Source organism: Microbacterium sp. NPDC055910, assembly GCF_042271185.1.
Classification (GTDB): Bacteria; Actinomycetota; Actinomycetes; order Actinomycetales; family Microbacteriaceae; genus Microbacterium.
The window spans coordinates 1-56,287 of the sequence record NZ_JBHJZS010000020.1; the positions used below are offsets into that span (position 1 = coordinate 1).

Below are 56,287 nucleotides of genomic sequence, written 5' to 3' on the forward strand. Positions count from 1 at the left end.
GACTGCGGGTGAACCCCGCAGTCTCGGCCGCCCGTTGCAGTCTCGCCGTCAGGGGCAGGCGGTGACGAGCGACGCGGAGCGCTCGCGGGTGCGGATCGCGCGGTTGACGCTCGAGACGACGGCCTTGAGCGACGCCGTCGAGATGTCACCGTCGATGCCGACACCCCAGAGCCGGTCGCCGTCGACCTGCAGCTCGACGTAGGCGGCCGCCTGCGCGTCGCCGCCGGCGCTCAGCGTGTGCTCGACGTAGTCGTAGAGCGAGATGTCGAACCCGTGCGCCCGGACCACTTCGAGGAATGCGGCGATCGGGCCGTTGCCGTGAGCCGTGGCATCCTGCACTTCGTCGCCGTCGCGCAGACGCACCGCGAGCTCGACGTCGCCGGTCATGTCGCTCGTACTGCGCGTCGCGAGGATCTCGAACCGACCCCAGCGGTCGGCCTCGGCCGCCGCGGGCAGGTACTCGTCGGTGAAGACCGACCAGATCTGGTCGCTCGTCACCTCGCCGCCGTGCTCGTCGGTCTTGGCCTGCACGACGCCCGAGAACTCGATCTGCAGACGACGCGGCAGGTCGAGCGCGTGGTCGGTCTTGAGCAGGTACGAGACGCCGCCCTTGCCCGACTGCGAATTGACCCGGATGACGGCCTCGTACGAGCGGCCCAGGTCCTTCGGGTCGATCGGCAGGTACGGCACGGCCCAGTCGATCTCGTCGACCGTGACACCGGCGGCGTCGGCGCGGGCCTGCATCGCCTCGAAGCCCTTCTTGATGGCGTCCTGGTGCGAGCCGCTGAACGCCGTGAAGACGAGGTCTCCCGCCCAGGGGCTGCGCTCGGGCACGGGCAGCTGATTGCAGTACTCGGCCGTGCGCTTGACATGGTCGATGTCGCTGAAATCGATCTGCGGATCGATGCCCTGTGTGAGCATGTTGATCCCCAGCGCGACGAGGTCGACGTTGCCCGTGCGCTCACCGTTGCCGAACAGGCATCCTTCGATGCGGTCGGCGCCGGCCAGGTACCCCAGCTCGGCGGCGGCGACCCCCGTGCCGCGGTCGTTGTGCGGGTGGAGCGACAGAATGACGTTCTCACGGTGATTCAGGTGACGCGACATCCACTCGATCGAGTCGGCGTACACGTTGGGCGTGGCCATCTCGACGGTCGCCGGCAGATTGATGATGACCTTGCGCTCGGGGGTCGGCTCGAAGACCTCGAGCACGTCGTTGCAGATCTCCAGAGCGAACTCGAGCTCGGTTCCGGTGTAGGACTCGGGCGAGTACTCGTAGTAGACGGTCGTCTCGGGGATGCGCTTCTCGTACTCGCGGCACAGACGCGCACCCGACAGGGCGATGTCCTTGATGCCCTGCTTGTCGGTGCGGAACACCACGTCGCGCTGCACGATGCTCGTCGAGTTGTACAGGTGCACGATCGCCTGCTTGGCCCCCGCGATCGCCTCGTACGTGCGGGCGATCAGGTGCTCGCGCGACTGCGTCAGAACCTGGATCGTGACGTCGTCGGGAATGAGGTCGTCTTCGATCAGCTGGCGCACGAAGTCGAAGTCGGTCTGGCTCGCCGAGGGGAACCCGACCTCGATCTCTTTGTAGCCCATCTTCACGAGCAGCTCGAACATGATGCGCTTGCGCTCGGGGCTCATCGGATCGATGAGCGCCTGGTTGCCGTCGCGCAGGTCGACGGCGCACCAGCGCGGGGCCGTCGTGATCCGGTTGGACGGCCACGTGCGGTCGGGCAGATCGACCCGGATCTGCTCGTGGTACGGCCGATACTTGTGGATCGGCATTCCGGAGGGCTGCTGGGTGTTCTTCATGATTCGTCGCTTCTTTCATCGCCCGATCGGGCTGGCTGAGTGCCGGATGGATAGCGGACCAACGACGATCGCCGCGACGAGGAAGGTCCTAGATCGAGGACTCGTCGCGGCGGCTAAGAAGAAGGAGCCCGCCGAAGCGCATGGATAGATGGTAACAGGACCGGATCGGGATGAGACGAATCGGCCGCGCGCGACACTAGAACGACATGACACGTCACCGCCGATACCTCCTCGCCCTCGTCGTGGGCGCGGCATCCGCTCTCGTACTCGCGGGGTGCGCGACGCCCTCCGCGTCCGATGCTCCCCCGGGCGCCTCGCTGGGCTCGGTCTGGCCGGCGCCGCCCGAGGGCGACGTCATGGCGCAGGGCACCGTGCTCGACACGGGAGGCGACCCCCAGCTGTGTCTCGGCGCGATCGCCGAGTCCTATCCCCCGCAGTGCTCCGGCATCCCGATCGAAGGGTGGGATTGGGAGGGGCTCGACGGACACGAGACGGCGAGCGGCGTCACATGGGGCGCGTATGCCGTGCAGGGCACGTACGACGGCGACACCTTCGTGCTCACGGAGGACCCCGTCATGCTGGCGCTGTACGACCCGATGGTCGCGCCCGATCCGACCGGCGGCGAACCCGGGGCGGGCACGGAGCCGCAGCTCACCGAGCTGCAGGACGAGCTGCCCCAGCGCCTCGGCGATGCCTACCTGATGTCGATGCCCGAGAACGGGTGGCTGCTGGTCGACGTCGTCTGGGACGACGGCACGTGGCAGAAGGCCGCGGATGACGACTTCGGCGAGGACATCGTGCTGATCCGATCGGCGCTGACCCCCGTCGCGGGGTGAGGCACCGGGTTTCCGCGACGCCGTGCATGCACGTACCCCGCCTGGCTTCCACGGGGTAAGGGCATCACTGTGACGCGGTCGGATCGTCGCAGATCGCGTCGCGCGAACTGCCCGCGCAGTACCGGTGAAAACCAGACGGGAATGTCGGAGGCCCTTGGCAGAATCGTGGGTATGGACGCACTGCTGGATCACCTGAAAGAGGTCATCGAGCAGTCTCGCGGGGTCGTGTCAGACACCCTCGGCTCGGGTCGGATCATCGATGCGTCCGACACCCACGTCGTGACGGCCATGACGCTCGCGGCCGAGCTGCAGCGACTCACCGACGCGGTTCTCGTCGAGACGGTGGGCGAAGTGTCCCGACGGTCAGTTCAGCGCGACCGCGATCTGCGGCTGACGACGCGCAGGGGCTGCCATGACGTGAGTGAACTCGTCCAGCGTCACACGCGTCTCGCCCCAGCCACGGCAGCTCGTCTGATCCGCGGAGCGAAGCCGACCATGGTGGGGATCTCGTTCGCCGGGTCGCCGATCGAACCCCGGCTGCCCGCTCTGCGCGACGCGCTGCTCGACGGCGAGGTCGGCGTCGACGGGCTTCTCGCCGTCTCCGGTCCGCTCGAGGGAATGGGGCGCCGGGTCGGGCGTGACGACCTGCTCGCGGCGGATGCCGTGCTTGCGGCCGAAGCGCGCGGCGAAGGTCCGGAAGGTGCGCCCCCAGCGTGTGCCGAGCTGCTGCGCGTGCAGGCGCTCGCGTGGTCGGCCTACCTCGACCAGGACGGCGCCGAACCGCGCGAAGAGCGCGCGATCCGACTGCGCGGAATCACGCTCGGCAGCGTGCGCGACGGCCTCGTGCCGATCCGAGGGATGCTGCTCCCCGAAGTCGCGGCTCAGTTTCGGCGCATCAGCGATGCGGTGACCTCGCCCCGGGTCGACGGCAGCGCCGGAGTGCGATTCCGCCCCTCAGCCGAAGCGACCGGCGATGCCGACGACGAGTTCGCCCCCGTCGACCCGCGCACGTGGACGCAGAAGCAGCATGACGCTCTGGCGACGGCCCTGTTCGTCGCAGCATCCAGCGAGCAACTGCCCACGATCGGCGGCGCTGCTCCGACGCTCGTGGTGTCGGTCCGAGACCGCGATCTCGTCTCGCAGACGGGCTGGGCGCACGTCGACGGGAGTGACGAACCCGTATCGCTGGCCAGCGCACGGCACGCGGGCTGCGCTGGCGTCATCCAGCGCGTCCTCCTTGGCGGCAACGGTCGAATCAAGCAGATCGGCACGGAGGAGCGTGTCTTCAATCGCCACCAGCGCCGGGCGATCGCCCTTCGCGACGGCGGCTGCATCATTCCCGGCTGCGGTGTGCCCGCAGGCTGGTGCGAAGTGCATCACGTCATGGAACACGCCGAGGGCGGCCCGACGCATTGCGACAACGGAGTGCTCCTCTGTTGGGCGCACCATCGGTTCCTCGGCCACATCGGGTGGCGGATCCGCATGAACAGGGGCGTTCCCGAGGTGCTCGCACCCGACTGGATCGAGACCCGACCTCGATGGCGCGCCGTCACGAAATCTCCGACCCGGATTCTCGATCTCATCGGCGGCCGGCGCACATGACACGCGGTCGTGGCTCGGCTGGAGTGCCGCGACTCGACGGGGCTGACGCGACGCGTCACCGGGTGGGGTAGCTTCGGCAGCATGAGCTTCGACAACATCGTGCAGGTACTGGATGAGACCGCGGTCGTCGCCGTGGTCACGACGAAGGCGAACGGGCAGCCGGTCGCCACCCCGATCTGGTCCATGGTGATCGACGGCGTGCCGTACATCCGATCGGTCAACGGCCCCGAGGCCGCGTGGTACCGCCATGTGCGTGCCGGCCGGCCGGTCGCTTTCGCGCTCGGTGACGGATCGATCGCCGAGCGGGATCGCGTCGCCGCGTTGGCTCTCGAGCGCGAGGAGGTCACCACCTCGTACGTTCCCGTCGACGACGAGGTGCAGGCCGAGATCGACGACGAGCTCTGGCGCAAGTATGCCTCGAGCCCCGACTCGGTGCGGATGATGCTGAGCGCCGACGCGCGCGCATGCACCCTGCGCGTCGAGGAAGCGCGCTGAGCGCCTAGGCGTGTCTCCCATCCGCGGGATACCCGCCTAAATGTTGTCGGCCGTCCTGCTGTTCACGCGTCGGAGAACGTCGTAGTCGATGTCGAGAAGTTGTCGGAGCGCGGCACCACCCGTGGGCGTGACCACGATCGCGCGGCTGGACTGCGACTTCCGTACCCAATGTCGCTCGAGAAAGACGCTGGCGATGTGTGCGCCGACAGCGCCGCCGAGGTGAACGCGCCGCTCCGTCCAGTCCAGGCAGGCGCGAGTAGCCGTCCGCCGGGCCGGCTCGTAGGGGGCGTGCAACGTGTCGTGGAACCACGCCGCCCCGTGGGGGGTGAGGTCGAGCGATTCCTCGGTCAGAATCCCCCGTTCGACCATCCCGTCCGTGATCCCGATGCCCAGCGCCCCCGCCAGGTGGTCGTAGCAGGTGCGTGCGTGGGCGAGCGCAGCGTTGATGGATGCTTGTCGCAGGCTGCGTATCGGTTCGGGGGGCCGGTGGCCGAGTGCGGCGACGGCCTCCAACGCGCCAGCCACGTTCGCGCCCGCGAGCTGAACATAGCGATGCCGGCCTTGGCGGCGTTCGGCGAGAAGACCCGACCCGACCAGACGGTTCAGATGCTCGGTCGCCGTCGAGGCGGCCACGGACGCCTGCTGCGCCAATTCGCGCGCGGTCCATGCTCTGCCGTCCATGAGCGCAACGAGCATGCGAGCGCGCGTCGTGTCGGCCATCGCGGCAGCGACGGACGCGAGATTCTCCGCGGTCACGTGGTCGAGTATGCACCGGTCATCGTTCGGCGTCCACCGAACTGATCTGCCTTCACAATGGCACGCATGGGAATTCTCGATGATCCGCAGTTCACAGTCCCGCGTGTTCCGTACGCATCCGCAGGGATCGCCTGGCTCCGCGCGCATGTCGCGCGCTTCTCTGAGGGCGCGGACCACGAACGAAGGCGCCAGCTGGCTGTCCGCCTCCTCGATGAGATCGATCCAGGTTCGCTCCGTCGGCCAGGTCATCCGGTGTCCACGCTCGCTGAGGCGCTGGGCCTCCCGCGAGAGGTCGCTGCTGATGTCGAGGTTGTAGCGGCCAGCTATCAGCCGCACGATGGCGAAACCCCAGGTGCCGATGCCGCGGTTGCCCGCCTCGTCGTGGCTGCCGGGGGTCAATGGGATGAGGAAACGGCGACGCGAATCGGTCTGCTGGTTCAAGCCTGCGGCGCGACGCGATCGCTGATCGCGGGCCACGAACCTCCCGTGCCTTCCACGCGCCGGATCTCGCCCTCCGGCGAGGAAGTCGTCGAGAGCCTCGACGGTCGGCCGTTCGGTGCCGGGCGACACTCATGCCCCGGCGAGGCTCATGCCGTCGCGATCGCGGAGGGGGCTTCGTCGTTTCGGGGGCTGCATCACGCGAAGGAGCCTCTCGTGCTCCCCAACGCGTGGGATTTCGCTTCGGCTGCGGCCCTTGTCGAACAGGGGTTCTCGGCAGTGGGGACGACGAGTCTGGGCGTCGCCGCGTCTCGCGGGCTTCCAGACGCCGCCGGTGCGACACTCGACGAAACGCTCGCGCTGGCGAGGTCGCTCGTTTGCCTGCGGGTGCCGATCACCGTCGACATCGAGGCGGGCTTCGGCGCGGATCCCACTGCGCTGGCCGCAGAGCTCACGACAATCGGCGTGGCCGGCGTCAACATCGAGGACGGTCGCGGCACAGGCCTGGAATCCGTCGAACGCCAGCGCGCACTCATCGCCGGGTTCAAGAGCGCAGCGCCGGAACTGTTCGTCAACGCCCGTACCGACACTTACTGGCTTGGAGCGCAGACAGAGGAGACGATCCGGAGGGCCCGCGAGTATGTCGACGCGGGCGCAGACGGGATCTTCGTGCCCGGGCTCAGGGATCCGCACGAAATCGAGAAGCTGGTCTCCGTGCTCGGCGATTCACCGCTCAATGTCTTGGCCGAGCTCCCCCTCCCGCAGCTTCACGAGCTCGGTGTTCGACGTATCAGCACCGGCTCCAGGCTGTTCCGCACCGCGATCACGCAGGCTGTCCGCTCTGCCGTGGCCTATCGCGATGGCCTCCCCGCGCCGGATGCGATGTCGTACGACGACGTCGAAGCAGCCCGCGTTCGAGCGGTGCGACGATGACCCGCGCGAACCCGGATGCTGCCTAGAACCCCAGTCGGCCGAGCTGCTTCGGGTCGCGCTGCCACTCCTTCGCGACCCTCACGTGCAGCTTGAGGAAGACGTTCGTGCCGACGAGCGGTTCGATCTGCGCGCGGGCACGCGCGCCCACGTCGCGCAGGCGCGACCCTCGGTGGCCGATGATGATCGCCTTCTGACTGTCGCGTTCGACGATGACGTTCGCGTGGATGTCGGTCATCGACCCGGTCTCACGCTGCGACATCTCCTCGATCGTCACGGCGATGGAGTGCGGCAGTTCGTCGCGGACGCCCTCGAGAGCGGCCTCGCGGATGATCTCCGCGACGCGATCCTCGAGCGACTCGTCGGTCACGACATCGTCCGGATACAACGGCGGGCCTTCGGGCATGAGCGAGAGAAGCTCGCCGGTCAGCACATCGAGCTGTTCGTGCGTGAGCGCTGACAGCGGAATGACCGCCGCCCAGTCCTCGCGCAGCTGATCGACCTCGATGAGACGCGCTGTGATCTGCTCACGGGTCGCGGCATCCGTCTTGGTGACGATCGCGACCTTCTTCGCCCGCGCATAGCCTGACAGCGATTCGGCGATGCGCCGGTCACCGGGGCCGACCTTCTCGGTCGCCGGGACGCAGAATCCGATGACGTCGACGTCGCCGAGCACCGTCTCGACGAGGTCGTTGAGACGCTGCCCCAGAAGCGTGCGGGGCTTGTGGATGCCGGGGGTGTCGACGATCACGAGCTGGCCGTCGGGACGATTGAGGATGCCGCGGATCGCGCGGCGCGTCGTCTGGGGCTTGTCGCTCGTGATCGCGACCTTCTCGCCGACGAGGGCGTTGGTGAGCGTCGACTTGCCGACGTTCGGGCGGCCGACGAACGTCACGAACCCGGAACGGTGAACCGTGGTCTCGGGATCGGTCATGGTGTCTCCTCGTTCTGGGGTCTGCGGGGCTCACCCGTGCGCGCTGCCCGGACTTCGCCGGTCCGCGGCAGGCGAAGCTCTCCGGTCCGGGGGCTGCGGCCCGCGTCGACGGGCGTCTCACCGCGTTCGACGAAGACGGTCGAGATCCCCCGACCGCGGCCGCGCGAAGCGCCGCCGGTGAGCACGAGGCCGGCGTACTCCGCCGCCGCGCCGGGATGGGGGATGCGCCCGAGCGCTTTGCCGAGCAGTCCGCCGATCGAATCCACGTCCTCGTCTTCGAGTTCCATGCCGAACAGGTCGCCCACTTCGTCGAGACCGAGACGCGCGCTCACGCGGTAGCGCCCGGGTTCGATCTCGCTGACCTCGTCGGCGCGCGGGTCGTACTCGTCGGCGATGTCGCCTACGAGCTCTTCGATGAGGTCTTCGAGCGTCACGAGCCCGGACACGCCGCCGTATTCGTCGATCACGAGACAGGCATGCACGGCTTCGCGCTTCATCTGCTGCAGGAGCGACTCGGCCTTCATCGACTCGGGTACGAACACGGCCGGGCGTGCGACGCGCGTGACCGGCGCGTCCGCCCACGCTGCCTCGTCGCGGAACGCGAACTGCACGAGGTCCTTCAGATAGAGCATGCCGACGAGGTCGTCGGCTTCGTCATCGACGATCGGGATGCGCGAGATGCCCTTCTCGAGGAAGGTCCTCATGGCGTCGCGGGCCGTGGCCGCGGCATCCACCGTCACCATGTCGGTGCGCGGCACCATGACCGTTCGCACGATCGTGTCGGTGAAGTCGAAGACCGAGTGGATGAGCTCGCGGTCGTCTTCTTCGATGAGCTCGTTCTCGGTCGCTTCGTCGATGATGCTGAGCAGCTGCTCCTCGGACGCGAACGACGCACTGCGCCGGACTCCCGGGGTGACACGCGTGCCGAGCGCCACGAGACCGTGCGCGAGCGGACCGAGGATGAGCCGCACGCCGCGGATCACGGGAGCCGCCGAACGCAGCAGGCGCGTCGCGTGCTGCCGACCCCACGCGCGGGGACTCGCGCCCACCACGACGAACGAGATGCCGGTCATGAGCACGACGGCGGCGAGCATCGCCCACCAGATGTCCTCGAACAGGATCGTGAGGGCCACCGTGACGAGGACGGCAGCGCCCGTCTCGGCGAGGATGCGGATGAAGACCACGGCGGTCGCGTGGGCTTCGGGGTCGGTGGCGATCCGCTGCAGCGACGACGCATTGCGTCCGCCGTCCTCACCCATCTCGGCGAGGTCCGCTCGCGATGTGACGGCGAGGGCCGCATCGATCGCAGCCATGAGGCTGCCGAATGCGATGAGCAGAACGGCAGCGAGAAGTAGCAGGCCGGCGATCATGCGCGTCGTCGGCGCTCGGCCGACTGGAAGCTGGTGATGAGCTCCTTCTGAAGGGTGAACATCTCACGCTCCTCGGCGGGCTCGGCGTGGTCGAAGCCGAGCAGATGCAGAAGTCCGTGGGTGGTCAGCATGACCAGTTCGTCCATCGTCGAGTGGCGCGCCGCCGCCGCCTGGGTCTCGGCCACCTGCGGGCACAGCACGATGTCGCCGAGCAGCCCCGGGGGCGTCGGGGCGTCATCCGTGCCGGGGCGCAGTTCGTCCATGGGAAAGCTCAGTACGTCGGTCGGCCCGGGCTCATCCATCCACTGCACGTGCAGCGACTCCATCGCGCCCTCATCGACGAGCAGGATGGCCACGTCGGCGTCGGGACTCACGTGCAGGTGAGCGAGGTTGTGCTCCATGAGCCGCAGCAGCACCGTCTCGTCGGCGGGCATGCCGGATTCGTTGCCGATCTCGATCGTCATGAGCGTCCTCGCTTGGGGAATCGGTCGCGGGGCCCCGTGGGGCGCTGTGCGGCGCGTCGCTCGGCGCGATTGGCCAGTTCGGACGCCTCGTCGCGTTCGCGACGGCCCGCCAGCCGCCGCTCGTCGTACTCGGTGTACGCGTCGACGATGCGCCCCACCAGCGTGTGGCGCACGACGTCGGCGCTGGTCAGCTGCGCGAAGTGGATGTCGTCGATGTCCCCCAGGACGCGCGTGACGAGGCGAAGCCCCGACGCGCCCTCGGGCAGGTCGATCTGGGTGATGTCGCCCGTGACGACCATGCGGGTTCCGAACCCCAGGCGCGTGAGGAACATCTTCATCTGCTCGGGAGTCGTGTTCTGCGCTTCGTCGAGGACGACGAACGAGTCGTTCAGGGTTCTGCCTCGCATGTAGGCGAGCGGCGCGACCTCGATCGTGCCGCTGGCCATGAGCTTGGGCACGAGCTCGGGATCCATCATTTCGTTGAGCGCGTCGTACAGCGGTCGCAGGTAGGGGTCGATCTTGTCGGTGAGCGTTCCGGGCAGGAAGCCGAGACGCTCCCCCGCTTCGATCGCCGGACGGCTCAGGATGATGCGGCTGACCTCTTTGCGCTGGAGCGCCTGGACGGCCTTGGCCATCGCGAGGTAGGTCTTTCCCGTACCGGCAGGGCCGATGCCGAACACGATCGTGTTCTCGTCCATCGCGTCGACATACGCCTTCTGCCCGAGCGTCTTGGGCCTGATGACCTTGCCGCGCGACGAGAGGATCGCTTCGCCGAGCACTTCGGACGGACGGGGTCCGCCCTCGGTGCGCAGGATGCGGCTCGACGACGAGACGTCAGCGGGTTCGAGACCTTGCCCTGCCCTGGTCATCTCGATCAGCTCGTCGACGAGCGCGCGCGCGGCCGTGACGACGTCGGGTGCTCCCGTGAGCGTGATCTCGTTCCCGCGCACGAGCACGTCGACGTCGGGGTGTTCGGCCTCGACGACGCGCAGGAGGCGGTCCTGCGGGCCGAGCAGCTGCACCATCGCGACGCCGTCGACGTACACGCGTTCGACGGTCGCGCCGTCGGGGATGTCGTCAACCACCGAGGCTCTTCTCTGACAGGCCGCCGCCGAGGACGTGCGCGTGCACGTGGAAGACCGTCTGTCCCGCATTCGGACCCGTGTTGAAGATGAGCCGGAAGTCGCCGTCGGCGTGCTCGGCGGCGAGGGAGTTGGCGAGACCGACGAGCTCGGCGAGCAGCTCGGGATCGCCCGCGGCGAGCTCGACGACGTTGCGGTACTCCTCGGTCTTTGGGATCACGAGAAGGTGCACCGGGGCCTGCGGCGCGATGTCACGGATCGCGAAGGCATTCTCGGTCTCGGCGATGATCTCGGAGGGGATCTCGCCGCGGAGGATCCGCGCGAAGATCGACGATTCGCTCATTCGGACAGTCTAAGCGGCACGCGTCACCAGCGGCCGAGGGCCGCACTCACGGCGGCGAGAGCCGCGGGGCCTGCCGTCGAGGTTCGCAGCACGGTGTTGCCGAGCCGCACGGCGCGCGCACCGGCCTCGCGCAGCGCGTCGAGCTCGTCGGGGGCGATACCGCCCTCCGGGCCCACGACGAGCAGCACGTCCGCACCGCCGTGCCACGGCTCGCCCGATGCATCCGCTCCCGTCGGCGGGCCGAGGATCTCGGTGAGGCGGTCCGTTGCGGACGGCTCGAGCACGAGCATGACGGATGCCGCGGCGCGGCCGGCAAGCTGCTTCGTGGTCGTGAGCGGCTCGATCTCGGGAACCCACGCACGATGCGCCTGCTTCGCCGCTTCGCGCACGATCGTGGCCCAGCGTGCGCGCCCCTTCTCGGCCTTTGCCTCCGCCCACCGGGACACGCTGCGCGCAGCCTGCCACGGCACGATGGCGTCGACGCCCAGCTCGGTCGCGGCCTGCACGGCGAGCTCGTCGCGGCCCCCCTTCGCGAGGGCCTGCACGAGCACGACGCGCGGCACGGGCGGCGGCATGTCGCGGCGCGCGTCCACGCGCATGACCACTTCGCGCGGCGTCACCGAGACGCACTCGCCGGTGAGCCACGCCCCGCGACCGTCGCCGACCGTGACCTCTTCGCCGACGCGCACGCGTCGCACGGTCGCGGCATGGTGGGCTTCCGCGCCGGTCAGGGCGACCTCGTCACCCGCCTGCGCGTCGGTGGCCTCGTCGAGCAGAAAGTGCAGCGGCATCCGTCATCCGTTCCGGAAACGGTCCCGCAGCTTCGAGAAGAGGCCCTGGTGGAACTCGGTGAGCTTGGGACCGGGCGCCTTCGTGCGCTTCGCGAAGTCCTCGATGAGCGCGCGCTCCTTGCCGTCCAGGCGCGTGGGGGTGACGACGTGCACGCCCACCCGCAGGTCACCGCGCTGCGTGCTGCGCAGCGGCGTGATCCCGCGGCCCTTGATCGTCAGCACATCGCCGGCCTGCACGCCCGGTCGGATCTCGAGCTCGACCGGACCGTCGAGCGACTCGATCGTCGTCGTGGTGCCGAGGATCGCGTCGGGCATCGACACGTCGAGCGTCGCGAGCAGATCGTCGCCGTCCCGGCTGAAGACGGCGTGCGGCGTGACGTTCACCTCGACGTACAGATCGCCGTTCGGGCCGCCGGCCGGTCCGACCTCGCCGGAACCGGGCAGCTGCAGGCGCAGTCCCGTCTCGACACCCGCCGGGATGTCGAGAGACACCGTCCGACGAGAGCGCACGCGACCCTGGCCCTGACACGTCGCGCAGGGGTAGGGAATCGTCGTGCCGTAGCCCTGGCACACGTTGCACGGCTGCATCGTGACGACGTTGCCGAGCAGACTCCGCACCTGTCGCTCCACGTTGCCCCTGCCATGGCAGATGTCGCAGGTGACGGGCGATGTCCCGGGCTGGCAGCACGAGCCCTCGCACGTCTCGCACAGGACGGCGGTGTCCACTTCGATGTCGCGGTGGACGCCGAAGACGACATCCTGCAGGTCGAGCGTGACGCGCACGAGCGCGTCTTGACCGCGCTCCCGCCGGGAACGCGGTCGTCCGCTGCGGCCGCCGCCCGCCGCGCCGAAGAACGTCTCGAAGATGTCGCCGAACCCGCCGAAGCCGCCGGCGCCGCCGAGCGGGGAATCGCCGCCCATGTCGTAGCGCGCCCGCTGATCCGCATCGCTCAGCACGTCATAGGCGTGCGTCACCTCTTTGAAGCGCTCCGACGCGTCGTCCCCCGGATTGACATCGGGGTGCAGTTCGCGAGCGAGGCGTCGGTACGCCTTCTTGATCTCGTCGGGGGTCGCGTCGCGTCCGACGCCGAGGACCTCGTAGTGGTCAGCCACTGTCGCCTTCCGTCCGCGGATTCGCCGCGGGGTCGTGTCATGCCGTCACCGCGTCAGCGGGCGGCTTCGTCTTCTTCGAGCAGCCGCGTGAGGTAGCGGGCGACCGCCCGCACCGCGGCGAGGTTGTTGGAGTAGTCCATACGCGTCGGGCCGAGCAGCCCCACGCGCGCGCGCGAACCCGTCGCGTCGTAGTCGCTTGCGAGCACCGAGGCCTCGGTGAGGCCGAAGGCCTCGTTCTCGCGCCCGATGCTCGCCGCGAGGCCGTGCTCGTCGGCGACCATCTCGCTCATGAGGGTGAGCAGCGTCACCTGCTCTTCGATGGCCTGCAGCAGCGGATAGATGCTGCCGCGGAAGTCCGCCTCACGACGGGCGAGATTGGCCGAACCGGCCATCACGAGCCGATCCTGCCGGAACTCTTCGAGTTCTTCCGCGACGGTGCGGGCGATCGCACTGATCGCCACGTCGCGCGACGAGGTGCTCGCCGCGCGCACGGCGGCGTCATCGGCGATGCGCTGCAGCCCGTCGCGGACAGGACGCCCCACGACGAGGGTCGCGATCTCGGCGCGGATGCCGCCGAGCTCGGCCTCGTCGTAGTCGTCGCCCACGAACGCCAGACGCTGCGAGACGCGGCCGGTGTCGGTCACCACGACGACGAGCATGCGCCCGCCGCCGATCTGCACGAGCTCGACGTGCGTGAGCTTGGCTCGCGCGAACGACGGGTACTGCACGATCGCGACCTGGCCGGTCAGCTTCGTCAGCGCCCGCACCGTGCGGGAGAGCACGTCGTCGAGGTCGCCCGAGCCGTCGAGGAACGACGAGATCGCCGAGCGCTGCGCCGTGCTGAGCGGACGCAGCTCGGCGAGGTGGTCGACGAAGACGCGGTATCCCTTGTCGGTCGGCACACGGCCCGATGACGTGTGCGGAGCGGCGATGAGCTCTTCGTCTTCGAGCTGGGCCATGTCGTTGCGGATCGTCGCGGCCGACACGCCGAAGGCGTGCCGCTCGACGATCGACTTGCTGCCGACGGGCTCGTGGGTGTCGACGTAGTCCTGCACGATCGCCCGCAGCACCTGCAGACCTCGTTCGCTGACCACGGGCGGCTCCTTCGAAATATCGTTGCTGGCACTCACCGCAAGAGAGTGCCAATTCTAGCGGATGCCCGCACGACAGTCCGTCATGAGGTGAGGGCTCGCACGACCGCGTCGGCGAGAAGGCGACCGCGCAGGGTGAGCACGATCCGCCCCGCGATCGCGGCGGCACCCTCGACGAGTCCGTCGGCGATGAGACCGGCCACGGCGCCGCGCGTCGCAGGCGGAAGCTCGGCCACCGGCATCCCCTCTCGGATGCGCGTGCGCAGCAGCACGCTCTCGAGCGCCCGGGCGGTGGCATCCGGTGTCTCGCGCCCGGCGGCGGGTGACTGACCCGACGCGAGCCGCTGCGCGTAGGCGGCGGGGTGCTTGACGTTCCAGAAGCGCGTCCCGGCGATGTGGCTGTGCGCTCCGGGACCGAAGCCCCACCAGTCGGTGCCCGTCCAGTAGGCGAGGTTGTGGCGCGACCGGTCGGCGACCGTGCGCGACCAGTTCGAGATCTCGTACCAGCCGAACCCGGCGTCGGCGAGCACGCGGTCCGCGAGCTCGTACATGTCGGCCTGCAGGTCGTCGTCGGGTGCCGGCACCTCGCCGCGCCGGATCTGCCGCGCGAGCTTCGTGCCGTCTTCGATGATGAGGGCATACGCCGAGACGTGGTCGGGCTCGAGGGCCGTCACCGCATCGAGCGAGCGCTGCCAGTCTTCGAGCGACTCCCCCGGTGCACCGTAGATGACATCGAGGCTCACCCCGAGTCCCGCGCGACGAGCCGCCGTCACGGCCGTCGCGACGTTGCGCGGTTCGTGCGTGCGATCCAGGGCCGCGAGCACGTGCGGCACGGCGGACTGCATGCCGATCGACAGACGCGTGACACCGGATGCCGCCAGATCGGCGGCCACCGCATCGGTGACGGTGTCGGGGTTGGCCTCGACGGTGACCTCGACGTCGTGCGCGAGGCCGAAGCCGTCGCGCACGCCGGACAGCATGCGTCCGAGGTCGCCGGGCGGCAGCAGCGTCGGTGTGCCCCCGCCGAAGAAGACCGTGGCGGCGGGACGGATGTCGCCCCGCTCGGCGAGCACTTCGCGGGCCAGGGCCACTTCGCGCAGCAGGGTGTCGGCGTATTCGTCCTGTCGCGTGCCGCGCAGCTCGGTCGCCGTGTAGGTGTTGAAGTCGCAGTATCCGCAGCGCACGATGCAGAACGGCACATGCAGGTAGACCCCGAACGGGGTGACCGGATCGACCAGTACGCCGTCGGGAAGACGCCCGTCTGGCGGAGCAGGGTCGCCGAGCGGAAGTGCAGCGCCCATCGTCAGGCGGGCGTCGTGTACAGCGGCGAGATGGCACGCAGGTAGCGCGTGAACAGCTCGCGGCGGCGACGTCGAGTCAGGCCGGGCAGCAGGCGGTAGAGCAGCGCTGCGGGCGCGTCGAACGCGCGAACCGTGAACCAGACCTCGTCGTTGTCGCGCCAGTCGAGCATGAACGACTCCTCGCCGCTCACGACCGATCCGCCGACCGTGCCCAGCGCGAAGCCGATGCGGCGCGGCTCCTCGACGACGAAGATGACACGCAGCTCGGCATCGCCGTTCAGGCCCCCGGCACGCCCGTGCAGTCGCACGGTCGTGCCGCTGGAGACGTACGGCGTGCCGTCGGCGTCGAAGCGCTGCTCGGCATCGGTGCGGCTCGGCGCGACCGGGTTGCCGTCGGCGTCGAATCCGACGCCCGAGTACATCGGTCCGGCTGCCGGGCGCACGTCGGTCAGCGCGAAACCCGCGCCGCGCTGGGCGCCCCACGAGAGCAGCGCTTCGCCGGCGCTGCGAAAGCGCTCCTCACCGCTGCCGATCCGCCAGGACTCCTCGGCGGGGATGCTGCGCTCGGGCGGGTAGCCCATGAGGTCGGCGGCCTGCGTCGCCCCGACGGCGGCGTAGTCGACGGTTCCGTCTCGGAAGGTTCCGCGGCGCATGCAGGCCTCCTACTTCGAGCTCTTGCCGTCGGTGTCGCCGGAGAGCGCGGCGATGAACGCCTCCTGCGGGACTTCGACGCGGCCCACCATCTTCATGCGCTTCTTGCCTTCCTTCTGCTTCTCGAGCAGTTTGCGCTTGCGGCTGATATCACCGCCGTAGCACTTCGCCAGCACGTCCTTGCGGATCGCGCGGATGTTCTCACGCGCGATGATGCGTGCGCCGATGGCAGCCTGGATCGGCACTTCGAACTGCTGACGCGGGATCAGCTTGCGCAGCCGCTCCGTCATGAGCGTGCCGTACGCGTACGCCTTGTCGCGGTGCACGATCGAGCTGAACGCATCGACCTTCTCGCCCTGCAGCAGGATGTCGACTTTGACCAGATCGGCCGTCTGCGAGCCGGTCGGCTCGTAGTCGAGGCTCGCGTAGCCCTGCGTGCGGCTCTTGAGGTGGTCGAAGAAGTCGAAGACGATCTCGCCGAGCGGCATGTCGTAGCGCAGCTCGACGCGATCCTCGCTCAGGTAGTCCATGCCCAGGAGCGTGCCGCGGCGGCCCTGGCAGAGTTCCATCACGGTGCCGACGTAGTCCTTGGGCAGCAAAATGCCGACCTTGACGACGGGCTCGGTGACCTCGGCGACGCGTCCGTCGGGGTATTCGCTCGGGTTGGTGACGGTCACCGTCTCGCCGGTGTCGGTCGTGACCTCGTAGGTCACCGACGGCGCGGTCGTGATGAGGTCGAGGCCGAACTCGCGCGACAGCCGCTCGGTGATGATCTCGAGGTGCAGCAGTCCCAGGAAGCCGCAGCGGAAGCCGAAGCCCAGCGCGACCGAGGTCTCGGGCTCGTACTGCAGCGACGCGTCCGAGAGCTTGAGCTTGTCGAGCGCTTCGCGCAACTCGGCGTAGTCGCTGCCGTCGATCGGGTAGACGCCCGAGAAGACCATGGGCTTCGGGTCGGTGTAGCCCGGCAGCGCCTCGGCGGCGGGCTTGCGCAGGTTGGTGATCGTGTCGCCGACCTTGGACTGGCGCACGTCCTTCACACCCGTGATGAGGTAGCCGACCTCACCGACGCCGAGTCCCCTCGAGGGCACGGGCTCGGGGCTCGACACGCCGATCTCGAGCAGCTCGTGGGTCGCCCTCGTCGACATCATCTGGATGCGCTCGCGGGGCTCGAGCTTTCCGTCGACCATGCGGACGTAGGTCACGACGCCGCGGTAGGAGTCGTAGACCGAGTCGAAGATCATGGCGCGTGCCGGCGCGTCGGCGTCACCGCGCGGAGGCGGGATCTGCTCGACGATGCGGTCCAGCAGCGATTCGACGCCCAAGCCCGTCTTTCCGCTGACGCGCAGGACGTCTTCGGGGTCGCCGCCGATGAGGCCGGCGAGCTCGGCCGCGAACTTCTCGGGGTCGGCGGCGGGCAGGTCGATCTTGTTGAGGACGGGGATGATGTGCAGGTCGTTCTCGAGCGCGAGATAGAGGTTCGCGAGGGTCTGCGCCTCGATCCCCTGCGCGGCGTCGACGAGAAGGACAGCGCCTTCGCACGCCGCGAGACTGCGCGACACCTCGTAGGTGAAGTCGACGTGCCCGGGGGTGTCGATCATGTTGAGCGCGTACGTCGCGTCCGGTCCCTGCGCCTGTTGGAGCGCCCACGGCATGCGCACGGCCTGCGACTTGATCGTGATGCCGCGTTCGCGCTCGATGTCCATCCGGTCGAGGTACTGAGCGCGCATGTCACGGTCGGCGACGACGCCCGTGATCTGCAGCATCCGGTCGGCGAGGGTCGACTTGCCGTGGTCGATGTGAGCGATGATGCAGAAGTTCCGGATCATCTCGGGCGGAGTCGCGGACGGCTCGAGAGGCTTCAGGGCGCGCGGTGACATATCCTGTCGATCCTACCCGGCGGGCGCGGGGTTAGCCTTGTGGCCATGGCGGTCCAGGTCGTGTTCGTACACGGCATCCGCACGTCCGCCACGATGTGGCGTGCTCAGGTCGCCCATCTCGAAGAGCGCGGTCACGCCGCGACGGCGGTCGACCTGCCCGGTCACGGTGCGCGACGGACGGAGATCTTCGACCTCGACGAGGCCTTCGCCACGATCGACGCGGCCGTGACGGATGCCGCGACCCGGGGTCCCGTGCTGCTCGTGGGGCACTCGATGGGCGGCCTGCTGTCGACGGCCTACGTGGGCGCGGAGCAGCGCCCTGCGGTCGCGGGCTTCATCGCGGCATCCTGCACGGCGCTTCCGCGGGGTGTGGGACTCACCGCCTACCGGTTCCTCGCGCGGCGCTTCGATGCGCTGCCCGATCGCGGGATGTGGCTCAGCAATCGCTGGCTGGCCTCGACGCTTCCAGTCGAGACGCGTGCCGACTTCGGCGCCGGCGGCTACGCCTTCGATGCTCAGGACGTCGCGCTGCGCAGTCTGTCGGTGCTGGATCTGCTCGCCGCTCTCTCGCGCATCGACATGCCGCTGTGGTTCGTGAACGGTCAGTACGACCAGCTGCGGGTCAACGAACGGCTCTTCACGAGGATCGCCCCGCACGCCGAGCTCGTCGTCGTGCCGCGCACGTCGCACCTCGTGACGGCCATGCGCCCGCGCGTCTTCAACGCCGTGCTCGATCTCGCGATCGCGACACTCGACGTGCGGGATCAGGCAGTGCACGAGAACTGATAGAGTCGGTGATTGGCTTGCGTGTGGGTTCTGCCCTCACGACCGCCGACGCGACGGCCCTCTCCCGGCGCCCGGCACTTCCATCGAATTCACTCCGAACGAAAGACGTCGAACGTGGCGAACATCAAGTCGCAGATCAAGCGCAACAAGACCAACGAGAAGGCGCGCGAGCGCAACAAGACCGTCAAGAGCGAGCTGCGGACCGTCATCCGCAACACGCGCGATGCCGTCGCCACGGGCGACAAGGCCGCAGCCGAGACGGCGCTCAAGCAGGCGACGAAGAAGCTCGACAAGGCCGTCAGCAAGGGCGTCCTCCACGAGAACCAGGCCGCGAACCGCAAGTCGGCCATCGCGAAGCAGGTCGCCGCTCTCTGAGCCGCATGATCTACAGGCCCGTCCCTCCGGGGGCGGGCCTTTCGTGTTGCCGGGGATGCCGCGGGGCAGGGCGGGACCGCTGGTCAGGCGCCGAAGGGCGCGCGCGTGGCGATGACCGTGATGAGCCGCTCGAGGGCGAACACCGGGTCGCGCGAGCCGCCCTTGACCTCGAGATCGGCCCGCGCGGCCGCCTGGATCGCCATGCCCAGCGTCGTTTCGTTCCACCCCGTGAGGTCGCGGCGCGCGCGATCGACCTGCCAGTCCTTCAGGCCCAGGCGCGCCGCCATCGCCGACGACGACTCGCGGTGGCCCGCGACCCGCGCCATGGTGCGCAGCTTCGACGCGATGGCCGCGACGAGCGGCACGGGATCGGCGCCGGATGCGAGGGCGTGGCGCAGTGCGACGAGCGCGTCGCCGTAGCGGCCGGCGATCGCCGTGTCGGCGACGGCGAACGCCGAGGTCTCGACGCGACCGCCGTAATAGCGCTCGACGACCTGGTCCGTGATGTCGCCGGGCACATCGGAGATCAGCTGCTGGCAGGCGGCGGCGAGCTCGGTCACATCGTCGGCGAAGGCCGACACGAGGGTGCGCAGCGCGGTCGGAGCGATGCGCTTGCGTACGGCGGCGAACTCGCCGGCCGCGAAGTCGAACCGATCCGAGTCGCGCTTGATCGCGGGGCAGGCGATCTCGATGCCGCCGCCGGTGCCGGCGCGGATCGCGTCGAGCAGCTTCTTGCCGCGCACGCTCGCGCCGGTGTGCCGCAGCACGACCGTCGCACCATCCTGCGGGCCGGCGAGGTAGGCGATGGCTTCGGTCAGGAAGGCGTCGGAGCATTTCTCGACCCCCGACACCCGCACGAGACGCGGCTCGCCGAAGAGCGAGGGCGAGGTCATGCCCAGCAGCGAGCCGGACGTGTAGTCGTCGGCGCGGAGGTCGGACACCTCGAGGCTCGGATCCTCGGCCCGGAGGAACTCGCGGACCCCCGCGATGGCCCGCTCGGCGCACACCTCTTCGGGGCCCGAGACGAGCACGATCGGCGCGGGTTGCGGTGCGCGCCACGACACCTGCGGGATGACCGACTTCGATGCTCGACCCGACGACGCGGAGGATCGTCGGGGTGCGGCAGCCATGACTTCAGCCTACCGACCGGCACCGACAGGCTTCAGCCGCGCTCGCGCCAGATCCGCAGGGATCCCTCGCGCACGGACAGCGCGATCATGCCGTGCGTGTCGGTGCGCGCGATCGACCCGCCCAACACCGTGAGGGCGTCGAGGATCTCCCGCCGCGGATGGCCGTACCGGTTCTCTGCCCCGACGGTCACGAGTGCCACGGCGGGGTCGGCGCGGGCGTAGAGAGCGACGTGCTGGTCGGCGCTGCCGTGGTGCGCGACCTTGACGAGCGCGTACGGCGGATCGAGCTGTCCGGATGCCGCGAGGCCGGTCTGCGCCCCCGCGGAGAGGTCGCCCAGCAGCAGGGTCCGTGGCACGTCTCCCCCGCCGATGTCGAGCACGACGCTCGCATCGTTCCCGTGCGGGAACGCCGGGCTGTGCGCACGCGGCCACAGCACGCGCCATCGCGCCGCGCCGAGCATCCCCTGCATGCCCGCCGTCGCGAAGACGCTGTCGGCACCGTGCTGCGCCAGTCCGGCGAGAAGTCGCTCGTCGTCGGCGGTCGCGGGAGGCCCGTGCAGCACCGCGTCGACGCGTCCGCGCACGGCGGCGACACCGCCGACGTGGTCGAGATCGAAGTGCGTCAGCACGAGCAGATCGATGTGCGAGACGCCGACGCGGGCGAGACAGGCCTCGAGTCGTTCGGGTTCGGGGCCGGTGTCGATGAGCGCGATCGCGGCGCCCGACCGTACGAGCACCGCGTCGCCCTGGCCCACGTCGCACACCAGCACGCGCCAGTCCCCGGGCAGAGTCCAGCTGCCCGCGACGGTGCCCGCCGCGGCGTTTCCCGTCGCGACCCCGATCACGATCGCGACCAGTGCGCCGCATGCCGCCCCCACTGCCCGCCTGCGGCCTCTGCCCGGGCGCAGCCCGATGAGGATGCCCAGCGCCGCGCCCACCGCGCCGAGCAGAACGGCCCCTGCCGGCCCCTCGACCCACGGCAGAAGATCGCCCGGCAGCGCGGTCGCGGTGTGCGCGGTCGCCGCGACCCACGCCGCCGGCAGCCACGCGACAGCCGCCAGCCCCTGCTGCACCCACGGCAGGGGCGCGGCGAGGCACGCTGCGAGCCCGACGACGGTTCCCGCCGGCGCCGCGGGCGCCGCGAGCAGATTGGCGAGCACGCCGTACAGCGGCACGCTCGGCTCGATGAGCACGAGGAGAGGTCCGCACGCCAGCTGGGCCGCGAGCGGCACGGCGAGCATGAGCGCCAGTGCGCGCGGCAGTCGTCGCGCCAGCCCGTCAGCGAGTGGACGTGCGAAGACGAGCAGCGAGCCCGTCGCCGCCGCCGACAGTGCGAAGCCGAGCGAATGCGCGAGCCACGGATCGGCGATCAGCAGGACGGTGGCGGCGAGGCTCAGCACGCTGACGCCCACGCCGGTGCGCCCCAGGAGGAGCCCGACCATCGCGATCGCCGCCATCGTCGCGGCGCGCACGACGCTCGGCTCGGGCGTCACGAGGACCACGAAGCCCGCGAGTGCGCTCAGACCCGCGACGACGCGCGCCGAACGTCGCGCGCCGAGCGCGGCGGCCGCGAAGAAGGCGATCCCCACGACGAGTGCGCAGTTCGCCCCGGACACCGCCGTCAAGTGGGACAGCGCGGAACGCTTCATCGCGGCGTCGAGCTCGACGGACACGGCGGAGGTGTCCCCGACGGACAGCCCGGGAACGAGCCCTGCCCCCGGCTCGGGCAGTCCGGCGACGGCACGCACGAGCCCGTGCCGCAGACCCGCGGACACGGCGAGGATGCCCTGCGGCGGCGTGAGGACCGTCAGCCCCTGCCCGGCCCGCAGCTCGAGCACGGCACGCTCGCCCGCATCGCCGGGTCTCGCGGTTCCGCGGGCCGCCACGACGGCTCCCACATCGAGGTCGTCGCGGTCTCCTTCGATATCGCCGGGAGCGACGCGCACGACGATCTCGCCCGTCACGGAGTGCTCGACGGACCCGATGCGCACGGCGCTCGCCCGGGCATCGAAGGCGAGCGTGCCGTCGACGCGGCGCTCGACCTTGCCGATGACGTTCGCCCGCACCTCGATGAAGCGGCCGCCGTCGACGGCGAGTGTCGCGAGCTCGGCGCGCGCGCCGTGCGCGAGGGCGACATGGGATGCCGCGGCACCACCGGCTGCGAGCGCCACGACGAGCACGACCGCCACGCCTCGGAACGTGTCCCGCCGCCCCGCTCGTGGACGGACGGACAGCACGAGCACGAGGGTCAGCGCCGTCGCCCACAGACCGCCCGCGACCTCGGTCGCCCTGTCGGGGGCGGCGGTCGTGAAGGCCGCCGTCGCCCACGCGACACCGGCGGCGGGAAGCAGCCGCAGGCGCCGTCTGAGCCGACCGTCATCCGCCACGGCCTGACGCTAGTGACGCGCCTCGGGGCCACGGCGGCCACGCCGGTCATCCGTGCAGAAGTGCGGTGACTGCGCGGGTGGGGAGGAGCTGGAGTGTCAGGGGATCGCGTGCTCGTGGATCGTCGAGGTGAACGACTGCCCGTTGAGCTCGAGGTACACATGGCCCTCGGTCACCGAGAGGGTCGCGGTGTTGCGGCGTTCGATCGCCGGCGTGACCGAATCGATGAAGCCCGAATCGAAGCTGCGCACGGGAATCTCGGCCGATCGGTGGATGCGCTTGCCCGACCACGTCGCGATGACCTTCGCGGGATCGCGGTGCGTATATACGACGGTGCGGTCGGCGAGCTTGCTGCCGTGATGCAGTCGCGCCGCGTCGGGCGAGCCGACCTCGATCCATGCCGTCACGCGGTTCGTGAGGTCTCGCACGAGCACCGCCGGCTCGTCCGTCGCCGAGACGCCCTCGCTGAAGGAGATGCCCTCTTCATGCTCGAGGCAGAAGGCGAGCACGCGCGTCATCATGAAGGCGTCGGTCTCGGACGGATGCCGCGCGACACGGAGCATGAGGTCCTCGTAGACTCCGCGGTCGACGTCGGCGAGCTGCACATCGAACGTGTGGATCGTCGCACCGAGGGCCATGAATCCGAGCCTACGCGCTCAGACCGTCACCAGATCGCGCAGCGACTCGAGCATCTTGTCACCGATCCCGGCCACCGCGAGCAGGTCGTCGACACTCGTGAACCGCCCGTGCTGCTCGCGCCACTCGATGATGCGCTGCGCGATGGCCGGCCCGACGCGCGGCAGCGTCTCGAGCGTCGTCGCGTCGGCCACGTTGAGATTGACACGGCCGTCGGTCACCGGTGCGATGTCGGCAGATGCCGGTTCATCCCCTTCTTTCGGGACGACCACCTGTTCGCCGTCGCTGAGTGGACGCGCGAGATTGACGGCGTCGCGCGCCGCTCCGTCGACGAACCCACCCGCTGCCGCGATGGCGTCGACGACCCGGGCGCCGGGGTGCAGCACGTAGAGCCCGGGTGCGACGACGGCCCCCGAAACGTGCGCGTAGAGGTCGGGGGCCCGCTCCCGGGGTGCATCCGTCACCTCATCGAACGCGACGGACTCGACCGGCGCGACGGCACCGCGCACGATGCCGATCCCGACGGTCACGGCGAGCGTCGCGATGACGAGGACGACGGCGGCGCCCACGCCGAGCCGGCGGCGTGTCGCGGGCGGATCCTCGGCCGTGGTCACGCCGCCACGCTAGGGCGGGCGAGGCCGCTCGTGACGACGGGCATTCCGATCCGTGCGCTGCCGCGGGCCGTACCCGCCTGGGGAGGAGCCGGTCAGCGCGTGCTGAAGCTCACGACCTTCGGTGCGCGCACGATCGCGCGCACGATCTCGCGATCGCCGAGCGAGCGCAGCACCCGCTCGTCTCCGCGGGCGAGCGCCTCGAGGTCGTCGCCGGAGATACGCGCGGGCACGTCGAGCGTCGCGCGCACCTTGCCGTCGATCTGCACGATGGCGGTGACGGACTCCTCGACGAGCAGGGCCGGGTCGGCCTGACGCCACGGCACGACGCCGACGAACGAATCGTTGCCGAGCATCTCCCACATCTCTTCGGCCGTGTGCGGCGCGAACAGGTCGAGGATCATGGCCGTCGCCTCGGCGGCCTCCCGCACAGCGGGGTCGGCGGCGCCGGCGCCCGAATCGATCGTCTTGCGCGTCGCGTTGACGAGCTCCATGAGCCGCGCGACGACGACGTTGAACTTCGTCTGCTCGATGAGCCCCGGCGCATCCGACAGCAGCCGGTGGGTGACGCGGCGAAGCGCCGCGTCGCCGTCGGCCCACACGGCATCCGGTGCGCTCGTGACGTCGTGCGCGACGCGCCACGCGCGCGCCAGGAACTTCGCCGCTCCCGTCGTCGAGACGTCGTCCCAGTCCTTGTCGTCTTCGACGGGTCCCGCGAAGGCGAGTGCGACGCGCAAGGCATCGGCGCCGTGCGCCTCGAGCTCGTCCGAGAACAGCACGAGGTTGCCCTTGCTCTTGGACATCTTCGCGCCGCCCAGGATCACCATGCCCTGGTTGATGAGCGACGAGAACGGCTCGGTGAAGTCGACATAGCCGAAGTCGAAGAGCACCTTCGTGATGAACCGGGCGTACAGCAGGTGCAGGATCGCATGCTCGACGCCGCCGATGTAGAAGTCCACCGGTGCCCAGCGGTCCGCCTGGTCGCGCGAGAACGCCTGATCGGGGTCGCCGGGGTTGAGGAAGCGCAGGAAGTACCACGAGCTGTCGACGAACGTGTCCATCGTGTCCGGGTCGCGCAGCGCCGGCTCGCCCGTCACGGGGTCGACGGTCTGCATCCACTCGGTCGCGCCGCCGAGGGGCGACGTCCCCTTCGGGGACAGGTCCAGGCCGTGCGCGTCGGGCAGGACGAGCGGCAGCTGGTCGGCGGGAACCGGCTCGATGCGACCGTCGGCCGTGTGGACCATCGGGATCGGGGTGCCCCAGAAGCGCTGACGCGAGATGAGCCAGTCACGAAGACGGTAGGACTTCGTGGCCCGGCCGAGCCCCTTCGCCTCGAGTTCTTCCGTGACGCGCGCGATGGCGTTGCGCTTGGACATGCCGTCGAGCGAGCCGGAGTTGATGAGGCGGCCCTCACCCGTCAGGGCGACCCCGGTCTGCGCCGGATCCTCGAGGGATGCCGCATCCGTGCCGGGATCGATCGGGACACCCTCGTCATCGAGCTCGATGACCGGGATCGACCCCGTGACGGGGGCCGTCGTGTCGACGACGACGCGCACCGGCAGGTCGAAGGCGCGGGCGAAATCGAGATCGCGCTGGTCGTGCGCGGGCACGGCCATGACCGCGCCGTGACCGTAATCGGCCAGGACGTAGTCCGCGGCCCAGATCGGCAGTCGCTCGCCGTTGATGGGGTTGATCGCGTGGCGCCCGAGGAAGACGCCGGTCTTGGGGCGGTCCGTGCTCTGCCGCTCGATGTCGGTCTGCTTCTGCACCGTGGCGAGGTAGTCCTGGAAGCGCGACTGCACGTCGGCATCGGCGTCGGCGACGAGCTCGGCGGCCAGGTCGCTGTCGGGGGCGACGACGAAGAACGTCGCGCCGTGCAGCGTGTCGGGGCGCGTCGTGAAGACCGTGACGCGCTCGTCGCGCCCCTCGATCTCGAACTCGATGTCGGTGCCCACCGAGCGGCCGATCCAGTTGCGCTGCATCTGCAGCACCTTGTGCGGCCAGAATCCTTCGAGCTGGTTCAGGTCATCGAGCAGGCGGTCGGCGTAGTCGGTGATCTTGAAGTACCACTGCGTCAGCTTCTTCTTGACCACCTCGGCGCCGCAGCGCTCGCACCGGCCGTCGACGACCTGCTCGTTCGCGAGCACGGTCTGGTCGTTGGGGCACCAGTTGACGGGGCTCTGCTTGCGGTACGCGAGGCCCTTCTCGTGCAGCAGCTGGAACAGCCACTGGTTCCAGCGGTAGTAGTCGGGATCGCTCGTGTGCAGCACGCGATTCCAGTCGAACGACACCCCGTAGGCGTGGAACCCGGCCCGCTGCTGCGCGATGTTGGCGTACGTCCACTCACGCGGGTCGGCGCCGCGCTTGATGGCGGCGTTCTCGGCGGGCAGACCGAACGAGTCCCACCCGATGGGGTTGAGCACGTTGTAGCCGCGGTGACGCCACGAGCGGGCGACGATGTCGGAGTAGAGGTAGTTCTCGGCGTGCCCCATGTGCAGATCGCCCGACGGGTAGGGGAACATCGCGAGCACGTACTTGCGCGGCCGGGTGTCCTCTTCACCGCCCGCGCGGAACGGATCCTGCTCTTCCCACCGTGCCTGCCACTTGCGCTGGACGGCGTGCGGGTCGTAGGCGCCGCTGTCGGCCGTGGTGTCGGGGGGCAGGGTATGACTCACGGAGAAACACCAATCATGGGATGCCGGGCGAAGCGCGGGAGCGCCACCCTCCAGATTAGCCGACCCCTGCTTCACCAGCCGTGCGGCAGATGCGCCCCGAGGGCGGCGAGCGGACCGCGGGCTTTGATGCCCACCTCGGCGACCTCGTCGGCGGCATCCGACCGCCACGTGATGCCACCGCCGGCTCCGACGTACGCTCCGCCGGGATGCACGACGACCGACCGGATGACCATCGCGAGGTCGAGGGCCCCGTCGTCGCCGACCCAGCCGAAGGCGCCCGAGAAGACCCCGCGCGGCGCGCCCTCGAGCCCGTGCAGGATCGTCATGGCCGACAGCTTCGGCGCACCGGTCATGCTGCCGGCGGGAAAGGTCGCCGCGAGCAGCTCTCCCACGGTCGAGTCCTCGCGCAGTCGCCCCGACACGGTGCTGACGAGCTGGTGCACGGCGGGGTACGACTCCACCTCGAGGAGACCGTCCACGCCCACCGAACCCGGTTCGCAGACGCGAGACAGGTCGTTTCGCATGAGGTCGACGATCATGACGTTCTCGGCTCGCTCCTTCTCGCTTTCACGAAGCTCGCGTGCGAGAGCCGCGTCGGTGGCGGCGTCGCGGCCGCGGGGGCGCGTGCCCTTGATGGGCCGCGTACGCACGCGGCCCCCGCTCACCTCGAGGAAGCGTTCAGGGCTCGCGCTCGCGAGAGCGTGCCCGCCGGTGAGCACGAGGCCGCCGTGGTGTGCGGGCGTCGCGTCGCGCAGTCGCCGGAACACCATGCCGGGATCGACGGATGCCGCGACATCGAACCGCGTCGTGAGGCAGAGCTGGTAGGCGTCCCCCGCCCGGATCGCATCACGGCAGCGCTGGATCAGGCGCGCGTACTCACGCGGGCTGTGACGGACGCGTGCCGGCCCCAGGTCGGGCGCCGCGGCAGGGGACGGGGCGGGCGCGGCGCCGAGGAGACCCGCGACGAGCGCGTCACGCTCCCCCGCGTGCGAGAACACCCACGCGCGACGCGCGGTGTGATCGAACGCGACGAAGCGACGCACGCGCAGCCACGCCTCGGGCGGAGTCGTGCCGTCATCGGCCGAGACGGGCGCGCCGGCCCGGCCCGCGGCATCCTCGTAGCCGAGCCAGCCGACCCAGCCACCCTGGAGCGGACCGCCCACCGGCGGTTCGGCCGGCCCGCCGCACCGGACCGCACGCACGCGCTCCACGTCCGTCTCACGGTCGCCGACGCCGACCCAGCTCCATCCCGAATCCGCGGTGGGACCGGCGTCGAGCCAGAACACGTCGGTATGGCGCCGCGCGAAGTACGCGAACGCCGTCGACGGGTCCATCCAGCGCGGCAGGGCGACCGGCGGGAGAGACTGCGTCATGTTCCCAGGCTAGGACGATGCGTGCGCTTTAGGCTCGTGGGGTGAACGAGATCCTGACGTGGCTGCTGGACACTGTTCAGAGCGTGGATCCCGTCGTGCGTGCCGTCATCGCCGGCATCGCGATCATGCTCGAGACGAGCGTGCTGGTGGGCCTCGTGGTCCCCGGGGACACCATCGTGATCGTCGCCGGCACCGCGGTGGGTGGTTTCGCCGAGGGCGCCATCCTCGTCGTCGTCGTCGTGATCGGAGCGCTCATCGGCGAGAGCATCGGGTTCTGGCTCGGGCGGCTGCTGGGACCGAAGATCCGCGACTCGCGCGTGGGCCGGTGGATCGGCCGGGACAACTGGGATCGTTCCGAGCGCTATCTACAGCGCCGCGGCGGTCCGGCGATCTTCCTTTCGCGCTTCCTCCCCGTCCTGCACTCGCTCGTGCCGCTCACCGTCGGCATGAGCGAGTACTCGTATCGCCGCTTCCTCGCCTGGACGACCCCCGCCTGCATCATCTGGTCGACCGCCTACATCTCGGTCTCGGCCGCCGCCGCCGGAGGCTACCGGGCACTCGCGGACCAGCTGCACTTCGCCGCATACATCTTCGTCGGCGTCATCGTGCTCTTCCTGCTCGCCGTCGTGCTCGTCAAGAGGATCATCGTGCGCTCCGAACGACGCCACCTGACGCCGTCGGTCGACAGCGACGGCGACGCCGAGCCGTCCAGGATCGACACGGACGACGTGAAAGACTGAGGGGATGCCCGAGAACTCCGAGGCCCCGGCGCCCACGAAGGTGCTGTGGCTGGCCCGACTCGAGCACCGTCTGCACACGTGGCGCGAACGCCGTGTGCGCGCACGCGGCCTCACGCCGACCGTCACGCCGTTCCCCGGGTACGGCGGCGTCGGCTGGATCCGCGTGCTCGGTCGGGTCCTCATCGTCCCCCCCGTCAAGCCGCGCAACCCCGGCGAGTACGCCGGTGTGCGGGGATGGCGCAGCTTCGCCGCCGTGCCCGTGGGCTACGCGCAGGTGAGCGTCACGATCGCCGGTGTGACCCACGAGGTCGTCGCCGATCGCGGCGGAGTCATCGACACCCGGCTGCCCGCGACGCTCGAGCCGGGATGGCAGACCTTCACGATGTCGGTCGAGGGCAGCGAGCCCATCGAGACGCGCGTGTTCATCGTGGGACCCGACGTGCGCTTCGGCGTCGTCTCCGACGTCGACGACACCGTCATGGTGACGGCGCTGCCGCGCCCCCTGGTGGCGGCGTGGAACTCGTTCGTCGTCAACGAGCACGCCCGCCAGCCGGTTCCCGGCATGGCGGTGCTGCTGGAGCGGGTCGTGCGCGATCACCCCGGCGCGCCGGTCGTGTACCTGTCGACGGGGGCATGGAACATCGCACCGACCCTGATCCGGTTCCTGCGGCGCCATGTCTTCCCGCCCGGGGCGATGCTGCTCACCGACTGGGGCCCCACGCACGACCGGTGGTTCCGCAGCGGCAGGGCGCACAAAGAGACGAACCTGCGCCGGCTCGCGCAGGAGTTCCCCCAGGTGCGGTGGCTCCTCATCGGCGATGACGGCCAGCACGACGATGACCTGTATACGACGTTCACGAGCGAGCACCCCGGCAACGTCGTCGCTGTCGCCATCCGGAGGCTCACCCCCGCGGAAGCGGTTCTCGCGGGCGGTCGCACCGCCGTCAACGACCACTCCGCGGCGGGGATCCCCTGGGTCGCCGACAACGACGGCGCGGGACTGCTCGAGAGACTCGAAGAAGTCGGCGTCATCGATGTCTGCCCCCCGACGTAGGCTGGCGCCATGTGCGGACGATTCGTCGTGGCCAGTGCCGGCTCGGAGCTCGTGGGCGTCCTGCGCGTCGACGTCGCGGGAGATGACCTGCCGCCGCCGTCCTACAACATCGCTCCGACGAGCACGGTCGGGATCGTGCTGGACTCCAGCAAGACCGACCCGCCGACGCGCCGGCTCGAGCCCGCCCGCTGGGGACTCGTGCCGGGGTGGGCGAAGGATCCGAAGATCGGCTCCCGCGCGTTCAACGCACGTGCCGAAGAGCTCGAAGACAAACCCATGTTCCGCACGGCGCTGCAGCGACGACGAGCCGTCGTCCCGGCATCCGGCTATTTCGAGTGGAAGAGCGCCGACGGCGCGAAGGTCCCGCACTACATCCACCCCGCCGACGGTTCGCCGCTCTTCTTCGCGGGTCTGTACGAGTGGTGGAAGGACCCCGCGAAGGCCGACGACGACCCGAGCCGGTGGCTCCTGAGCTTCACGATCCTGACGCGCGACTCGATCGGGCGGCTCGGGTCGATCCACGACCGCATGCCGCTGTTCGTCGACGCCGACCACGCCGACGCCTGGCTCGACACCGACACCGACAACGTCCGCGATGTGCTCGACGCCGCGATCGACGCCGCACCGGCCGTCGCAGAGACGCTCGACGACCACGTCGTGTCGACCGCTGTGGGCAACGTGCGCAACGACTCCCCCGCGCTCATCGAGCCGGTCGACGAGGCTTCCTGAGCCGCGGCGCCTATCCTCGAACGGTGTCCACGCTCGCCGCATCCCGCACCGTCCTCGACGTCGACGCGTGGCGTGCGGCCCAGACGCGGCACGAAGAGCGCGCCGATGCGCTGACGGCGGCGCACCGGCAGCGCGCGCGCCGCGGTGAGCGGCATCCCGTCGAGGACTTCCTCTTCACGTACTACTCGTACAAGCCGGCCGTGCTGCGGCGGTGGCACCCCGGAGCGGGGATCGAGCTGGCGGATGCCGCTGCTGAGCCGCGCGCGACGTGGCGCTGGTACGCTGCGGGCGGCGACCCGGGATCGCTGACGGTCGATTCGGCCGCGTTCCGCGCCGACCGGGGGTCGCTCCTGGCCGGCATCGCCGCGATTCTCGGCGCGACCGCGGCTCGCCCCGCGGGCTTCGGCTGCTTCGGACTGCACGAGTGGGCGATGGTCTACCGCCAGGGCGAGCACCGCCACCCCGAACCTCTGCGGCTCGGGCAGGCCGAGACCGACGCCGTCGTCGAGGCGGCCGAGCTGCGGTGCACGCACGCCGACGCGTTCCGCTTCTTCACGCCCGCGGCGGTACCGCTCAACCGCGAGCAGCCGACGCGCGCGACGCAGGCTGCCCTCGAGCAGCCCGGCTGCCTGCACGCCGGCATGGACCTCTACAAGTGGGCCGTGAAGCTGGGGCCGCTCGTGCCCGGTGATCTGCTGCTCGACGCGTTCGAGCTCGCCCGAGACATCCGCACGCTCGACATGCGGGCTTCACCGTACGACCTCGCGGCGTGGGGGTATTCGCCCGTTCCGATCGAAACGGCGGAGGGCAAGGCGACGTACGTGCGTGCGCAGCGTGCGTTCGCCGCGCGCGGGCAGGCACTGCGTGCCCGCCTGCTCGACGTCGTCGAGCCCGGCTGATCACTCGGCCGGCGCGCACTCCGTGCACGGCAGCAGGCCCCGCCCGTCTGCCGCGAGCTGCAAACGCAGCTCGAGCACGCGGGCGGCAGCGTCGTCCAGCCGCGAGGCGGGCAGCGCCCCCGACTCCACCGCCGCCACGATGCCGTCGATGATGAGGGTCGCCGAATCGGCCGTCGAGAACATGACGGCGAGCACCATGTCGTTCCCGGCGGCGAGAGCAGCCACCGCGTTCGCGACGGGATCGGCGTAGGCGGGGTCTCCCGAGGCCTGCAGCATCCCGAGGTCGTCGGTGACGATGACGCCGTCGAACCCGAGATCCTCGCGGGCGATGCGATGCCACTCGGGCGACAGGGTCGCCGGTGCAGCGTCGACGGCCGTGTAGGCGAGGTGGCCGAACATGAGCAGCTCGGCGCCCGTGTCGATTCCCGCGGCGAACGGCTCCCCCGCCGTCGCGCGCCACAGGTCGGCGGGCATGTCGGTCGAGGGGATGCCGGCGTGCGAATCGCCGGGCGCCGCCCCGTGCCCCGGGAAGTGCTTGAGCGTGGAGAGCACGGTGCCGTGCTCGCCCTCGACCGCCGCGGCGACGCGCTCCGCGCCCGCGGCAGGCGTCGTGCCGAGCGCCCGTCGGTGGATGAACATCCCCGGATCGCTCGTGACATCGGCGACGATCCCGAAGTTGACGGCGACGCCCGCACGCTGCACGAGTGCGGCGCGGCCCGCGAAGGCGTCCCGCGCCTCGTCGACGGGACGGTCCTTAAGCACGATGGCCGAGGCGAAGTCATCCCACGGCAGGCGTGTGACGTCTCCGCCCTCCTGATCGATCGCGAGCAGGGGCGGCAGCGCCGGATCGACGGTCATCGCCGCCGTCAGACTCTGCAGCTCGGCCTCGGTGGCCGGAATGTTCGAGCCCATCAGGATGAAGCCGCCGACGCCCGTCGACGCGACGTACGCGCTCACCGCCGTGGCATCCGTCGTCGGGATATGTCCCATCACGACCGTCGCGGCCCGCTCACGCAGCGACAGCGAATCCCTCAGGGCAGCCGCACGCGCCGCGCCGTCTTCCGGCGTCGCGGCGCGTACGACGACCAGCGGCTCCTCAGCGCCCGTGTCTGCCACGGCCGGAGCAGACGGCGCCACGAGTGCACCGAGGCACAGCAGCGCGGCCAGAAGCGGGCGATGGCGAGTCATCCGGACAGCATAAGCGCGCCGGCTCATCCGCCCAGGCGGCCTCTATCTCTCGACCAGCGTGAGACGCAGCAGCCGATCGTCGCCGGCGTCGGGCTGACCGCGGCCGTCGGTGTTGTTCGTGAGCACCCACAGGGTGCCGTCGGGCGCGGCGACGACGTCGCGCAGGCGGCCCTGGCCGGTCAGTGCGACGCCCGTCTCGCCCGTCGTCGCATCGTGGAAGAGCAGCCGCGCGCCGCGCAGTCCCGCGATGAACACCGTCTCGCCGACGACGGCGATGCCACTCGGACTCGCGTCGGCGGTGGCCCAGACGGCGACCGGGGCGATGAACTCCGCGTCGGTGCTGTCGCCCTCGACGAGTGGCCACCCGTAATTGCCTCCGGGTTCGATGCGGTTGAGTTCGTCCCAGGTGTTCTGACCGAACTCGCTCGCCCACATCGTGCCGTCCGGGGCCCACGCGATGCCCTGCACGTTGCGGTGCCCGGAAGACCAGACGACCGAGTCGAACGGATTGCCGGGCGCGGCCCGTCCGTCCGGCGTCACCCGCAGGATCTTGCCGCCGAGATAGTCCGGGTCCTGGGCGCCGTCGCCGTACTGCGCGTCACCCGTCGTGACGTAGAGGTAACCGTCCGGGCCGAAGGCCAGGCGTCCCCCGTTGTGCGTCGTCGCGCGCGGGATGCCGCTGAGGATCACCTCGCCCGCGCCGAGCTCGAGTGCTCCTTCGGGGCCGAGCAGTGGCATCCGGATCACGCGGTTGTCGGCGTCGGTGCCGTGGTAGGCGTACAGCCACGTCGCGTCGTCGGCCTCGAGCAGGGCGAGCCCGTGGAGGCCGGATTCGACGTCGGCGACGACCCCCGGCACCTGTCCCGCCTCGCGCAGATCGCCCGTCGGCGTGAGCTCGAGGATCGTGCCCGAATCGCGTTCCGAGATGAGAGCGCCGCCCCCGGGGAGCGGCGCGACGGACCAGGGCGCCGAAAGGCCCTCCGTGAGCGTTTCGGGTTCATCGGCAACGCGCCAGGCCCCGGCCGGCGCCATCGTTGCCTCCGGAGTCGGCGTGTCCGCAGGGGCGGATGTCGGACGCGGCGAGGGGCTGTCGGCGGTGCACCCGGATGCGGCCAGAGCCAGCGCGATCACCGCGACGAGCACGGCGGATCGGCGGTGAGGCATATGTCCAGGCTCATGCAGACGCGCCGCCGACGCAAGGTCCGGAAACACGAACGGGTGGTGCGGGCGGACTCGCCGCCGCGCACCACCCGTCCGATGGCTCAGATGAGCGTCAGCGTCAGAACGCCCGAGTACGTGCCGACCCGGGTCGAGCCCGGCACGCCGAGCACGAGGTCAGCACCGCACGTGAACGAACCCGCGCTGTGTCCTGCGGCGGAGGCGCAGAGCGTCGCCGAGTCGCCGATGCCGGTTCCCGGAGCAGCCGGTGCACCCGGGGTGACGACCGAGTTCTGCGAGCCGTCGGTGGGCAGGTCGCTGTCCGCCGCACGCGCGTTCGGGGTCCATCCGAGGTTCTCACCCAGGATGCTGCCGGTTCCGCTCGTGAAGTCGGACATCTGCGCCGTCAGGTCCCAGCCCGCGGCGGTGCCGCGCGCATCGAGGACGTCGACGGGGTGCAGCGCGCCGGTCGTGGTCTGGTCGATACCCGTGAGGGCGACCGACTCGAGCACGACGGGCTCGTCACTGGTGACGGTGAGCGAGAGCGTGCCCTGCTCGACCTCGGTCGTGATGACCTGGTGGTCGGTGCCGGGTCCGCTGGCGCCGAGGCGGGCGAGCAGCTCCTGCGCACCGCCGACGACCGGCAGCGTGAGCGACGAACCCGAGGGGTCGACGGTCAGCTTCGTGCCGGGCGCGGGGCGCACGGTGAACTCGTTGTCCGACGACGTCACGACGACGCCGATCTTCGATCCGGCCGGGAACACGTAGTCGTGCGGCTCGAACGCGAAGGTGAACTGGTTGAACTCACCGGGCACGATCGCGTCGGTGCGCGCAGCGGACTCGCGGTTCTGCACGTCCATCCAACCGCGCGTGATGATCTTCGGTGCACCGTTCGCCGGGTACTCCACGAGAGCGGCGGAGAGGTTCGCCTTCTCGCGGTCCACCGCCATGTCGAGCGACACGCGGGGCGTGCCCGAGAAACGGACCGAGTCCGTCAGAGCGTTCGTCTGGTAGACGAGGCGGTTCGGCGACTCAGCGGCTGCAGCCAGCGCCTGCGTGCGCAGCGATGCGTCGTCGATGATCGTCTCGGTGACGGCGTCGCGCTCCGTGCCGAAGGCCAGCGTTCCCACACCGTTCGCGACATCGGCCGCGTGGAAGTTCAGCGTCACGTCGGCCGCAGCCACGTCGGGCCAGTTGGCGTACGGCGTGTTGACGCGATCCTCGCGCTGCACGGTCGCCTTCGGCATGCTCTCGACGCCGTTCTCGTGCTTGAACAGATAGCGGGTGAACCAGCGGTTCACGATGTCCGCGGGCAGGGTGCTGGTGTGACCACCCTGGTGCAGGTAGATCTGGTGCGGCGTGCTGGTCTTCTTGAGCGCCGTGTACAGGTCGGACGCGTTCGTCATCATGACGTTGCGGTCGTTCAGACCGTGCGTCACGAGCGTCGCCGCCTTGATCTTGTCGACGTCGTTCAGGTAGTTCCGCTCGTCCCAGAAGCCGTTGTAGTCACCCGTGACGCGGTCCTGCTCGGCGCGGATCTGGTCGATGACGGGCTGGCAGGTGGCCTGGTCGGGACGCGTGTGCACGTAGTCGGCGAGCACGTCGGCGTCTTCACCCTGGTAGCCGCCGGGCGCGCGCACGGCGCCGTCCGAGCGGTAGTACTCGTACCAGTTCGAGATCGCCGCGATCGGGACGATCGCGTCGAGGCCCTCGACGCCGGTCGTGGCGACGGCGGTCGGGAGCGTTCCGTTGTACGAGGTGCCCATCATGCCGACGCTGCCGGTGGTCCAGTCAGCGGTGACCTGCTGCGAGCGGTCCATGCTCGTGTAGCCCTTCGCCCGGCCGTTCAGCCAGTCGACGACGGCCTTGCCGGCGAGCGTCTCGTTGACACCGCCCGTCGTGGGGCAGCCTTCCGAGAAGCCGGAGCCCATGCCCTCGGCGTGCACGACGGCGAAGCCGCGCGGAACCCAGGTCGCCTCGTGGCTCGAGGAGATCTTCGGGCTGGTGCGGGGTTCCCGCGGCGCGGGGAAGCCCGGCTTCGAGGTCGGAGGAGCGCCGAGCTCGTGGTCGACGGACCAGTTCTCGACGGCGCCGCCGCCGGCGTAGTACGGGCTGATCTCGAAGACGACGGGAACCTTGAGGCCATTGGCGGTCTCGGGAACGCGCGTCACGTCGATGTGGATGAGGTCGAGCTTGCCGTCTCCGTCGGAGTCGATCTCGCTCTCGACCCACGCTTCTTCGCGGATCCAGGCGTTGCGGTCGGTCGTGAAGACCGCCTGTGCCATCCCGTCGACGAACGTGGGCGTCGTCGCGGTGTCGGCGTTCGCGGGGTTGGCCGCCAACACCAGGCTGCAGGCGACCGCGGGAACCGCGATCCCTACGGCCAGAGCGCGACGTCGCGCGGTGGCCTTGGTGGAATGTTGCATGTTACTGCTTCTCCTTTTCATCGGGTGAGAGGCGGGTGTGCTCGCGTCAGCTGGAGCGAGCAGGTTCATCGGACTCGGGGAGGTCGCGCTCGAGCGCGACCTCCGTCGGACCGGCGGCGGTGCCGCTCGGCTCGGTCACGGATTCGCGCGCAGCGGATGCCGCCGTGGCTTCGGCTGCGGCCGCTTCTGCCGCAGCGAGGCGCTGGCGCAGACGACGGCCGCGCAGCCAGACGAGCACGATGATCGCGATGACGATCACGAGCGCGACGATGAGCAGCCACGGCACGGCCCAGGCCATCCCGGTCGCCGAATGCTCGCCATCGACGTCGGCTGCCGCGCCGGACATCATGGGCTCGAGGGTGACCGTCGCGAAGAGCAGGAGTGCGGGCGGCACATCCTCCAGCTCGGCGCTGAGGGTCACGGTCGCGCCCGGCAGAATCTCGGGCACCTCGATCTCGTGGACCGCATCGAGCGACAGCCCGAAGGGGCCGGTGATCTCGATCGTGGCAGGGCCCCCCACGCGCATGTTGCCGTCGTTGGTCACGTCGAACGAGACCGTCGCCGGGCCCGACGCGAAGATGGGCGACGCCGAGTAGGCGATCGAGACGTTCGACACGTCCACCGCCGGAAGCTGATCGCCCGGGACGTTGACGTAGACGCGTGCGCCGACGCGGCGATCGACCGCGACCTGCTGCTCGCCGTCGCCGCCGCCGGCGAGTTCGACGACCGACGCGACGATCCCGCCCGCGTGATCTCCGGGCGATGCCGTGGGTGACACCGTCAGGCGGAAGGGCACGTCGATGCGCGTCCCCGGCTCGACGGTGAAGACGCCGTCGCCGTTGAACCCGACCCAGGTGCCGACATCGGTCGAGGGGGTGTCCGCGGGCGGCAGCGTGAAGGCGCCGTCGGCCGTCATGGCGGCATCCATCGCGTAGACCCGCAGGTTGAGGGGTGTCGTCCCCAGGTTCGAGACGCCGATGTAGTCGGTCACCGTCTCGCCCGGAGCGAGCGTGTAGACGAAGGCGTCGCGTCCGTCCGGCCCCTCGGCGGACGAGGGCTGCACGGCCCAAGTCGTGACGTCGTCTGCCGCGGTGGCGGCCGGCGCTGACACGGCCGCAAAGCCTAGGCCGAGCACGAGCGTACTGACGATCGCCCCGAGCCGGGCGGCGACGTTTCTCACGTGGGTACTCCTGCATCCGCTGGCGCGCGCGACAACGGCGCCCAGTCTTCGGTAATGGTAGGTGGTGACGGTCTCGACCTCATCATGCGGCCGTCCGAAGATGACCCTACTCCGCGCGACAAATGTCGCCCCAGACCGCGAGACCGCATCGGGGCGCCGAAACCGTGGGTAGACCCCGCAGTCTCGACCCGCGGTTGCAGTCTCGCGGGAGATGGGTCAGAGCGGCGAGGACTCCAGCCGCAGAAGCAGCAGCGACGCGTGCAGGTTGAGCCGCTGCGCGCCGTCCTGCAGGTCGGTGCGCAGCACCTTCTCGATGCGGGCGAGCCGATGGTAGAGCGAGCTGCGATGCAGGTTCAGTCTCGCGGCGGCCTCTTGGACCTGGCCGCCCGTCGTGAGGTAGCAGTCCAGGGTTTCCAGCAGCACGGCGCCGTCGCGCTGCGTGCGCAGTTCGTCGAGGCGGGGCTGCAGTCCCTCGGCGCGCAGACCGTTCTGCGCGCTCGTGTGCAGCACCCGGTAGATCCCGAGCTTCGGCCACGCGAGCACCCGCTCCTGCAACCCGAACGCCGCTCCGAGCTCGATGGCGTGCCGCGCTTCGCGGTAGCTCGCGCGCGCGTGCACGAGCGTCTCGACGGGCGTGCCCGTGCCGACGACGACCTGACCCGCTCCGGGAACATCCGGCAGGCGCGATTCGGCGATCGTGAGGAATCTCTCGGCGGCTTCCTGGACGGCGTCGTCGTCGGCCCCGGCCCCTCCGGTCAAAATGACGATCCCCTGCTGCCCGATCGATCCGTGCAGCCCCGCGCCGCCGACCGCGCGAAGCGCGCCGAGCGCGGAGGCACGCAGTTCTCTGCGCAGCGCCTCGGAGGGTTCCGCCTTGCGCTCGGTTCCCTGCAGCGCCAGCACGAGGACGCGCACGCTCCCCTGATTCCAGGTGTGCCCACGGCCGACGATCTCGCGGGCCGTGCGGGTGCGCATCTTCGTCGAGCCGGTGAGCAGCCGCATCGAGCGGTCCGCCCGCTCTGCAGAGCCGTCCTGCATCGCCGTCTCCGCCTGCCGCCACGCGCGACCGATGCGAGTCGCGAATTCGGATGCCACGGACACCTGGTCCGCCGTCAGCTGGTCGGGCGCCTCGATGAACCACAAGTGCCCGAGACGTTCGCCGTCGGAGCGCACCGGCACGAGCAGTCTCGGCAGCATCTCCAGGTCACCGTTCGCGGGCACGTGCACGGCGCGATCGGTCTTGAAGGCCCCAACGCGACGCAGCCAATCGCTGACGTCGGAGCCTGCTTGCTGTCGCAGGATCGTCGCTTCGCGTACCGGGTCGATCCGGTCATCCTGCGGGCTGAAGGCGATCATGCGCTGGCGCGTGTCTTCGAGCACCGCCGGACGCCTGAGCACGTGCGCGACTTGGTTGACGAGGTCGGGAACGATCATGTGGACTCCGCTCGGGTCGGGCAGGGAGTGCCGTTGCTGGTGAGGTCGCATCCACGCGACCACATGAGCACATTCTCATGTCCTGGCGGGAAAGTGCAACTGCCGTCAGCGAGCGACGATGGTCACCGTCGCCAGACGCTGCAGAACCTCGTGGCTGATCGAGCCGAGCAGGAAGCGGCGCAGGGCGCCTCTGCCGCGGGAACCGACGACGGCGATCTGCGCATCGGCGGCCAGGTCGTTGATGACGTCGGAGGGGAAACCCTGTGCCACGCGCGCGTCGATCTCGAGTCCCGGGTACTGCCCGCGCAGACCCGCGAGCGCGAGGGCGAGTCGTTCGCGCGCGAGCTGCTCCATGCTCACGCGGTACTCCTCGGGCAGCACCATGAGGGCGTTGCGCGGCGACGCGAGGGGCGTCCAAGCGCAGACGGCGATGAGCGGCTCGCCCAGCCGGTCGGCCTCTGCAGCCGCGAATGCGACGGCTGACTCGGAGACGGGCGACCCGTCGATGCCGACCACGACGCCGCGCCGCTCTGCGGGATCGATGTCGGGCACGACCGCGACGGGGCACGCGGATCCTGCGACGACACGGATTCCGTGCACGCCGCGTGCGGGTCCGTCACCCGGACCGCGGTAGTCGCTGCCGATCACGAGCAGATCGGCCCCTGCCGTCGCCTCGACGAGGGTCGCAACGGGATCGCCGACCTCGATGCGGGTCGAGACATCGACACCGGATGCCGCCACCCGCGCCTTTTCAGCCTCGAGCAGTTCGCGGGTCGCGGCAGTGGCCGCGTCGAGCACAGCGCCCTCGCCCACTGCGCCGACGGCACCGCCGACGACGCCGAGGAGCTCGACACGCTGCTGACGCGCTGCCGCCCGGGCGACCCCCCAATCGACGGCTCGTCGAGCGGCCGGAGCCCCCGTGACACCCACCACGATCGTGCTGCTCATGTCGTCTCCTTCGCGTGCGCTTCAGTCCTCACTGTAGCGGCGCGATACTGCCGTAAACGACGAAGGCACCCCGTTCGGGGTGCCTTCATTTCGGTGGAAGCAATGGAGCGTTGCGGGAACAGGCGACCTCGGGTCGAGAGGCTGGTTTCCGCGTGGAATCAAGGGGTTTGCGCGGATGCAGAGTCCGACGGCGAGGCCGACGACCCGTTGATCGGCGTGTCGGCGGAACCAAAGAAACGACCTCGAACACGCCTGACCGACGAGGAAGTGGACGCTATGCGAACAGCCCGCGCACAGGGCATCAGCGTGAAGGCCGTGGCTCGTCAGTTCGGGGTGCACCGGGGCACGGTGTGGGCGAAGACGCGGTGATGAACCCGACGGCGACGCGGGAGTTGAACTGACCTCGACCCCCTCGCGCCGCGAATCTGGGCCGAGCGTTCTGCCGCATAAAATCAACGATCTACGACATGTGACCTGTGGATAACTCCGCCGCGATACCTTGACCTACAGGTTGCTTAGCACTTTCGTTAGCACTTTTGCAACGCTCTTTACTGTAGGGGCCGATAGCGTCGCCGCCCATCGCAGCGCCGATACCCATAGGTGATAAGGGTCTGTCCTTAGTTCACGATCGGTAGCCCGGTCGCCTGAGCTGCTTGTTCGAGGGATCCGAGGTTGGTGAGGTTCGTGAACCCGGCCTGTTCCATGAGCGCGATCGCCTGGCCGGATCGGTTGCCTGAGCGGCAGTAGACGAGGTATTCGGCGTCTGGGTCGAGGCTCGGGATCGCGGCGGCGAGGTCGCCGCCGTTGAAGTCGAGCAGCTTGGCTCCATCGAGGTGCCCTGCTGAGTGCTCTGCGGCGGTGCGGACGTCGAGCAGGATCGTGGCATCACCGACTTCGACCGGGTTCGCACCGCCAGCCGAGTTCGGCGCGGATGAGCAGGCTGCCAAGCCGAGCAGGAGCGCGACAGCGGAGAGGGAGATAGTGATTGAACGGAGCATGGCGGGTGGCCCTTTCAGCTTGATTATGGTCTGGTGGTGACGGATGGTTCAGGGGTCGGGTGTCCGACTGGCGCAGACCAGGGCGCAGCAAAGTGGGTGCTGGAACCCGTATCGCAAGTGTCGCCCGGACAGTACTTGGGCGGTTGCTTGCTGAAACGGCTCTGTAGGGCGCAGCCGACGCAGATGCCGAACGCGGTCTCGAGGAAGAGCAGAGTGAGACAGGAGCCGCAGAGCGCGAGGGGGATCCAGAGCGGTGCCGCGAACAGGCCCATGCTCGCGCAGGCGACGAGGGCGAGGCCGAAGCCCAGCCACCATGCGAGCTCCTTCTGCGGTGCGCCGACCCATTCCGGGCGCTGCCCTTTCACCGCAAGGCGGCCGAGCATCAGCGTGGGCGACCAGCGGTCACCTGCGGTCACACGCAAAAGCATGTCGATCATGAAGAACATGCCGAAGGGCTGCAGCGGCTGTGCCGAGCCGGTGAAGAACGCCGTCGCGAATGCGGCCCCGCCCAGCAGGAACATGATTCCCGCGGCCGCGCGCACAGCCCGCTCGTCGATGACGGGGATCGCGTGCCCGGGAACGACTCGGCCGATGCGCGAGGCTCGGGTTTCGGCGCTTGAGGCGTCAGCGATCATTGGAGGCGTCTTCCGTTTCAGGCTGAGGTGAACAAGGACAGGAACGCAGGGGCTTCTTGGACGAGCACGAAGGCTCCCATTACGAGCACGAACACGCCGAACCCTTTACGGAGCGCGCGTCCGGGGATGCGCCCGGCCAGGGCGACGCCCGCGAACGACCCCGCGACGGCGGTCGCCGTGAAAGCGAGCACGATCGGCCAGTGCAGCTGCACCGAGAACAGGTAGCCGCCGAGTCCCGCGAACGACTTCATCGCGATCACGAGCAACGAGGTGCCCACCGCGATCGCCATGGGCAGGCCGCCGAGCAGGTTGAGTGCGGGGACGATGAGGAAGCCACCACCCGCACCGACGAGGCCCGTGGCGATGCCGACGAGCAGCCCGTCGATGAGGATGCGCAGGATCGGCCTCGGGTGATCCGCAGCGCGCGCCGCGCCGCCGCGATCCTTGCGACCGCGGATCATGGCGGTCGCGGTGACGATCATCATGATGGCGAACAGGATCATAAGCGCCACCCCGGGGATGAACCCGCCGAGCAGGCCGCCCGCGAACGCGCCGGCCATGCCCGCGATACCGAACAGGGCCCCGGTCTTCCAGCGCACACGTCCCGATCTGGCGTGGCCGATCATGCCGACCGCGCTGGTCGCGCCGACGATGAAGAGAGACGCGGCGATCGCCTCGCGCGGTTCCATCCCCAGCACATATGCGAGGATCGGGACGGTGAGGATCGATCCGCCGCCGCCCAGGAGCCCGAGGGACACGCCGACCAGCGCCGCCAGAGCGAGCGCGATGACGATCAGATGGGGTTCCACTCGGACTCCTGAGTGCGCCGGTCAGGCGGTGACGGGCTGGTTGCCGGGGCGCGCTGCCCAGGCCGCGTAGCTACCGTCGAGTTCGGCGATGTCATACCCCTGACGGCGCAGCGCGCTGGCGGCGACGCTATTGCGTACACCGCTCTGGCAGTAGGTGACGATCGTGCCGGCCTCGGGCTCGGGCAGCAGGTCGAGGTTCCAGAGCACGCGACCGCCGGAGAGCTGCTTGGCATCTGGCAGGTGGCCCTCAGCGTACTCGGTGCGGTTGCGCACATCGAGCAGCATCACCCCGTCAAAGCCGTCGAGAGCCTCCGGCTGCACGAGCTTCGGCTTGACGAGTTCGAGGCCGTCGAGTGAGGTGATGTAGCCGCGTACCGTGTCGATGCCGACCCGCATCAGGTGGTCGCGCATCTGCTGCGCCTCTTCGAGCGAGCCGGCGAGGAGCACGAGCGGGCGATCCTCGATCTGCGGATCATAGACCCACGCGCCGTAGCTCGCGGCCCTCGCGACGCCCGGGATGTTCAGGGAGCGCTCCACGGTACCTTCGTGCACCTTACTGTTGTGGCGGGTGTCCACGAAGATCACGAAGTCGGCATCGAGCGCCGACCGGAGTTCGTTTGCCGTGTATTCAACGAGTTCGGGCATGTCGCCGATCACGGCTGGGCCGATCTTGTTCTCGATCTTCATGCGGCCGAAGTAGGCGTGAGCATCCGGTTGACCGCTGAGCAGTTCATCGACGAAGCCCTGTTCGTCGTCGTTCTTCAGATACTGGCTCCACCAGGAGAAGTTTCGCTCGTAGCCGACGGTCGACGCAGGGATCGCGCCGAGCGCTTTGCCGCACGCCGAACCGGAGCCGTGCGCCGGCAGCACCTGCACATAGTCGGGCAAGGTGAGGAAGCGGTCGCGCAGGCTTGCGAAGAGATCCCTCGCGCCCCGGAAGCGGGTGTCGACGAACCCGGCGGCCTCGTCGAGCAGGTCGGGGCGACCGAGGTCGCCGACGAACACGAAGTCGCCGGTGAGCATGAAACCCGGCTCGCTCGCCTGCGCCCCGTCGGTGATGAGGAACGACAGGTGCTCAGGCGTGTGCCCGGGCGTGTGCGAGGCCTCGACGGTGATGTTGCCGAGCCGGATGCGGTGGCCGTGCTTCATGCGCACGGCACTGTCGAAGTCGGGGCCGTACGTCCAGTCTGGCCCGCCCTCGTCGGAGACGTGCATCCGGGCGCCGGTTCTCGCAGCGAGTTCGCGGGTGCCCGACAGGTAGTCGGCGTGGATGTGCGTCTCGGTGACGGCGACGATTCGCATGCCGTTCTTCTCGGCCAGGTCGAGGTAGACATCGATGTCGCGGCGGGGATCGATGACGATGGCCTCGCCCTTCGCCTGACAGCCGATGAAATAGCTCGCCTGTGCGAGATCCTCGTCATAGATGCGTTCGAGCAGCATGATCAGTTCTTTCTCGAGTGATGTAGTGATTCAGGAGTCAGTTGCAGGTGCAGCGGTCGGCCTCGGGTACGCAGTAGAGGGCATCCTCGATGTGCTCGCCGCAGCCGGTCCAGGTGGGCCTGCCGCAGGCAGAGCAGGTGATTCGTGCGCACATAATGAGGGTCCTTTCTGACGATGTGCTGGATGGATGAGTGGATCTCAGCCGGTTTCAGGAGGCGGGCTGCGTGCCGCGCTCGGCGATCTGCCGACGCACGTCGTCCATATCGAGGTCACGGGCGCCCTGGATGAGCTGGTCGAGCTGCGCAGGAGGGAGAACCCCAGGCTGGGCGTAGACCGGGATCCCGTCGCGGAACACCATGAGAGTCGGGATCGAGCTGATGCGGAAGCTCGCTGCGAGCTGCTGCTCGGCCTCGGTGTCAACCTTGCCGAACACAATGTCTGGATGCTGCTCGAAGGTGAGGGCAAACGCCCGGCACGGCCCGCACCACGCCGCCCAGAAATCGACGAACACGATGCCATCACCGTTCACGGCACCCTCGAAGGTGTCCAGCGTCAGATTCCTCGTAGCCATTGCCTGTTCCGTTCCTTCTCTGCGGTTTAGCGGCCGAACAGGCGGGAGAAGAACCCGCCCCGGTTTGCCTTCGCGGCATCGATTTGCGCCTGAGTGTGCTTGCCGTTGCACCAGTCCGATGCGGGCACGCCCGCCTTCACCATCGCGACATGCTGCCCACATCCCGCCCAGGTCGTCTTCCTGCATGTACGACAGGTCACCGCTCGACACATCACGCTCTCCTTAGTTCTATATACCCCAGGGGGTATCCTGTGGAATAGGATAACTATACCCAGGGGGGTATCATGTTGGTCAAGTCAGGTCGTTTCAACACAGTGAAGGAGGCAGAGGTCATGGGGCATGAGACAACAGCAGACCCTATTCCTGCTCAGCATGATGCGGAGGCGAAGCGCAAGGTGGTGAACCGCTTGCGTCGTGCACACGGGCAGCTCGCCGCGGTCATCGCCGCGGTGGAGCAGGACGCGCACTGCCGCGATGTCGTGCAGCAGCTCTCCGCCGTCTCCAAGGCGCTCGACCGGGCGGGGTTCCTTGTGATCTCCAGCGCATTGAAAGAATGCTTGAACCACCCAGGCACGGAGGGCGCCCCCGATCAAGACGAACTCGAGAAACTCTTTCTCACGCTCGCCTAGCCGTCGGCCTCAACCTAACCCGCGGGGATTTCCATCACATCCCCACTCGCGAAGGCTCGTTAGCGTGACGGTGTCAACGGAGGGCAATTTCACTCTGATCGATCGTGCGCTCACAAGATACTGCGCGACCATCCAGAAGGGGTCGTGGTTGTCCCGCGTCAAGTAGGTGGCAGGATTTCTTCTCTTTCAAAGGTGGGGATGGTGGGGTCGGCCAGGCCCATGTGCACCTCCAGCGGCCGGTTCCAGGCGATCGCCTCGTGAGGGCGCTCGGTGTTGTACTCGGCCCGGTAGTCCTCCGCCCGCTCGATCAGGGTGAGAGCGTCTGGGATCTCGTCGAGGAACAGCCGTTCATACTTCAACGTCCCGAACCCGCGTTCGCGTGACCCGTTCTGGCCCGGCGACTTCACCCGGGTGCGGACGTGCCGCAGCTCGGGGTGGCGCATGATGAACAGCTCGAAGTTCAGCGACCGGAACGGTCCGCCGTTGAGTTCCTAAGCGATGTCAAGCGGCGGGGTGGGTAGCCTGTGGGTGGGACGGGCCGGTTGATGGAGCGCGTTGCGACTCCTTGCTTCGCCGGCTCGTTCTTGTTGTGGTGCGGGCGCGGCGCAGGGATTCGGGGACGGTGTATCGGGCTCGGATGATCGCGCGACCCTGGTCGAGGGTGACGGCGGCGCCGTCGATGTCCCGCAGCTCGTAGGGCGTGTTCGCGTTCCAGCAGGACGCGATCCGGGTGAGCAGGGTCGCGGCGATGTGACAGATCGCGGTGTTGTGGTGCTTGCCGGTCTCGACCATGAGTCGGTGGTATTTCGCGGCGAGGGTCGGGTCCTGTCTGCGGGCTTGGTCTGCGCTGATGAACAGAGCCTCTCGGAGCAGAGCGTCTCCGTGTTTGGTGGGGCCGCCGTGGCGGCCGGAGATGCCTGATGAGTCGAGCGAGGGGACCAGGCCGCTGAAGGAGCGCACGGCGGCGAGGGAACGGAACCGGCCCGGGTCGCCGAGCCTGCCGAGGATGACGGCGCCGGTGACGGGTCCGACGCCGGGCGCTGAGGTGATGATGCCGCGCGGGTCGCGTTCCCTGACGAGTGCGTCGATACGGTCATCGACCTCCTTGAGTTCTTCCGTGATCCGCAATGCGAGTCTCGCTTCGACGGCGATGTCCTCGGCGAGTTCAGCGAACTCCAGGTCTTCGCCCCAAAGCTCGCGTGATGCCGCCGCGGCGGCGAGGATCATGTCAGCAACGGCTTCTCCCCATGCTCCGCGCGAGTGACGGCCGAGGAACCTGACCAGTCGTGCTCGTCCCAGCCGCCGCACCGCGATCGGGTCCCCGTAGCCTGCGGCAAGGAACAGCAGCGGGGTTTTGTTCGACAGGTCGCCGCTGAACGCTCCGTGCCAGTCGGGCCCGAGGATCTCGAGCAGGGCGTCAAGGCGGGCGATGCTGGTGGTGCGTCGCTTGACCAGGGTGGAGTGCAGTTTCGTGGCCCGCCGCAGCGGGTCGCCCGGGCCCAGGCCCCGCTCTGCGTAGAGCCCCTCGGGGTGCAGCAACGGCAGCCGTGCGAGCAGCACCGAGTCGAGGCGGTCGCTCTTGGTGTGCTTCGCGTAGTACGCACGCAGATCCGCGGATCGTTCCGCAGGCACGAGCACCACAGTCGCGCCGCGGCGGCGGAACCAGGCCGCCAACGGGACCCAGGCGTTGCGGGTGGGCTCCATCACCACGGTCACGTCTTCCGCGGTGACGCTCGCCGGCAGTTTCGACCACAGCTGCTCAAGATCGGCAGGGCTGGTGCGAAACCGATAACCGGACCACAGCAGGTCACCGTGTTCGTCGGCAAGCGTGGCTTGATGCGGGGCGCGGCCGGCGATGTCCACGCCGATTCGGACGATCATCTGAGACTCCTTCGCGTTGTTCATCCCGTGGCCGGCGGCCGTGCTGCGCGAGGGAGTCGATCCGCACCGGACATTCGCTAACAGGGATCCTCGACCGGTGGCGGCGAGGTCTCCGGGTTCCTAACAGGGCATCTCGAGCTCCGGCAGTGGCCCCACCCGCCAACGCGATCAACAGGCAAGAAGTCGCCGATGCGCTCCACTCGGTGATGAAACGACGGCGGGCAGGTGCCGGACAACATCGATCATGCCCGCCGGCCGACGAACCTGCTCGAATGCTGCCCACCCAGCTTGAATGTCTGTGACGATCGTCACCACCGGCAGCAGCTCACCGGTCTCGGTATCGACGGGGCAGGTGTCGACGAGCGGGTGCCCGAACATGTGCTCGTAGTCGGCGAGGGCAAGCTCGATCGCGGCGATCGCGTCGTACTGGTTCCCGGTGGGTGAGGTATGGAACGGGTGCTCGAGCTTCGAGTACCAGTCCCGGCACCCCGCGATCCGCCACGTCCCGCCCTGCGTGGTCTCGAACTCGCTGAAGTCCAACTGCCAGACCTGGTTCGGGCCTGTCGGGTTCTTCGCGAACGCCGCCTTCCGATCCTTCGCCAGTTCGCGGCGCTGCTTCTGATACTCCGACGGCAGGATCAGCCCGTCATCGCGCAGCAACCGCAGCACGGTCGCCTGCGACACCTTGTGACCGTCGTGACGAGTCAGCGCCCAGATCTTCCGGTGACCCCACGCAGGCTTCGCCAACGCGTGCTTGGTCACCAGAGGGCGGGCAGCGTCCCTCGCCGGCTGCGGCCACGGCCCTTTCGGCGGCTGCTCCTGGCGCGCCTTGGCCTGCCAGCGCCGCCAGGTCCGTTCGGGCATGTCGATCAGCTCCACGAACCTCGAAGTCGACATGCCCGCCTCGATGCGGATCACCTCGAGGTCTTCGAAGGGCCCAAGCGGCCCTCCGCGGACTTCTTCCACACGCGGATCTCGACCGCGGCCTCACCGAGGGCCTGGGTGAGGTCCGCGACCTCGGCCTCGAGCTGCTGTTCCCGCGTCGACGGCCCGGACTTGCCCGCCGCGAGCCCGGTCTTCCCCGCTTCGAGGAAGTCGGCCTTCCACCTGCCGATCGACTGCTCAGACACCTTCTCGCGGCGCGCGGCCTCAGCGATAGTGATCTCGCCAGCGAGGATGCTGAGCACGATCCTCGTCTTCTTCTCCACCGGAATCACTGGTGGTCTTCCCATGTCGGACTCTCCGTTCAGGACTCAACTAACAGCCCTGCCACATAGTCTGACGCGCGACAACGCCGAAAACAGAACAACCTCACCGAGGACCCCCGAACGACGCGCACCGCCTGAACCGACCACGCGGCACGAAGCCCGCCAGCTGGACCGGCTCCGCCGTGAACACGGCACAGCCTTCGACGTTTACCTCGACCATGTATGGAACGGCGTCGAAGCGATCACCGACATGGAAGCGGACTTCAGCAACCTGCACTGGGCGTCGTATGAACGTATCGAGCAGTTCATCGACGACTTCATCGAAAGCCTCGGCTGGGCCGACGCCCGCGACCACGCCGCCCGCGAATGGGCGATCCCGAACGACATCCTCGTCTTCGACCGCGCCGCGATGCTCGAGCATCTGCGCGGCGACTTCGAGTTCCACGAGCGAGGAGGCGAAGTACATGTCTTCATCGCATAGCCCTGACCCCGACACGCATCAGCGTCCTGTGGAAAACCTTGACCAGGAGGAACATTTCACACTGGACTCAATCGGGCAAGAGAGCGTCAATGGAAACATGACCACAACTCCACACGCCGCCAGCCCGCTACCCGCCGCCGACCCGTTCGCGGCACTCACCCAGAGCTTCACCCCGAAGCGGGCCGTCTCGTATCTGCGCGTCTCGACCCGCGAGCAGGCCGAACGCGGCGGCCGAGAAGAAGGGTTCTCGATCCCCGCGCAGCGCGACGCGAACAAGAAGAAAGCGCAAGCTGTTGGCGCTATGGTCGTCAAAGAGTTCGTCGAACGCGGCGTCTCGGGCACCTCGACCAACCGTCCCGCGCTGCAAGAGATGCTCCGCTACCTCGAAGCAGAGCAGGGCAACATCGACTACGTCATCGTGCACAAGCTCGACCGTCTCGCACGCAACCGCGCCGACGACGTCACACTCAACCAGCGCTTCAACGAGCTCGGCATCCGCCTCATCTCCACCAGCGAGAACATCGACCAGACCCCTGGCGGGATCCTGCTGCACGGCATCATGAGTTCGATGGCCGAGTTCTACTCCCGCAACCTCGCCAACGAAGTCGTCAAAGGTATGAGCGAGAAAGTGAAGAACGGCGGATCCGTCAGCCGAGCACCCATCGGCTACCTCAACACCCGCACGATCGAGAACGGACGCGAGAACCGCATCGTCACCGTCGATGACAGCCGCGCGCCCCTGGTCGCCTGGGCGTTCACGGCTTACGCGACCGGCGAGCACTCCATCCGTACCCTCACCGCCGAACTCGTCCGCCGAGGCCTGACAACCGTGCCCACCGCACGCCTGATTGAGAAGCCCGTCGAGGTCCGCCACGTGCACTCAATGCTCACCAACAGCTACTACACCGGCGTCACCACGTTCAAGGGTGCCGAGTACCCCGGCAGCCACACGCCACTCATCGACCGCGAAACCTTCGAGAAAGTCCAGACGATCCTGAAGGAGAAGATCAACGGCGAACGCTCCATCAAGCACGACCACTACCTGAAGTCGACCCTGCACTGCGGGCACTGCGGCTTCCGCATGGTCGTGCAGGTCGTGAAAAACCGTCACGGTGAGACGTACCCGTACTACTCCTGCCTCGGCAGACACTCCAAGCGCACCGACTGCACCCTCCGATCGATCCAGATCGAACATGCCGAAGACCTCATCCAAGACCTCTACGACCGCATCAGCCTCACACCCGACTTCCGCCGCGACCTCGAACAACTCCTCCGCCACGGCATCACACTGCTGCGCACCGACACCGATACCGAGCGGGAACAGCTCGAGGCCACGAAGCAGACCATCGAGCGCCGCCAACGCAAGCTCCTCGAAGCTCACTACAACGACGCGATCCCGATCGACATGCTCCGCACCGAGCAACGACGCCTCGACATGGAACTTGCCGCCACGAACCGCAGCCTCAGCAACCTCACCGCCGACCTCACAGAAGCCGACGAACTCATTGCGATCGCGCTGGACATCGCCCAACACGCCGGAAGCACTTACCGGCAAGCCCCCGAGCACATCCGCCGCATGCTCAATCAGCTCCTCTTCGACAAGATCCTCGTCACCACCGACGACAACGGCCAGCACCAGCTGGAAGCGACCTGCGCAACGCCATTCGACATCATCTACAGCCCAGCCAGCCGAGCACTGGTCCACGACGCACGGCGCGCGCAGTCAACCACCGGAATCCCCGACAGCACGGGGAAAACGAAAGAGCCCGCCGAAACCGGCGGGCTCTCCCTGGACACAATGTCCGATAATCTCATTGCTCTTGTCGAGGGTTCGAGTAAGAGCATCATGGTGGACCTGAGGGGACTCGAACCCCTGACCCCCTGCATGCCATGCAGGTGCGCTACCAGCTGCGCCACAGGCCCTGACACTGCCTCGATCGCTCCAGGCAACTCGACAATGCTACTACACGGCGGAGGTGTCTTCTGACCGCGTCACTCGCCCGTTTGGGGCTTCGGCAGCGCGACGGGAACCACCGGGCAGTCCTTCCACAGACGTTCCAGACCGTAGAACACGCGCTCCTGCTCGTGGAAGACGTGCACCACGAGATCACCGAAGTCCAGCAGCACCCAGCGGGACTCCTGGCGGCCCTCGCGGCGCAGCCGCTTGTGACCGGCCTCGAGCAGCTTGTCCTCGATCTCGTCGGCGATCGCAGCGACGTTCCGCTCGTTGCGTCCGGTCACGAGGAGGAAGACATCGACGAGCGGGAGCGGCTGCGACACATCGATCGCGACGAGGTCCTCGCCTCCCTTCGCATCGGCCGCAGCAGCGGCGACCGCGAGCATCTCGTGCGACTGCGCACCCGCGGCCATCACAGTAGCCCCGTCAGGACGGCGACGATGAGGAGCCCGGCGACGGCGGCGAAGAGCACGCCCGCCGTGATCGCGAGCCACATCATGAGGCGGCTGCCCTTCTCGGGTACGGGAGGCCGGATGACTTCGCCGGCAGGCTTGATGGTGCTGACGGCCGCGCTCGCGGCGATCGGCGTCGGCGACGAGTGCGCCGGCAGTTCGCCGTCGAGAAGGACGGCGTCGAGCTCTTTGCCGTCGGTCGTGCCGCGCGCATGCCCCGTCGAGCCGAGGCCCTCGGGGAGTGTGAAGGTGCCCGTGACGAGCACGTCACCCGTCGCGGTGACGGGCGCGACCATGGGCAGCTCCCCCGTCGTCTGCGACAGGATCAGGGCGTTGGGTGTGCCCACGGCGCCGGTCGCTCCGCGCGCGAGAAGCTGATCGAACGACGGGGGAAGATCGAGCTGCACGGGTTCGCCGGCGATCACACCCGCGCCGAGTGCAGGATTGACGATGCGCTCGGCGGTCGTGTCCTCACGCGAGCTGGCTTCGGCCTGCGCGCCCTCGACATCGGCTTCGGGCTCGGCTTCGACGTCGCTCTCGGCGACGTCAGCGGGTGCGACTTCGTCGATCTGGTCGTCGATCTCCACCGAGTCGTCGGTGAGATCGCCGCTGTCGTCCACCTCGGACGCGACGAGGTCGGATGCGACGTCGTCAGCGGTGCCATCGCCGGGCTCCGCCTCGACGACATCCTCCGATTCGGCCTCGACGACGTCCTCCGATTCGGCCTCGACGACCACCTCTGACTCGGCCTCGACGACGTCGTCCGCCTCGTGCTCGTCGGCGGGCGCGAACATGCTGCGCAGCGCGTCGACGTCGTCATCTGCGCGCTCGTCGCTCTGCGGCACGGTCGAGATGGGTGCAACGGCAGCGATGGATGCCGCGTGGGCGGCCGCGAGCTCGGGCGTGATGACGGGCACCGAAGCCGTGCGGATCCGCTCCTGCTGGCGCGCCTGGCGCCGGGTCAGCGGTACGGCGTCGAGGTCGACCGACGAATCGTCGACGGGCGGCGCGGGCACCGCGACCGGCTCCGCGGGCCGCGGAAGCGGTGCGGGTGCGACCGGAATCGATTCGGCGGGCTCCGCTGGTGCAGCATCCGTCGTCACGATGGGCGTCGCCCCCGTGTTGCGCATTTCGCGCAGCTGCTTGCGGGTCAGCGGAGGGGTGTTCGGCTGCTCGGGTGTGCTCATGCCTCGCTCCGGTACAGGTGGTGCTTTGCAATGTATTGGACGACCCCGTCGGGAACGAGGTACCACACGGGATTCCCGCTCCGCACGCGTTCCCGGCAGTCCGTCGACGAGATCGAGAGGGCCGGGATCTCGAGCTGACTGACGCCGTCGGTCGGGAGTCCGTCGGTGGTCAGGACGTGGCCGGGGCGGGAGACCGCGACGAAGTGGGCGAGATCCCACAGTTCATCATGGTCCCTCCAACTGAGAATCTGCGCTATGGCGTCGGCGCCGGTGATGAAGAAGAGCTCGGCTCCGGGACGCTCGGCCTGCAGCTCCCGCAGCGTGTCGATCGTGTAGGTCGGTCCGTCGCGGTCGATGTCGACGCGGCTCACGGTGAAGCGCGGATTCGACGCCGTCGCGATGACGGTCATCAGATAGCGGTCCTCGCCGTGCGTGACGCCTTCCTTCTGCCACGGGTGTCCCGTGGGAACGAAGACGACCTCATCGAGATCGAATGACTGCGCGACCTCGCTCGCGGCGACGAGGTGTCCGTGGTGGATGGGATCGAACGTCCCGCCCATGACCCCGATCCGCGGGGGGCGCGCAACCGTCATGCGGTTTCGGCCTCAGTGGCCGTGTCCGTGCCCTGCGTGCTGGACGTCGTCGGCGTGCGCCTTCGCGTACGCGGCGGCCTTGGCGGAGTGACGGTTCGCCACGTTGCGGTACGAGAGGGTCACCAGACCGAGCGAGGCGAAGACGACGATCGAGACGATGCCGTACCCGACGGTCTCGAGGGCCACGTTCCCGTGGTCCGCCTCTTCGGCGGCAAAGGCGAGCAGCGTGGCGATGGTCATTCCGGCTCCGTTTCGAGGGTGTCTCCGCGCCTGTGGCACAGCGCGGCTCCAGTTTAGGCGGTCAGGCGCGTACTTGTCCTGAGCCGCGCGCGAGCCACTTCGAGCTCGTCAGTTCTGCGAGGCCCATGGGGCCGCGTGCGTGGAGTTTCTGCGTCGAGATGCCGACCTCGGCGCCGAAGCCGAATTCGCCCCCGTCGGTGAACCGCGTCGAGGCGTTGGCCATGACGACGGCGGAGTCGACCTCGGCGAGGAAGCGCTCCGCGTTGGCCTCGTCGGTCGTGATGATCGACTCGGTGTGATGCGTCGAATACTGCCGGATGTGCGCGAGCGCGGCGTCGAGGTCGTCGACGATCCGCATCGAGACGTCGAGACTCAGGTACTCCGTCGACCAGTCCTCGTCCGCCGCCGGAACGACATCGGATGCCCGTGCGCCGACCTCCTCGTCACCGTGCACGACGACGCCGTGCTCGCGCAGGGCGGCGACGAGAGGTGCCACGACGCGGTCGGCGGCGGCGCGGTGCACGAGCACCGTCTCGACCGCGTTGCACACGCTCGGCCGCTGCACCTTGGCGTTCACGACGATGTCGCGCGCCCAATCCAGGGGCGCCGAGGCATCGAGCACGATGTGGACGACGCCGGCTCCTGTCTCGATGACGGGCACGGTCGATTCGGTCACGACGGTCTCGATGAGCTGAGCGCTGCCGCGCGGCACGAGCACGTCGACGAGGCCGCGCGCCTGCATGAGGTCGCGGGCGCCGTCCCGGCCGAACTCGTCGACGGTCTGGATGGCCTCGGGGTCGAGCCCCTGCTCGCCGAGCGCGGCGCGCATGACCCGCACGAGTTCGGCGTTCGTGCGCTCAGCGGCGGTGCCGCCGCGCAGGACGACGGCGTTGCCCGAGCGCAGGGCGAGCGCGGCGATGTCCACCGTGACGTTGGGGCGCGCCTCGTAGATGGCGCCCACGACGCCGAACGGCACCGTCACCTTCGTCAGCGCGACGCCGTTGGCCAGCGTGCGCTCGTCGAGGATCCTGCCCACCGGGTCGGGCAGCTCCGCGATCTCGCGCACCGCGTCCGCGAGCGCCGAGACGCGGGCCTGATCGAGCGTGAGGCGGTCCTGCAGTGCCGTCGACAGTCCCCCGGCGCGTCCGCGCTCGATGTCCTGCGCGTTGGCGGCGATGACGGTGGATGCCGCGGAGTCGATGCCGTCGGCGATCGCGAGCAGCGCCGCGCGCTTGCTCTCATCGCTCAGCAGCGCGATGGAGCGTGAGGCGTCTTTGGCGCGCAGCATCCGATCGCGCGCCGTCGCGGCGGTGGTCGTCATCCGCTCAGCCTATCGACGTGCGGACGGGGCCCGTGGCGACGGGCGCGACGGGGTCGGGGTTGGGGTCGAACCAGGTGCCGACCGCATCGCCCGCGAGGGCGCGGTCGACGAGATCGGTGCGGGTCACGAGGACGCCGATCCCGGATGCCGCGGCCCGGCGTGCGGCCGAGACCTTGGTCGCCGCACCGCCCGTTCCGACACTGTTGACGACGGTGGAGCCGAACTCGAAGCCGCCGAGGTCCTCGCCGAAGGCGACACGGTCGATCGGGCGGGCGCCGGGCTCGTCGGGCGGGCGCGTATACAGGCATTCGATGTCGCTGAGCAGCACGAGCGCATCGGCTCCGATGAGGTCGGCGACCAGGGCCGCGAGCCGGTCGTTGTCGCCGAAGCGGATCTCCTGCGTGGCGACCGTGTCGTTCTCGTTGACGACGGGCAGGATGCGCAGGCCGAGCAGTCGTTCCATGGCTCGGCGCGCATTCGAACGCGGCGTGGGGTTCTCGAGGTCTCCCGCCGTGAGCAGCACCTGTCCCGCGACGATGCCGAACGGGTGCAGCGCCTGCTGATAGCGATAGATCAGGACGTTCTGGCCGACCGCGGCCGCCGCCTGCTGCGTCGCGAGGTCACTCGGACGTTCCTCGATCGAGAGGAACGGCATGCCGGTCGCGATCGCACCCGACGAGACGAGGACGACCTCGGTGCCGCGGCCGTGCGCTTTCGCGAGAGCGGCGACGAGGGGTTGGATGCGTGACGCGTGCGCGCCGCTGATCGACGACGAGCCGACCTTCACGATGACACGTCGTGCACCGGGGATGTCCGCGCGCTCGCGTGCGGTCATTCGGCTTCTCCGGTGTCACGCTGCCGATCTGCGATCCGTTCCGCGTCGAGCTCGGCCCGGGCGGCCGCCTTCGCGTCCATGCGCTCGTGGTAGCGCTCGCGACGCTGAGCGGTCGTGCGCCGTGCGTTGTCGTCGAGACGCGGATCCATGCCGCGGGGAGCCGTCATGAGCTCGGCGGCCGAACTGAGCGACGGCTGCCAGTCGAAGACGACGCCGTCGCCCTCGCCGATCACGACCGTCGCACCGGGTGTCGCACCCGCACGGAAGAGCTCGTCCTCGACACCGAGTCGATCGAGCCGGTCGGCGAGATAGCCGACGGCCTCTTCGTTCTGGAAGTCGGTCTGCTGCACCCACTTGACGGGCTTCTCTCCCAGGATGCGGTAGACGTTGCCGTACGTGCCGCCTTCGACGCGGACGACGAACTCCTTGACGGCGCCCTTGGGGCGGATCACGATGCGCTCGGGGACCGGCACGGCGGCCAGTTCGGCGCGGTGCTGCGCGATGATCTCGCCGAGCGCGAAGGTGAGCGGCCGCAGGCCCTCGTGGCTGACGGTCGAGATGTCGAAGACGCGGAAGCCGCGCTCTTCGAGCTCGGGCCGCACGAGCGCTGCCAGATCCCTGGCCTCGGGCACGTCGATCTTGTTCAGAGCGACGAGCTGAGGCCGATCGAGCAACGGAGTCTGCCCGTCGGGCACGGGATACGCGGCGAGTTCTTCGAGGATCACGTCGAGGTCGCTGAGCGGGTCACGACCGGGGTCGAGCGTCGCGCAGTCCAGCACGTGCACGAGCGCCGTGCAGCGCTCGACGTGGCGCAGGAACTCCAGGCCCAGGCCCTTGCCCTCGCTCGCCCCCTCGATGAGACCGGGCACGTCGGCGACGGTGTAGCGCATGTCGCCCGCCTGCACGACACCGAGATTGGGATGCAGCGTCGTGAACGGGTAGTCCGCGATCTTGGGCCGCGCTGCCGATACCGCGGCGATCAGGCTCGACTTGCCCGCCGACGGGAAGCCGACGAGCGCCACATCGGCGACCGTCTTGAGCTCGAGCTGGACATCGCCCTCCCAGCCGGGGGTGCCCAGCAGCGCGAAGCCGGGGGCCTTTCGCTTGGGCGAGGCCAGTGCCGCATTGCCGAGGCCGCCGAGCCCACCAGGGGCCACGACGAAGCGCATGCCCGGCTCGATCATGTCGACGAGCGGCTCGCCCGTGCCATCCTTCACGACCGTGCCGACCGGGACCAGCAGCTCGACGGGTTCGCCGGCGGCACCGGAGCGGTTGTCGCCCATGCCGAAGCCGCCGTTGCCACCGGAACGGTGCGGCGAGTGGTGGTACGACAGCAGCGTCGTGACTTGCGGGTCGGCGACGAGGACGATGTCTCCGCCCTGACCGCCGTTGCCGCCGTCGGGTCCGGCCAGTGGCTTGAACTTCTCGCGACGT

The 56,287-nt window shown here is 69.1% G+C and carries 54 protein-coding genes, 1 tRNA gene and 1 pseudogene (1 of these 56 cut by a window edge); 13 read left to right on the top strand and 43 right to left on the bottom strand.

Annotated features, from left to right (window positions below):
- Positions 1-48: 48 nt before the first annotated feature.
- A complete protein-coding gene (leuA, locus tag ACFC3F_RS09640; RefSeq protein WP_376128881.1) occupies positions 49-1,815 on the bottom strand; it encodes a 2-isopropylmalate synthase in 1,767 nt (588 codons plus the stop codon).
- A gap of 206 nt (positions 1,816-2,021) precedes the next feature.
- On the opposite strand from leuA, the gene ACFC3F_RS09645 reads away from it, so the two are divergent.
- The 3 genes from ACFC3F_RS09645 (at position 2,022) to ACFC3F_RS09655 (ending at position 4,748) form a co-directional block, all read left to right on the top strand.
- A complete protein-coding gene (locus tag ACFC3F_RS09645; RefSeq protein WP_376128882.1) occupies positions 2,022-2,651 on the top strand; it encodes a hypothetical protein in 630 nt (209 codons plus the stop codon).
- A gap of 171 nt (positions 2,652-2,822) precedes the next feature.
- On the top strand, positions 2,823-4,253 hold the full coding sequence (locus ACFC3F_RS09650; RefSeq protein ID WP_376128883.1) for a DUF222 domain-containing protein: 1,431 nt from the start codon (positions 2,823-2,825) through the stop codon (positions 4,251-4,253).
- Between the two features lie 81 nt (positions 4,254-4,334).
- A complete protein-coding gene (locus ACFC3F_RS09655) occupies positions 4,335-4,748 on the top strand; it encodes a DUF2255 family protein (RefSeq protein ID WP_376128884.1) in 414 nt (137 codons plus the stop codon).
- Positions 4,749-4,784: 36 nt separating this feature from the next.
- Here the strand turns inward: ACFC3F_RS09655 and ACFC3F_RS09660 are convergent, their stop codons facing one another.
- Positions 4,785-5,981, bottom strand: coding sequence for an ArsR/SmtB family transcription factor (locus ACFC3F_RS09660; protein WP_376128886.1), 1,197 nt, complete (start codon positions 5,979-5,981; stop codon positions 4,785-4,787).
- A gap of 9 nt (positions 5,982-5,990) precedes the next feature.
- On the opposite strand from ACFC3F_RS09660, the gene ACFC3F_RS09665 reads away from it, so the two are divergent.
- Positions 5,991-6,875, top strand: a complete 885-nt coding sequence (locus ACFC3F_RS09665; RefSeq protein WP_376128971.1) for an isocitrate lyase/phosphoenolpyruvate mutase family protein — start codon at positions 5,991-5,993, stop codon at positions 6,873-6,875.
- A 22-nt stretch (positions 6,876-6,897) separates the two neighbouring features.
- On the opposite strand, the gene era is transcribed toward ACFC3F_RS09665, so the two are convergent.
- The 11 genes from era to lepA form a co-directional block, all read right to left on the bottom strand.
- The gene (gene era / locus ACFC3F_RS09670) at positions 6,898-7,806 is read right to left on the bottom strand and encodes a GTPase Era (protein WP_376128888.1); all 909 of its coding nucleotides are present in this window, start codon (positions 7,804-7,806) and stop codon (positions 6,898-6,900) included.
- On the bottom strand, positions 7,803-9,176 hold the full coding sequence (locus ACFC3F_RS09675; protein WP_376128890.1) for a hemolysin family protein: 1,374 nt from the start codon (positions 9,174-9,176) through the stop codon (positions 7,803-7,805). Before ACFC3F_RS09675 ends, era begins: the two co-directional genes overlap by 4 nt.
- Positions 9,173-9,640: an rRNA maturation RNase YbeY gene (ybeY, locus tag ACFC3F_RS09680; RefSeq protein WP_376128892.1), complete on the bottom strand. Its 468-nt coding sequence runs from the start codon at positions 9,638-9,640 to the stop codon at positions 9,173-9,175. Before ybeY ends, ACFC3F_RS09675 begins: the two co-directional genes overlap by 4 nt.
- Positions 9,637-10,665: a PhoH family protein gene (locus ACFC3F_RS09685; RefSeq protein ID WP_376128973.1), complete on the bottom strand. Its 1,029-nt coding sequence runs from the start codon at positions 10,663-10,665 to the stop codon at positions 9,637-9,639. Before ACFC3F_RS09685 ends, ybeY begins: the two co-directional genes overlap by 4 nt.
- Positions 10,666-10,717: 52 nt before the next feature.
- Positions 10,718-11,065 carry a histidine triad nucleotide-binding protein gene (locus ACFC3F_RS09690; RefSeq protein WP_376128894.1) on the bottom strand — a complete coding sequence of 116 codons (348 nt, stop codon included), beginning with the start codon at positions 11,063-11,065 and terminating at the stop codon, positions 10,718-10,720.
- A 23-nt stretch (positions 11,066-11,088) separates the two neighbouring features.
- The gene (locus tag ACFC3F_RS09695; RefSeq protein ID WP_376128896.1) at positions 11,089-11,856 is read right to left on the bottom strand and encodes a 16S rRNA (uracil(1498)-N(3))-methyltransferase; all 768 of its coding nucleotides are present in this window, start codon (positions 11,854-11,856) and stop codon (positions 11,089-11,091) included.
- A 3-nt stretch (positions 11,857-11,859) separates the two neighbouring features.
- On the bottom strand, positions 11,860-12,969 hold the full coding sequence (gene dnaJ / locus ACFC3F_RS09700; RefSeq protein ID WP_376128898.1) for a molecular chaperone DnaJ: 1,110 nt from the start codon (positions 12,967-12,969) through the stop codon (positions 11,860-11,862).
- Between the two features lie 53 nt (positions 12,970-13,022).
- Complete coding sequence (gene hrcA, locus ACFC3F_RS09705; RefSeq protein ID WP_376128899.1) at positions 13,023-14,063, bottom strand: heat-inducible transcriptional repressor HrcA; 1,041 nt, start codon at positions 14,061-14,063, stop codon at positions 13,023-13,025.
- Between the two features lie 80 nt (positions 14,064-14,143).
- Positions 14,144-15,361 carry a radical SAM family heme chaperone HemW gene (gene hemW, locus ACFC3F_RS09710; protein ID WP_376128901.1) on the bottom strand — a complete coding sequence of 406 codons (1,218 nt, stop codon included), beginning with the start codon at positions 15,359-15,361 and terminating at the stop codon, positions 14,144-14,146.
- 2 nt (positions 15,362-15,363) lie between these two features.
- Positions 15,364-16,014, bottom strand: a complete 651-nt coding sequence (locus ACFC3F_RS09715) for a DUF1990 family protein (protein WP_376128903.1) — start codon at positions 16,012-16,014, stop codon at positions 15,364-15,366.
- 9 nt (positions 16,015-16,023) lie between these two features.
- Entirely contained in the window at positions 16,024-17,889 is a 1,866-nt protein-coding gene (gene lepA / locus ACFC3F_RS09720) for a translation elongation factor 4 (RefSeq protein WP_376128905.1), read from the bottom strand.
- 45 nt (positions 17,890-17,934) lie between these two features.
- Between lepA and ACFC3F_RS09725 the strand changes: the two genes are divergently transcribed.
- Entirely contained in the window at positions 17,935-18,675 is a 741-nt protein-coding gene (locus ACFC3F_RS09725; RefSeq protein WP_376128907.1) for an alpha/beta hydrolase, read from the top strand.
- A 114-nt stretch (positions 18,676-18,789) separates the two neighbouring features.
- Complete coding sequence (rpsT, locus tag ACFC3F_RS09730) at positions 18,790-19,050, top strand: 30S ribosomal protein S20 (protein WP_376128908.1); 261 nt, start codon at positions 18,790-18,792, stop codon at positions 19,048-19,050.
- Between the two features lie 83 nt (positions 19,051-19,133).
- On the opposite strand, the gene holA is transcribed toward rpsT, so the two are convergent.
- The 6 genes from holA to pabB form a co-directional block, all read right to left on the bottom strand.
- The gene (gene holA / locus ACFC3F_RS09735) at positions 19,134-20,180 is read right to left on the bottom strand and encodes a DNA polymerase III subunit delta (protein WP_376128910.1); all 1,047 of its coding nucleotides are present in this window, start codon (positions 20,178-20,180) and stop codon (positions 19,134-19,136) included.
- Between the two features lie 32 nt (positions 20,181-20,212).
- Positions 20,213-22,567, bottom strand: coding sequence for a ComEC/Rec2 family competence protein (locus ACFC3F_RS09740; RefSeq protein WP_376128912.1), 2,355 nt, complete (start codon positions 22,565-22,567; stop codon positions 20,213-20,215).
- Positions 22,568-22,663: 96 nt separating this feature from the next.
- A complete protein-coding gene (locus ACFC3F_RS09745) occupies positions 22,664-23,203 on the bottom strand; it encodes a YaeQ family protein (protein ID WP_376128913.1) in 540 nt (179 codons plus the stop codon).
- An 18-nt stretch (positions 23,204-23,221) separates the two neighbouring features.
- On the bottom strand, positions 23,222-23,815 hold the full coding sequence (locus ACFC3F_RS09750) for a helix-hairpin-helix domain-containing protein (protein ID WP_376128915.1): 594 nt from the start codon (positions 23,813-23,815) through the stop codon (positions 23,222-23,224).
- Positions 23,816-23,907: 92 nt separating this feature from the next.
- Complete coding sequence (gene leuS / locus ACFC3F_RS09755) at positions 23,908-26,487, bottom strand: leucine--tRNA ligase (protein ID WP_376128917.1); 2,580 nt, start codon at positions 26,485-26,487, stop codon at positions 23,908-23,910.
- 71 nt (positions 26,488-26,558) lie between these two features.
- On the bottom strand, positions 26,559-27,860 hold the full coding sequence (gene pabB, locus ACFC3F_RS09760; RefSeq protein WP_376128919.1) for an aminodeoxychorismate synthase component I: 1,302 nt from the start codon (positions 27,858-27,860) through the stop codon (positions 26,559-26,561).
- 41 nt (positions 27,861-27,901) lie between these two features.
- Here pabB and ACFC3F_RS09765 point away from each other — a divergent pair, with 41 nt between their 5' ends.
- The 4 genes from ACFC3F_RS09765 to ACFC3F_RS09780 are packed head-to-tail and all read left to right on the top strand — an operon-like array spanning position 27,902 to position 31,282.
- The gene (locus tag ACFC3F_RS09765; RefSeq protein WP_376128921.1) at positions 27,902-28,600 is read left to right on the top strand and encodes a DedA family protein; all 699 of its coding nucleotides are present in this window, start codon (positions 27,902-27,904) and stop codon (positions 28,598-28,600) included.
- A gap of 4 nt (positions 28,601-28,604) precedes the next feature.
- Positions 28,605-29,654, top strand: a complete 1,050-nt coding sequence (locus ACFC3F_RS09770; RefSeq protein ID WP_376128923.1) for an App1 family protein — start codon at positions 28,605-28,607, stop codon at positions 29,652-29,654.
- 9 nt (positions 29,655-29,663) lie between these two features.
- On the top strand, positions 29,664-30,383 hold the full coding sequence (locus ACFC3F_RS09775) for an SOS response-associated peptidase (protein WP_376128924.1): 720 nt from the start codon (positions 29,664-29,666) through the stop codon (positions 30,381-30,383).
- Between the two features lie 23 nt (positions 30,384-30,406).
- Complete coding sequence (locus ACFC3F_RS09780; RefSeq protein WP_376128926.1) at positions 30,407-31,282, top strand: 3-methyladenine DNA glycosylase; 876 nt, start codon at positions 30,407-30,409, stop codon at positions 31,280-31,282.
- On the opposite strand, the gene ACFC3F_RS09785 is transcribed toward ACFC3F_RS09780, so the two are convergent.
- From ACFC3F_RS09785 to ACFC3F_RS09840, 12 genes are all read right to left on the bottom strand, one after another.
- Positions 31,283-32,470: a glycoside hydrolase family 3 N-terminal domain-containing protein gene (locus ACFC3F_RS09785; protein WP_376128928.1), complete on the bottom strand. Its 1,188-nt coding sequence runs from the start codon at positions 32,468-32,470 to the stop codon at positions 31,283-31,285.
- 42 nt (positions 32,471-32,512) lie between these two features.
- Complete coding sequence (locus ACFC3F_RS09790) at positions 32,513-33,634, bottom strand: PQQ-dependent sugar dehydrogenase (RefSeq protein ID WP_376128930.1); 1,122 nt, start codon at positions 33,632-33,634, stop codon at positions 32,513-32,515.
- 98 nt (positions 33,635-33,732) lie between these two features.
- Entirely contained in the window at positions 33,733-36,054 is a 2,322-nt protein-coding gene (locus ACFC3F_RS09795) for a Xaa-Pro dipeptidyl-peptidase (RefSeq protein ID WP_376128932.1), read from the bottom strand.
- Positions 36,055-36,100: 46 nt separating this feature from the next.
- Positions 36,101-37,234, bottom strand: a complete 1,134-nt coding sequence (locus tag ACFC3F_RS09800; protein WP_376128934.1) for a hypothetical protein — start codon at positions 37,232-37,234, stop codon at positions 36,101-36,103.
- Between the two features lie 216 nt (positions 37,235-37,450).
- Positions 37,451-38,668, bottom strand: coding sequence for a PucR family transcriptional regulator (locus tag ACFC3F_RS09805; protein ID WP_376128936.1), 1,218 nt, complete (start codon positions 38,666-38,668; stop codon positions 37,451-37,453).
- Between the two features lie 105 nt (positions 38,669-38,773).
- Entirely contained in the window at positions 38,774-39,616 is an 843-nt protein-coding gene (locus ACFC3F_RS09810; protein ID WP_376128938.1) for a universal stress protein, read from the bottom strand.
- Between the two features lie 617 nt (positions 39,617-40,233).
- Positions 40,234-40,614, bottom strand: a complete 381-nt coding sequence (locus ACFC3F_RS09815; RefSeq protein WP_206475464.1) for a rhodanese-like domain-containing protein — start codon at positions 40,612-40,614, stop codon at positions 40,234-40,236.
- Between the two features lie 23 nt (positions 40,615-40,637).
- Positions 40,638-41,249 (bottom strand): DUF4395 domain-containing protein, encoded by a 612-nt coding sequence (locus tag ACFC3F_RS09820; RefSeq protein ID WP_376128940.1) that lies wholly within the window; start codon positions 41,247-41,249, stop codon positions 40,638-40,640.
- 17 nt (positions 41,250-41,266) lie between these two features.
- Complete coding sequence (locus ACFC3F_RS09825; protein ID WP_206475466.1) at positions 41,267-42,058, bottom strand: sulfite exporter TauE/SafE family protein; 792 nt, start codon at positions 42,056-42,058, stop codon at positions 41,267-41,269.
- Between the two features lie 21 nt (positions 42,059-42,079).
- The gene (locus ACFC3F_RS09830) at positions 42,080-43,498 is read right to left on the bottom strand and encodes an MBL fold metallo-hydrolase (RefSeq protein ID WP_376128942.1); all 1,419 of its coding nucleotides are present in this window, start codon (positions 43,496-43,498) and stop codon (positions 42,080-42,082) included.
- A gap of 208 nt (positions 43,499-43,706) precedes the next feature.
- Positions 43,707-44,069 (bottom strand): thioredoxin family protein, encoded by a 363-nt coding sequence (locus tag ACFC3F_RS09835; RefSeq protein ID WP_376128943.1) that lies wholly within the window; start codon positions 44,067-44,069, stop codon positions 43,707-43,709.
- 26 nt (positions 44,070-44,095) lie between these two features.
- Complete coding sequence (locus ACFC3F_RS09840) at positions 44,096-44,281, bottom strand: hypothetical protein (protein WP_206475469.1); 186 nt, start codon at positions 44,279-44,281, stop codon at positions 44,096-44,098.
- A 120-nt stretch (positions 44,282-44,401) separates the two neighbouring features.
- On the opposite strand from ACFC3F_RS09840, the gene ACFC3F_RS09845 reads away from it, so the two are divergent.
- Positions 44,402-44,698 (top strand): metal-sensitive transcriptional regulator, encoded by a 297-nt coding sequence (locus ACFC3F_RS09845; RefSeq protein ID WP_206477275.1) that lies wholly within the window; start codon positions 44,402-44,404, stop codon positions 44,696-44,698.
- Positions 44,699-44,856: 158 nt separating this feature from the next.
- On the opposite strand, the gene ACFC3F_RS09850 is transcribed toward ACFC3F_RS09845, so the two are convergent.
- The 4 genes from ACFC3F_RS09850 to ACFC3F_RS09865 form a co-directional block, all read right to left on the bottom strand.
- Positions 44,857-45,141: an integrase core domain-containing protein gene (locus tag ACFC3F_RS09850; protein WP_376128945.1), complete on the bottom strand. Its 285-nt coding sequence runs from the start codon at positions 45,139-45,141 to the stop codon at positions 44,857-44,859.
- Between the two features lie 58 nt (positions 45,142-45,199).
- A complete protein-coding gene (locus tag ACFC3F_RS09855) occupies positions 45,200-46,579 on the bottom strand; it encodes an IS110 family transposase (RefSeq protein WP_376128947.1) in 1,380 nt (459 codons plus the stop codon).
- 168 nt (positions 46,580-46,747) lie between these two features.
- Positions 46,748-47,497 (bottom strand): hypothetical protein, encoded by a 750-nt coding sequence (locus tag ACFC3F_RS09860; RefSeq protein WP_376128949.1) that lies wholly within the window; start codon positions 47,495-47,497, stop codon positions 46,748-46,750.
- Positions 47,494-47,766, bottom strand: coding sequence for a helix-turn-helix domain-containing protein (locus tag ACFC3F_RS09865; protein WP_376128950.1), 273 nt, complete (start codon positions 47,764-47,766; stop codon positions 47,494-47,496). The genes ACFC3F_RS09860 and ACFC3F_RS09865 overlap by 4 nt, the downstream gene beginning before the upstream one ends.
- Here ACFC3F_RS09865 and ACFC3F_RS09870 point away from each other — a divergent pair.
- Together ACFC3F_RS09870 and ACFC3F_RS09875 are read left to right on the top strand one after the other, a co-directional pair.
- Positions 47,756-48,268, top strand: a complete 513-nt coding sequence (locus tag ACFC3F_RS09870; RefSeq protein ID WP_376128952.1) for a hypothetical protein — start codon at positions 47,756-47,758, stop codon at positions 48,266-48,268. The two genes, ACFC3F_RS09865 and ACFC3F_RS09870, sit on opposite strands and share 11 nt — an antisense overlap.
- 97 nt (positions 48,269-48,365) lie before the next feature.
- Positions 48,366-49,424, top strand: a pseudogene (locus ACFC3F_RS09875) (recombinase family protein); the annotation flags it as partial.
- A 691-nt stretch (positions 49,425-50,115) separates the two neighbouring features.
- Here the strand turns inward: ACFC3F_RS09875 and ACFC3F_RS09880 are convergent.
- From ACFC3F_RS09880 to obgE, 8 genes are all read right to left on the bottom strand, one after another.
- Positions 50,116-50,191 (bottom strand) — tRNA-Ala (locus tag ACFC3F_RS09880).
- A gap of 69 nt (positions 50,192-50,260) precedes the next feature.
- Positions 50,261-50,638, bottom strand: coding sequence for a ribosome silencing factor (rsfS, locus tag ACFC3F_RS09885; protein ID WP_376128953.1), 378 nt, complete (start codon positions 50,636-50,638; stop codon positions 50,261-50,263).
- The gene (locus ACFC3F_RS09890; protein WP_376128955.1) at positions 50,638-51,864 is read right to left on the bottom strand and encodes a hypothetical protein; all 1,227 of its coding nucleotides are present in this window, start codon (positions 51,862-51,864) and stop codon (positions 50,638-50,640) included. Before ACFC3F_RS09890 ends, rsfS begins: the two co-directional genes overlap by 1 nt.
- Positions 51,861-52,457 (bottom strand): nicotinate-nucleotide adenylyltransferase, encoded by a 597-nt coding sequence (gene nadD, locus ACFC3F_RS09895; protein WP_376128956.1) that lies wholly within the window; start codon positions 52,455-52,457, stop codon positions 51,861-51,863. The genes ACFC3F_RS09890 and nadD overlap by 4 nt, the downstream gene beginning before the upstream one ends.
- Before the next feature lie 12 nt (positions 52,458-52,469).
- A complete protein-coding gene (locus tag ACFC3F_RS09900; RefSeq protein WP_376128958.1) occupies positions 52,470-52,697 on the bottom strand; it encodes a hypothetical protein in 228 nt (75 codons plus the stop codon).
- Positions 52,698-52,758: 61 nt separating this feature from the next.
- Positions 52,759-54,018 carry a glutamate-5-semialdehyde dehydrogenase gene (locus tag ACFC3F_RS09905; RefSeq protein ID WP_376128960.1) on the bottom strand — a complete coding sequence of 420 codons (1,260 nt, stop codon included), beginning with the start codon at positions 54,016-54,018 and terminating at the stop codon, positions 52,759-52,761.
- 4 nt (positions 54,019-54,022) lie between these two features.
- Positions 54,023-54,853, bottom strand: coding sequence for a glutamate 5-kinase (gene proB / locus ACFC3F_RS09910; RefSeq protein WP_376128962.1), 831 nt, complete (start codon positions 54,851-54,853; stop codon positions 54,023-54,025).
- Positions 54,850-56,287: the 3' portion of a GTPase ObgE gene (gene obgE, locus ACFC3F_RS09915; RefSeq protein WP_376128964.1), read on the bottom strand. Its footprint extends 71 nt past the window's final position; the window shows 1,438 of its 1,509 coding nt (coding positions 72-1,509); its start codon lies beyond the right edge, outside the window; it ends in the stop codon at positions 54,850-54,852. Before obgE ends, proB begins: the two co-directional genes overlap by 4 nt.

Excerpts from the sequence above, each read along its gene's own strand:
- leuA (WP_376128881.1), bottom strand. The coding sequence starts at position 1,815 with ATGAAGAACACCCAGCAGCCCTCCGGAATGCCGATCCACAAGTATCGG.
- ACFC3F_RS09645 (WP_376128882.1), top strand. The coding sequence starts at position 2,022 with ATGACACGTCACCGCCGATACCTCCTCGCCCTCGTCGTGGGCGCGGCA.
- ACFC3F_RS09650 (WP_376128883.1), top strand. The coding sequence starts at position 2,823 with ATGGACGCACTGCTGGATCACCTGAAAGAGGTCATCGAGCAGTCTCGC.
- ACFC3F_RS09655 (WP_376128884.1), top strand. The coding sequence starts at position 4,335 with ATGAGCTTCGACAACATCGTGCAGGTACTGGATGAGACCGCGGTCGTC.
- era (WP_376128888.1), bottom strand. The coding sequence starts at position 7,806 with ATGACCGATCCCGAGACCACGGTTCACCGTTCCGGGTTCGTGACGTTC.
- ACFC3F_RS09675 (WP_376128890.1), bottom strand. The coding sequence starts at position 9,176 with ATGATCGCCGGCCTGCTACTTCTCGCTGCCGTTCTGCTCATCGCATTC.
- ybeY (WP_376128892.1), bottom strand. The coding sequence starts at position 9,640 with ATGACGATCGAGATCGGCAACGAATCCGGCATGCCCGCCGACGAGACG.
- ACFC3F_RS09685 (WP_376128973.1), bottom strand. The coding sequence starts at position 10,665 with ATGGTGCAGCTGCTCGGCCCGCAGGACCGCCTCCTGCGCGTCGTCGAG.
- ACFC3F_RS09690 (WP_376128894.1), bottom strand. The coding sequence starts at position 11,065 with ATGAGCGAATCGTCGATCTTCGCGCGGATCCTCCGCGGCGAGATCCCC.
- ACFC3F_RS09695 (WP_376128896.1), bottom strand. The coding sequence starts at position 11,856 with ATGCCGCTGCACTTTCTGCTCGACGAGGCCACCGACGCGCAGGCGGGT.
- hemW (WP_376128901.1), bottom strand. The coding sequence starts at position 15,361 with ATGGGCGCTGCACTTCCGCTCGGCGACCCTGCTCCGCCAGACGGGCGT.
- ACFC3F_RS09715 (WP_376128903.1), bottom strand. The coding sequence starts at position 16,014 with ATGCGCCGCGGAACCTTCCGAGACGGAACCGTCGACTACGCCGCCGTC.
- lepA (WP_376128905.1), bottom strand. The coding sequence starts at position 17,889 with ATGTCACCGCGCGCCCTGAAGCCTCTCGAGCCGTCCGCGACTCCGCCC.
- ACFC3F_RS09725 (WP_376128907.1), top strand. The coding sequence starts at position 17,935 with ATGGCGGTCCAGGTCGTGTTCGTACACGGCATCCGCACGTCCGCCACG.
- holA (WP_376128910.1), bottom strand. The coding sequence starts at position 20,180 with ATGGCTGCCGCACCCCGACGATCCTCCGCGTCGTCGGGTCGAGCATCG.
- ACFC3F_RS09745 (WP_376128913.1), bottom strand. The coding sequence starts at position 23,203 with ATGGCCCTCGGTGCGACGATCCACACGTTCGATGTGCAGCTCGCCGAC.
- pabB (WP_376128919.1), bottom strand. The coding sequence starts at position 27,860 with ATGACGCAGTCTCTCCCGCCGGTCGCCCTGCCGCGCTGGATGGACCCG.
- ACFC3F_RS09770 (WP_376128923.1), top strand. The coding sequence starts at position 28,605 with ATGCCCGAGAACTCCGAGGCCCCGGCGCCCACGAAGGTGCTGTGGCTG.
- ACFC3F_RS09775 (WP_376128924.1), top strand. The coding sequence starts at position 29,664 with ATGTGCGGACGATTCGTCGTGGCCAGTGCCGGCTCGGAGCTCGTGGGC.
- ACFC3F_RS09785 (WP_376128928.1), bottom strand. The coding sequence starts at position 32,470 with ATGACTCGCCATCGCCCGCTTCTGGCCGCGCTGCTGTGCCTCGGTGCA.
- ACFC3F_RS09790 (WP_376128930.1), bottom strand. The coding sequence starts at position 33,634 with ATGCCTCACCGCCGATCCGCCGTGCTCGTCGCGGTGATCGCGCTGGCT.
- ACFC3F_RS09795 (WP_376128932.1), bottom strand. The coding sequence starts at position 36,054 with ATGCAACATTCCACCAAGGCCACCGCGCGACGTCGCGCTCTGGCCGTA.
- ACFC3F_RS09805 (WP_376128936.1), bottom strand. The coding sequence starts at position 38,668 with ATGATCGTTCCCGACCTCGTCAACCAAGTCGCGCACGTGCTCAGGCGT.
- ACFC3F_RS09810 (WP_376128938.1), bottom strand. The coding sequence starts at position 39,616 with ATGAGCAGCACGATCGTGGTGGGTGTCACGGGGGCTCCGGCCGCTCGA.
- ACFC3F_RS09815 (WP_206475464.1), bottom strand. The coding sequence starts at position 40,614 with ATGCTCCGTTCAATCACTATCTCCCTCTCCGCTGTCGCGCTCCTGCTC.
- ACFC3F_RS09820 (WP_376128940.1), bottom strand. The coding sequence starts at position 41,249 with ATGATCGCTGACGCCTCAAGCGCCGAAACCCGAGCCTCGCGCATCGGC.
- ACFC3F_RS09830 (WP_376128942.1), bottom strand. The coding sequence starts at position 43,498 with ATGCTGCTCGAACGCATCTATGACGAGGATCTCGCACAGGCGAGCTAT.
- ACFC3F_RS09835 (WP_376128943.1), bottom strand. The coding sequence starts at position 44,069 with ATGGCTACGAGGAATCTGACGCTGGACACCTTCGAGGGTGCCGTGAAC.
- ACFC3F_RS09840 (WP_206475469.1), bottom strand. The coding sequence starts at position 44,281 with ATGTGTCGAGCGGTGACCTGTCGTACATGCAGGAAGACGACCTGGGCG.
- ACFC3F_RS09845 (WP_206477275.1), top strand. The coding sequence starts at position 44,402 with ATGGGGCATGAGACAACAGCAGACCCTATTCCTGCTCAGCATGATGCG.
- ACFC3F_RS09850 (WP_376128945.1), bottom strand. The coding sequence starts at position 45,141 with ATGCGCCACCCCGAGCTGCGGCACGTCCGCACCCGGGTGAAGTCGCCG.
- ACFC3F_RS09855 (WP_376128947.1), bottom strand. The coding sequence starts at position 46,579 with ATGATCGTCCGAATCGGCGTGGACATCGCCGGCCGCGCCCCGCATCAA.
- ACFC3F_RS09870 (WP_376128952.1), top strand. The coding sequence starts at position 47,756 with ATGCTGAGCACGATCCTCGTCTTCTTCTCCACCGGAATCACTGGTGGT.
- rsfS (WP_376128953.1), bottom strand. The coding sequence starts at position 50,638 with ATGGCCGCGGGTGCGCAGTCGCACGAGATGCTCGCGGTCGCCGCTGCT.
- ACFC3F_RS09890 (WP_376128955.1), bottom strand. The coding sequence starts at position 51,864 with ATGAGCACACCCGAGCAGCCGAACACCCCTCCGCTGACCCGCAAGCAG.
- nadD (WP_376128956.1), bottom strand. The coding sequence starts at position 52,457 with ATGACGGTTGCGCGCCCCCCGCGGATCGGGGTCATGGGCGGGACGTTC.
- ACFC3F_RS09900 (WP_376128958.1), bottom strand. The coding sequence starts at position 52,697 with ATGACCATCGCCACGCTGCTCGCCTTTGCCGCCGAAGAGGCGGACCAC.
- ACFC3F_RS09905 (WP_376128960.1), bottom strand. The coding sequence starts at position 54,018 with ATGACGACCACCGCCGCGACGGCGCGCGATCGGATGCTGCGCGCCAAA.
- proB (WP_376128962.1), bottom strand. The coding sequence starts at position 54,853 with ATGACCGCACGCGAGCGCGCGGACATCCCCGGTGCACGACGTGTCATC.